Source organism: Streptomyces sp. NBC_00028, assembly GCF_045041065.1.
Lineage (GTDB): Bacteria > Actinomycetota > Actinomycetes > Streptomycetales > Streptomycetaceae > Streptomyces.
Genome location: NZ_CP108293.1, coordinates 2295223 through 2352269 on the forward strand (window position 1 = coordinate 2295223; position 57047 = coordinate 2352269).

Annotated in this window: 50 protein-coding genes and 3 pseudogenes (2 of these 53 only partly in view); 26 read left to right on the top strand and 27 right to left on the bottom strand. The window is 69.9% G+C overall.

What is annotated here, in order from left to right; translation table 11 throughout:
• The 4 genes from OG885_RS10185 to OG885_RS10200 all read left to right on the top strand — a co-directional run.
• Positions 1 to 556, top strand: the end of a protein-coding gene (locus OG885_RS10185) for a DNA cytosine methyltransferase (protein ID WP_405729359.1). 713 nt of this gene lie to the left of the window's left edge; the window shows 556 of its 1269 coding nt (coding positions 714-1269); its start codon lies off the left edge, out of view; it ends in the stop codon at positions 554 to 556.
• Positions 556 to 1680: a DnaB-like helicase N-terminal domain-containing protein gene (locus tag OG885_RS10190; protein WP_405729362.1), complete on the top strand. Its 1125-nt coding sequence runs from the start codon at positions 556 to 558 to the stop codon at positions 1678 to 1680. The genes OG885_RS10185 and OG885_RS10190 overlap by 1 nt, the downstream gene beginning before the upstream one ends.
• 246 nt (positions 1681 to 1926) lie before the next feature.
• A complete protein-coding gene (locus tag OG885_RS10195; protein ID WP_405729365.1) occupies positions 1927 to 3831 on the top strand; it encodes a hypothetical protein in 1905 nt (634 codons plus the stop codon).
• Between the two features lie 467 nt (positions 3832 to 4298).
• Positions 4299 to 5393, top strand: coding sequence for a hypothetical protein (locus OG885_RS10200; protein ID WP_405729368.1), 1095 nt, complete (start codon positions 4299 to 4301; stop codon positions 5391 to 5393).
• Positions 5394 to 5629: 236 nt separating this feature from the next.
• Here the strand turns inward: OG885_RS10200 and OG885_RS10205 are convergent, their stop codons facing one another.
• Positions 5630 to 6520, bottom strand: coding sequence for a transporter (locus OG885_RS10205; RefSeq protein ID WP_405729371.1), 891 nt, complete (start codon positions 6518 to 6520; stop codon positions 5630 to 5632).
• A 698-nt stretch (positions 6521 to 7218) separates the two neighbouring features.
• Positions 7219 to 7345 (bottom strand): annotated as a pseudogene (locus OG885_RS10210) (superoxide dismutase); the annotation flags it as partial.
• A gap of 148 nt (positions 7346 to 7493) precedes the next feature.
• Between OG885_RS10210 and OG885_RS10215 the strand changes: the two are divergent.
• The 7 genes and pseudogenes from OG885_RS10215 to OG885_RS10245 all read left to right on the top strand — a co-directional run bounded on the left by OG885_RS10215 (position 7494) and on the right by OG885_RS10245 (position 15317).
• Positions 7494 to 8320 (top strand): IS5 family transposase gene (locus OG885_RS10215; protein ID WP_405729374.1). Its coding sequence is split into 2 segments (ribosomal slippage): positions 7494 to 7854 and positions 7854 to 8320, totalling 828 coding nucleotides; the frame shifts between segments, so codons are not numbered across the junction.
• A gap of 431 nt (positions 8321 to 8751) precedes the next feature.
• Complete coding sequence (locus OG885_RS10220; protein ID WP_405729377.1) at positions 8752 to 9027, top strand: helix-turn-helix transcriptional regulator; 276 nt, start codon at positions 8752 to 8754, stop codon at positions 9025 to 9027.
• 180 nt (positions 9028 to 9207) lie between these two features.
• Positions 9208 to 9404, top strand: a pseudogene (locus OG885_RS10225) (IS5/IS1182 family transposase); the annotation flags it as partial.
• 292 nt (positions 9405 to 9696) lie between these two features.
• Positions 9697 to 10191, top strand: coding sequence for a hypothetical protein (locus tag OG885_RS10230; protein WP_405729380.1), 495 nt, complete (start codon positions 9697 to 9699; stop codon positions 10189 to 10191).
• Between the two features lie 39 nt (positions 10192 to 10230).
• On the top strand, positions 10231 to 11454 hold the full coding sequence (locus tag OG885_RS10235) for a hypothetical protein (protein WP_405729383.1): 1224 nt from the start codon (positions 10231 to 10233) through the stop codon (positions 11452 to 11454).
• Positions 11455 to 11632: 178 nt separating this feature from the next.
• Positions 11633 to 13843 (top strand): ATP-dependent nuclease, encoded by a 2211-nt coding sequence (locus OG885_RS10240; RefSeq protein WP_405729385.1) that lies wholly within the window; start codon positions 11633 to 11635, stop codon positions 13841 to 13843.
• Complete coding sequence (locus OG885_RS10245; protein ID WP_405729388.1) at positions 13836 to 15317, top strand: UvrD-helicase domain-containing protein; 1482 nt, start codon at positions 13836 to 13838, stop codon at positions 15315 to 15317. The genes OG885_RS10240 and OG885_RS10245 overlap by 8 nt, the downstream gene beginning before the upstream one ends.
• Positions 15318 to 15528: 211 nt before the next feature.
• Here the strand turns inward: OG885_RS10245 and OG885_RS10250 are convergent, their stop codons facing one another.
• From OG885_RS10250 to OG885_RS10265, 4 genes are all read right to left on the bottom strand, one after another.
• Positions 15529 to 18036: a hypothetical protein gene (locus OG885_RS10250; protein ID WP_405729391.1), complete on the bottom strand. Its 2508-nt coding sequence runs from the start codon at positions 18034 to 18036 to the stop codon at positions 15529 to 15531.
• Positions 18033 to 18413: a hypothetical protein gene (locus OG885_RS10255; RefSeq protein ID WP_405729394.1), complete on the bottom strand. Its 381-nt coding sequence runs from the start codon at positions 18411 to 18413 to the stop codon at positions 18033 to 18035. The genes OG885_RS10250 and OG885_RS10255 overlap by 4 nt, the downstream gene beginning before the upstream one ends.
• 110 nt (positions 18414 to 18523) lie before the next feature.
• Positions 18524 to 19309 carry a hypothetical protein gene (locus tag OG885_RS10260; protein WP_405729397.1) on the bottom strand — a complete coding sequence of 262 codons (786 nt, stop codon included), beginning with the start codon at positions 19307 to 19309 and terminating at the stop codon, positions 18524 to 18526.
• A gap of 125 nt (positions 19310 to 19434) precedes the next feature.
• Positions 19435 to 19557 (bottom strand): hypothetical protein, encoded by a 123-nt coding sequence (locus tag OG885_RS10265; protein ID WP_405729400.1) that lies wholly within the window; start codon positions 19555 to 19557, stop codon positions 19435 to 19437.
• A gap of 499 nt (positions 19558 to 20056) precedes the next feature.
• Here OG885_RS10265 and OG885_RS10270 point away from each other — a divergent pair, with 499 nt between their 5' ends.
• Positions 20057 to 20827 (top strand): transposase, encoded by a 771-nt coding sequence (locus tag OG885_RS10270; protein ID WP_405729403.1) that lies wholly within the window; start codon positions 20057 to 20059, stop codon positions 20825 to 20827.
• Between the two features lie 39 nt (positions 20828 to 20866).
• Here OG885_RS10270 and OG885_RS10275 read toward each other — a convergent pair whose 3' ends face one another.
• From OG885_RS10275 to OG885_RS10305, 7 genes are all read right to left on the bottom strand, one after another.
• Positions 20867 to 21496, bottom strand: a complete 630-nt coding sequence (locus OG885_RS10275; RefSeq protein WP_405729406.1) for a hypothetical protein — start codon at positions 21494 to 21496, stop codon at positions 20867 to 20869.
• 907 nt (positions 21497 to 22403) lie between these two features.
• Positions 22404 to 23429 carry a hypothetical protein gene (locus tag OG885_RS10280; protein WP_405729409.1) on the bottom strand — a complete coding sequence of 342 codons (1026 nt, stop codon included), beginning with the start codon at positions 23427 to 23429 and terminating at the stop codon, positions 22404 to 22406.
• A 123-nt stretch (positions 23430 to 23552) separates the two neighbouring features.
• Entirely contained in the window at positions 23553 to 25907 is a 2355-nt protein-coding gene (locus tag OG885_RS10285) for an SWIM zinc finger family protein (RefSeq protein ID WP_405729412.1), read from the bottom strand.
• On the bottom strand, positions 25904 to 28732 hold the full coding sequence (locus tag OG885_RS10290; protein WP_405729415.1) for an SNF2-related protein: 2829 nt from the start codon (positions 28730 to 28732) through the stop codon (positions 25904 to 25906). The genes OG885_RS10285 and OG885_RS10290 overlap by 4 nt, the downstream gene beginning before the upstream one ends.
• A gap of 97 nt (positions 28733 to 28829) precedes the next feature.
• On the bottom strand, positions 28830 to 29414 hold the full coding sequence (locus OG885_RS10295; protein WP_329333014.1) for a sugar kinase: 585 nt from the start codon (positions 29412 to 29414) through the stop codon (positions 28830 to 28832).
• Complete coding sequence (locus tag OG885_RS10300; RefSeq protein WP_405729419.1) at positions 29411 to 30559, bottom strand: ROK family glucokinase; 1149 nt, start codon at positions 30557 to 30559, stop codon at positions 29411 to 29413. The genes OG885_RS10295 and OG885_RS10300 overlap by 4 nt, the downstream gene beginning before the upstream one ends.
• 150 nt (positions 30560 to 30709) lie before the next feature.
• A complete protein-coding gene (locus tag OG885_RS10305; protein WP_405742674.1) occupies positions 30710 to 31447 on the bottom strand; it encodes a GntR family transcriptional regulator in 738 nt (245 codons plus the stop codon).
• A 129-nt stretch (positions 31448 to 31576) separates the two neighbouring features.
• Here OG885_RS10305 and OG885_RS10310 point away from each other — a divergent pair, with 129 nt between their 5' ends.
• On the top strand, positions 31577 to 32578 hold the full coding sequence (locus OG885_RS10310; RefSeq protein ID WP_405729422.1) for a Gfo/Idh/MocA family oxidoreductase: 1002 nt from the start codon (positions 31577 to 31579) through the stop codon (positions 32576 to 32578).
• A gap of 66 nt (positions 32579 to 32644) precedes the next feature.
• Here the strand turns inward: OG885_RS10310 and OG885_RS10315 are convergent, their stop codons facing one another.
• The 3 genes from OG885_RS10315 to OG885_RS10325 form a co-directional block, all read right to left on the bottom strand.
• Complete coding sequence (locus OG885_RS10315; RefSeq protein ID WP_405729425.1) at positions 32645 to 33829, bottom strand: cytochrome P450; 1185 nt, start codon at positions 33827 to 33829, stop codon at positions 32645 to 32647.
• A 319-nt stretch (positions 33830 to 34148) separates the two neighbouring features.
• A complete protein-coding gene (locus OG885_RS10320; protein WP_405729428.1) occupies positions 34149 to 34829 on the bottom strand; it encodes a response regulator in 681 nt (226 codons plus the stop codon).
• A gap of 91 nt (positions 34830 to 34920) precedes the next feature.
• Entirely contained in the window at positions 34921 to 36180 is a 1260-nt protein-coding gene (locus tag OG885_RS10325) for a histidine kinase (protein WP_405729431.1), read from the bottom strand.
• 169 nt (positions 36181 to 36349) lie between these two features.
• Between OG885_RS10325 and OG885_RS10330 the strand changes: the two genes are divergently transcribed.
• On the top strand, positions 36350 to 36550 hold the full coding sequence (locus tag OG885_RS10330; protein WP_405729434.1) for a hypothetical protein: 201 nt from the start codon (positions 36350 to 36352) through the stop codon (positions 36548 to 36550).
• 75 nt (positions 36551 to 36625) lie between these two features.
• On the opposite strand, the gene OG885_RS10335 is transcribed toward OG885_RS10330, so the two are convergent.
• From OG885_RS10335 to OG885_RS10350, 4 genes are all read right to left on the bottom strand, one after another.
• Entirely contained in the window at positions 36626 to 37012 is a 387-nt protein-coding gene (locus OG885_RS10335) for a ribonuclease domain-containing protein (protein ID WP_405729437.1), read from the bottom strand.
• 85 nt (positions 37013 to 37097) lie between these two features.
• The gene (locus OG885_RS10340) at positions 37098 to 38003 is read right to left on the bottom strand and encodes a DMT family transporter (protein WP_405729439.1); all 906 of its coding nucleotides are present in this window, start codon (positions 38001 to 38003) and stop codon (positions 37098 to 37100) included.
• A gap of 91 nt (positions 38004 to 38094) precedes the next feature.
• Positions 38095 to 38721 (bottom strand): dihydrofolate reductase family protein, encoded by a 627-nt coding sequence (locus tag OG885_RS10345; protein WP_405729442.1) that lies wholly within the window; start codon positions 38719 to 38721, stop codon positions 38095 to 38097.
• 88 nt (positions 38722 to 38809) lie between these two features.
• The gene (locus OG885_RS10350; RefSeq protein ID WP_405729445.1) at positions 38810 to 39625 is read right to left on the bottom strand and encodes an AIM24 family protein; all 816 of its coding nucleotides are present in this window, start codon (positions 39623 to 39625) and stop codon (positions 38810 to 38812) included.
• A 100-nt stretch (positions 39626 to 39725) separates the two neighbouring features.
• Here OG885_RS10350 and OG885_RS10355 point away from each other — a divergent pair, with 100 nt between their 5' ends.
• Both OG885_RS10355 and OG885_RS10360 read left to right on the top strand, forming a co-directional pair.
• A complete protein-coding gene (locus OG885_RS10355) occupies positions 39726 to 40472 on the top strand; it encodes an SDR family oxidoreductase (protein WP_405729448.1) in 747 nt (248 codons plus the stop codon).
• A pseudogene (locus OG885_RS10360) lies at positions 40450 to 40631 on the top strand (hypothetical protein); the annotation flags it as partial. The gene OG885_RS10355 and the pseudogene OG885_RS10360, both read left to right, overlap by 23 nt.
• Positions 40632 to 40651: 20 nt before the next feature.
• On the opposite strand, the gene alc reads toward OG885_RS10360, so the two are convergent.
• Positions 40652 to 41767: an allantoicase gene (gene alc, locus OG885_RS10365; protein WP_405729451.1), complete on the bottom strand. Its 1116-nt coding sequence runs from the start codon at positions 41765 to 41767 to the stop codon at positions 40652 to 40654.
• Between the two features lie 49 nt (positions 41768 to 41816).
• Positions 41817 to 43154 carry an allantoinase AllB gene (gene allB, locus OG885_RS10370; RefSeq protein WP_405729454.1) on the bottom strand — a complete coding sequence of 446 codons (1338 nt, stop codon included), beginning with the start codon at positions 43152 to 43154 and terminating at the stop codon, positions 41817 to 41819.
• A 252-nt stretch (positions 43155 to 43406) separates the two neighbouring features.
• Between allB and OG885_RS10375 the strand changes: the two genes are divergently transcribed.
• Both OG885_RS10375 and OG885_RS10380 read left to right on the top strand, forming a co-directional pair.
• A complete protein-coding gene (locus tag OG885_RS10375; protein ID WP_399951435.1) occupies positions 43407 to 44201 on the top strand; it encodes an IclR family transcriptional regulator in 795 nt (264 codons plus the stop codon).
• Positions 44198 to 44374: a hypothetical protein gene (locus tag OG885_RS10380; protein WP_405729458.1), complete on the top strand. Its 177-nt coding sequence runs from the start codon at positions 44198 to 44200 to the stop codon at positions 44372 to 44374. Before OG885_RS10375 ends, OG885_RS10380 begins: the two co-directional genes overlap by 4 nt.
• A 428-nt stretch (positions 44375 to 44802) precedes the next feature.
• On the opposite strand, the gene OG885_RS10385 is transcribed toward OG885_RS10380, so the two are convergent.
• Entirely contained in the window at positions 44803 to 45117 is a 315-nt protein-coding gene (locus OG885_RS10385; protein WP_399951429.1) for a DUF5955 family protein, read from the bottom strand.
• Between the two features lie 192 nt (positions 45118 to 45309).
• Here OG885_RS10385 and OG885_RS10390 point away from each other — a divergent pair, with 192 nt between their 5' ends.
• Positions 45310 to 45909: an NTP transferase domain-containing protein gene (locus OG885_RS10390; RefSeq protein ID WP_405729461.1), complete on the top strand. Its 600-nt coding sequence runs from the start codon at positions 45310 to 45312 to the stop codon at positions 45907 to 45909.
• Between the two features lie 187 nt (positions 45910 to 46096).
• A complete protein-coding gene (aceB, locus tag OG885_RS10395) occupies positions 46097 to 47731 on the top strand; it encodes a malate synthase A (protein ID WP_405729464.1) in 1635 nt (544 codons plus the stop codon).
• 1 nt (position 47732) lies between these two features.
• Here the strand turns inward: aceB and OG885_RS10400 are convergent, their stop codons facing one another.
• From OG885_RS10400 to OG885_RS10410, 3 genes are read right to left on the bottom strand one after another with little or no spacing between them, the layout of a single operon-like run.
• Positions 47733 to 48023, bottom strand: a complete 291-nt coding sequence (locus OG885_RS10400) for a SelT/SelW/SelH family protein (protein ID WP_405729467.1) — start codon at positions 48021 to 48023, stop codon at positions 47733 to 47735.
• Positions 48020 to 48925, bottom strand: a complete 906-nt coding sequence (locus OG885_RS10405; RefSeq protein ID WP_405729470.1) for a HipA family kinase — start codon at positions 48923 to 48925, stop codon at positions 48020 to 48022. The genes OG885_RS10400 and OG885_RS10405 overlap by 4 nt, the downstream gene beginning before the upstream one ends.
• Before the next feature lie 20 nt (positions 48926 to 48945).
• Positions 48946 to 50406 carry an IucA/IucC family protein gene (locus OG885_RS10410; protein WP_405729473.1) on the bottom strand — a complete coding sequence of 487 codons (1461 nt, stop codon included), beginning with the start codon at positions 50404 to 50406 and terminating at the stop codon, positions 48946 to 48948.
• Between the two features lie 87 nt (positions 50407 to 50493).
• Here OG885_RS10410 and OG885_RS10415 point away from each other — a divergent pair, with 87 nt between their 5' ends.
• From OG885_RS10415 to OG885_RS10425, 3 genes are read left to right on the top strand one after another with little or no spacing between them, the layout of a single operon-like run.
• Positions 50494 to 51990 carry an IucA/IucC family protein gene (locus OG885_RS10415; RefSeq protein WP_405729476.1) on the top strand — a complete coding sequence of 499 codons (1497 nt, stop codon included), beginning with the start codon at positions 50494 to 50496 and terminating at the stop codon, positions 51988 to 51990.
• A gap of 25 nt (positions 51991 to 52015) precedes the next feature.
• Entirely contained in the window at positions 52016 to 53281 is a 1266-nt protein-coding gene (locus OG885_RS10420; protein ID WP_405729479.1) for a VWA domain-containing protein, read from the top strand.
• Between the two features lie 47 nt (positions 53282 to 53328).
• Positions 53329 to 54138, top strand: coding sequence for a hypothetical protein (locus tag OG885_RS10425; protein ID WP_405742676.1), 810 nt, complete (start codon positions 53329 to 53331; stop codon positions 54136 to 54138).
• Between the two features lie 44 nt (positions 54139 to 54182).
• Here OG885_RS10425 and OG885_RS10430 read toward each other — a convergent pair whose 3' ends face one another.
• Entirely contained in the window at positions 54183 to 54809 is a 627-nt protein-coding gene (locus tag OG885_RS10430) for a winged helix-turn-helix transcriptional regulator (RefSeq protein ID WP_405729482.1), read from the bottom strand.
• A gap of 87 nt (positions 54810 to 54896) precedes the next feature.
• Here OG885_RS10430 and OG885_RS10435 point away from each other — a divergent pair, with 87 nt between their 5' ends.
• The 3 genes in view from OG885_RS10435 to OG885_RS10445 are tightly spaced (at most 49 nt apart) and all read left to right on the top strand, a layout consistent with a single transcriptional unit that may run on beyond the window.
• On the top strand, positions 54897 to 56105 hold the full coding sequence (locus OG885_RS10435; protein WP_405729485.1) for a pyridoxal phosphate-dependent aminotransferase: 1209 nt from the start codon (positions 54897 to 54899) through the stop codon (positions 56103 to 56105).
• 44 nt (positions 56106 to 56149) lie between these two features.
• On the top strand, positions 56150 to 56749 hold the full coding sequence (locus tag OG885_RS10440) for a histidine phosphatase family protein (protein WP_405729488.1): 600 nt from the start codon (positions 56150 to 56152) through the stop codon (positions 56747 to 56749).
• Between the two features lie 49 nt (positions 56750 to 56798).
• Positions 56799 to 57047 carry the 5' end (the start) of a hypothetical protein gene (locus OG885_RS10445; RefSeq protein ID WP_405729491.1) on the top strand. Its footprint extends 378 nt past the window's final position, so only the first 249 of its 627 coding nucleotides appear in the window; it begins with the start codon at positions 56799 to 56801; its stop codon lies beyond the right edge, outside the window.

Below are 57047 nucleotides of genomic sequence, written 5' to 3' on the forward strand. Positions count from 1 at the left end.
AGGACCAGGCGGCGGCCCTGAGCCCTTCCCCTCCGGCTCCCGTAAGACGCTCACCGACGCCCGCGACCGGGGCACCTGGAGGCCCCAGAGCGACCTCGTGCTGCAGCCCCGCCCTGAAGGCGCCGGGGGCAGCGCCCGGCACGGAGCCAGGGAGAGCCAGCTGGCCGACACTGCCGCCCCGACATTTACCGGCGCAGCCCCTCGATGGTCGTGGTCGCTGCGCAGCAACAACCAGTCCAACGCCACCGTGCGCCGGGCCGACGAGCCCGCCGGCACCCTGTTCTTTGGCCACCGGGCCAACGAGTGCACCTGGGTCGCCGAGACTGCCTCCGGTGTGCCGGACGACGAGCAGCGAGCGGCACCAGCCCCGATCAAGATCACCGCCCAGGAGGCGGGTGTGCTGCAGTCCTTCCCCGCCGACTATCCGTGGCAGGGCAACAAGGGACAGACCTTCTCGCAGATCGGCAACGCCGTCCCCCCGCGCCTGGCCGCACACTTGCTCGCCCCGCACCTCAACAAGTCCTTCAACCCCGACGACTTCACCCTCGCCGCCTGATGACCTACGCCCCCGAACCCGACGAGGACGACCTCGACCTTGTGTCGGCACCAAAGCCGGTCCACTACGCCGAGCAGGCCCTGCTCGGTGCCCTCCTCCTCGAACCTGCGCGTCTGGCCGACACCGAGCCGCTGATCGCCCACCACTTCGACAGTCACACCCATGCCGCGCTGTTCACCGCGATCCGCACGCTCCCGCCGCCCGACCCGGCCCACCACGCCAAGGACACCGCCTGGCTCAACGCCGTGCTGAAGCACGCGCGTCCGCACGCTCCCGGCCTGAACGCCCCCTACCTGCACCACCTCATCCAGTTCTGCCCGCAGGCGAAGCACGCTGCGGCGTACGCCAAGATAATCCGCGCAGACAACGCACGTCGGATCCTGCGCGGACACGCCGAGCGCCTCGCGTCCACCGCCACCGACCCGGGCCTGCCCAATCCGGCCGCCTCGACGCTCGGCCTGGCCGACGATATCGGCCGCGTCCTGGACTCCCTCAGCGAACAGTTCGCCCCGCACCCCGGCTCCCTCCCCCGCACGGCGCTCCCCGCGGATGTCCCACGGCAGGCCGACGAGGAGGATCTCGACGAAGAGCGCCTCCTGCTGGCGACGGCCACCGCCTATCCGGCGGAGGTCCAGCAGATGCGGTGGCTGACCGAGGCGGACTTCCTGCTGCCGCTGCACGCCGTGCTCTGGCAGTCCATCACGGCGCTGGTCCACCGCAGCGACATGGTCGACCCGGTCACCGTCCTCGGCGAGGCCCAACACCGCGGACTGCTCACCGACTCCCTCACCCCCAAAGACTTGATGGCCCTGGTCTCCACGCCCGCCGGCTCCCCCGAGTACTGGGGCGAGAGGATCCTCAAACGCGCCCTCCTCGCCCGCGCTCAGACAGTCGCCGCACGGATCACCGCCTACACCGACGACCCCGCCAACACCCCCCACCAGCTCATCACCGGAAGCCGCCGCGCCCTCGCCGACCTCAACGCCCTGCGCACCCGCTGGAACCGGGCCACCACTCCAGCACCCTCACCTGTAGGCAGGTCGTCGGCACGCGCCGGGCAACCACCCCGGGCGACCAGTCCGCCGCTCCAGCCCACACTGCCTGCCTCACGGGCCCACCGATGACCCCGCCCTCGGGCCCCCTTCCCCGATGGAGTGACGACGCTCCGGCCGCGCTCGCGGTGTTTGACACCGAGGCCCCGCATGAGCTGGAGTAGGACTACCTGGCCCCTGGAAGCGGCCAGCTCCGAGTGCCGTTGAACCGACCCTGGCACTGCCGGACAACCCTCTCCGACGATCTAAGGATCAACCACTTCGTCGAACGCTTTCATGAGCCTTCTGTGCCAGGTCGGGGCACGTACCAGAAGGAGCATGATGTTGATCGAGGAGCAAGTCGCCGCCGCCAGGCAGCAGCTGACGGGTGAATCCCTGCGTGCCGTACGGCTGCGCGTCAAGGAAATGCCGAGCTGGAGGACGCTCATTCCGAGCGGCACGGACACCCAACTGCTTCTGGAATCGGTCCTGTTGCAGCATATCGGCAACCCGCAGCGCTCCAGCCGCTTCCCACTCGGGATCGCCGAAGTCGTTCCGACATCGAGCCGCCTGGACATCCGTTTCGAGCACTCCGACTTGGTGCGTCCCGCCCTGGAGATGCTCCCCTACCGTGAACGGGGCCAGCGGACGATTCATGGCACTCCCGGGCTGTGGGCGCGTACGGTCGGCAGCAGCATCGAGATCGCGTTCGCACGTCACCCAGCCGAAGGCGTCATCGCTCTCACTACACTGGACCGGTCCGACCATCTCGAAGGACTCCTCTCCACGTACGAAGCTTCCCTTTCTGCGCAGCGGCGTGTACCCCTGTGGACCACTGCCCCCGACGCGCTTCCGCCCGAGAAGCTCCGCACTGGGGGTCGGCGCCGCAAGCCCCAGCCCCGGACGATCATCGACGACCACCGACCAGCGGTCGCGCTGCCCAGCGCCCTGCTACGCCGGATCCGCCTATGGGACCGGCTGTCCGGCCACGCAAGTCTGAAAGTGTCGGCCACATCCGCGGACCATGGCCTGGACTGGCACATCGTGCGCGAGGTCCACCAGGACGTCTCCCTCCATGACGACCGGCTCGCCGCGATTCTCAGCGACCCCGTGGCCGGGCCAGGTCTGGTCACCGATGGGGAAGGCCACCACTGTGACGGTGACCGCTGTGTCATGGAGTTCACCGCTCCGGCCGACCGCACGAGCGGCTGGCGCGGCCTCCTGCGGGTGGAAACCGTTGCAGCGAGCACCCCGGTACCGCCAGTGCCGCAGCGGCCACGCCATTTCACCGCACTCGACGAGACCGCCTTCCCCAGCCACGGCAGCCTTCCTCACACCTCACCCGCCGAGCGCCACTGTTCCCAACGCACCCGGGGCTCCGACGACAACAAGCCGACGAAAGGCCGCTCCACCCAGCTGCTAGCTCCTCGACTCAGCAGAAGCCAGTGGGAACTGACGGGTATGGCCATGAAAATCGGTGCGGCGTGGGCCTTGGACGGCTGCACGGTCCTCGTCGTGACCCACTCCTTCGACGCGGACCGTGAGGTGCGCCGCCTGTACGAGCATGACGTGTTCGGATGGTCCATCCCGGACCGCCCGACCTTTGTTCCATCCCTGCCCTGGCGCAGGGGCAGACTGGTTCCCGGCGGCGGCGCGCTCTCCACCCACACGATGTGCGGTTCCCGTCCGGACGTTGGCGCCCTGCTCCAGCAGGCACGCGCGCATTTCGACTGGACCATCTTTGTGGACTGCAACGACACCCTCGGTATGGGCCCCTACATCGAACGATCAGTGGACAGCCACTTCATCGTGGTCGATTCCTCCGGATACCCCGAAAGCTTCGTGACCGCGCAGGCACGCAACGGCGTCACCGAGCACCACGAAGTGGCCGTCACCCCAGCCGCATCGGCCATGGCCTGGCGCCAGCAACACCTCACCGGGATTCCCCTGGACCGCATCCCCATGTCCGGCCTCGTCCTGCGCCAGCCCTCCCCCACCACCGGCCGCACCCCGTCACCGGACTTCACCGCGCAGGTGGAAGCAGAGCTCGCGCGGTTCGGGATCCCAGTTCTCTCCCGCCTGCCCGAAGATCCCGAGGTGGCCCCCGGAGACCCGTCCCCTACCGTGCTGGACGCTGTCGACGACGCCGCCCGGGCGGCATACGTGAGGGCGTGCACGCCGATTCGCCTAGCCCTGCGAGCGGCTGAACCGTGCATGATCCCGTCGGCGGATCCCTGGAGTTAGAGCCAGGTCACCCTCGCCTCGTGCGTCACGAGCGGGACGTGCGACTCCGTCCACTGAACCTCGCGGCGCAACAATCCCACCCACCACATTCATCTGACGGCCGGCGGCAGCGTGTTCGAGGGCGCAGTCTATGTACCTGCTGACCTCGCACACGCCCCGACGGATCGGCCATTCACCAACGCCCGCCGACACCCAGGCGGTTGAGGCGCTGACAGGTCGGCAACGCCCGAGTGTGCCGACCCAGGGGTTTCTACCCCCATTCGGGTGGCCATGAGGTCGGAAGTCCGCCAACTTGCCTACCCTGCGCCGACACGCGATCTATGATGCGTCTGCGGCGTGACCACCGCTCCCCGGAGACGCTCTCGGCCCTGTTCCTCCACGCTCGGGTGAACCGGTCATCCAACGAATCCCACGCACCCCACGGATCTCGATTCCGTACGTCCTGGGCCGAGACGTGCAGGAGACCCATGAGCGCACAGCACCACGACGTGTCCCTGCTCCGACGCCTCTACACGGGCGAGACCGTCCAGCAGGCCCGCCGGGCAGTCGATGGCCTTCAAAACAGCCAATCCCCCATTCCAGGGGCCGCCTCGCCGGCCCAACAGCTCCTAGAAGCCCGCGTGCTGGTCGGGCTCCTGGAGTTCCGCAACCTCTACACCCGCTTCCCTCTGGGTATCACCGCAGTGCAACCCCAGCCCGACGTCATCACCCTCGGCATCGAGAGCGAAGAACGAGCGGTTGAAATCCTCTTCAACCTCCTGCCCTCCTACGCCCCCGCCCACAAGGAGGTGCAGGGTGTACCCGGCCTGCGCATCACTCGACGGCATCGGACCGCGATCGAACTGCAGGTCCTGGGTGAGTCCGCCCGGCTGCGGCTGACCGGACTGCCGTCCACCCTCTGGCGCAGCGCCGAGGAACGTACGCTCTCTAACTGGATCGACCCGGACAGCATGGACCTGTGCTGGCGCTCCTCGCCGCGCGCCTGGACCATTACAGAGCGTGAACACCACGCTCGATGGGAAGACCCCGACGACCACTACGTGCAGGTGACGGAACGCGGAGCCTGGCTGGGCAGCGGCCTGCTCCGTCGCGCCGCGCTCCTGCACACCGTCGCCAACACGTTCCTGGCCGACGGCTACCGCGGCGCGGCCTTCGACGTGGCACGCCTGGTGCTGCGGTCCTCGCACGCCCGCGAGCAGGGGCCGGGGCCGCACAACATCGTTGCAGCTCTGCTGGACCCCGTGTGCGGACTGCCCCTCGTACTCAAGAGGTTCCGCGGCGACACCGACGAAAACTACGGAAGGGACCAGCAGTTCGTCCTCGAAGACGTCGGTAAGACAGCCATGCTCGATCTCCGGGCCACGGTGGAGCGGCCTCCCGCCTTGCGCCCGAGCTCTGGCGGGCCATCGTCCGCCGCATGCCCCGCTCGGGATTTACGAGCAGCCTGTCCCCGAGCGTCCTCGCCGGCTTCTGCAACCTCGACGCCGCGTAAGAGCGAGGTGCCGTCATCCCCCGCCAACTGCCCTTCCACCCAGTGGGGCCACGCCAGACCATGGGTGTGAAACGTCAAGCGGTCTGTTCCCGGGGATGGGACCTGACGCCTGTCAGATGTAGCAGCCCATTCAGAGCACCTTGGGAAGGCGGCGGCAATATAGCGGCGGATCCCCGGTTACCGAAACCGGGGATCCGCCGAATACTTGTAGCTCCACCGCCGCTTCCTGACCGCCCGTCGAAAGGCAGCACTGCGACGATCCATCACGCCGCCGCCACGCTAGACGCAATGCCCCTTCCTGCTCCGTCACGCCGAGGCGTAGCTCAGCCGGAACAGGTCCTGGGCGCGCTCCAGGTCCCGCTCGGTGCGCAGCTGGACCTCCAGGTCTCCCGTGCCATGGTGGCCGAGCAAGGTCACGTCCCGGGTGAACCCGGACACCAGGTCCACCGCCGTCGGGTCCGCTTTCAGGTAGACCAGCACCTTGGTCTGCTGGGGCGGGATGAGGCAGGCGAAGTTCCGCAGCCGCTGATAGGCGCGGTACTGCTTGCGCTGCACCCGGGTGACACCGTCACCCAGGCCGACGAGGACCTCGTCGACCGCCGAAGCCAACTCAGCCATCGCGCCGCCCTGCCGCCGAACCGGCGGCGCCCCGGCCGCGCTGCGGCGTACCCGCTGGGCCTCGGCCGCGTGCCCGGTGACCGAAGTCACGGTCTCAAGACCAATGTGGTCGCTGCCGAAGTACCGGTAGCGGACCAGGTCGATCGAGCGCCGGTGCTCGCGTACAGCGTGCGCGTCATAGCGGGTGAAGTCACCGGCCACGCAGATCAGCCGCGGTGCGCTCCACAGGATCTGGGACGCGGCCGTCACCCCGAGCCGGTCGCGGACCAGACTCCGGAAGGCGTCCTTGTGGCTCATCAGCCAGGCCATGTAAAAGAGGCCCTGGTTGATGACACCGGCGTCCGTGCCGCGCTTGTACTCCACGATCACAGGAGCGCCGTTCTCGTCCAGCCCGAGCGAGTCGATACGCCCGCCGTCGACACAGTCGATCACGTACTCGCTCGCGAGGAACGTAACGCCCAGCATCGTCTCCATGTGCGCCTCGACGAGATCCTGCACATCCGCCTCGACCGCAGCAAGACGCGGCATGACCTCCGTCACGCCGCTGTTCGTCGTGTGGAACAGCTTCAGGCCCGACACCTTCCCCTCCTCGGCTAGGAGATCGACAACGTCGGGTGGGTACAGATTTGTTTCCGCAGAGGGCCACGAAGCCGTGAAGAAAGCGTGCAGAAGGAGCCTCTAAGCACCCGCCCCGCGCACCTGGCAGATCACTGTCCGAACTCCAGCACGGGCGTTCTCGTCCCATCCCAGCACGATCCCAGCACGGTAGGGATGAGCAGGGGTGATGACAGGTGACGAGGGTCAGCTATCCCAGCACCATCCCAGCACGGGAAAAACTAAGGGCCCGACTCCGAAGAGCCGGGCCCTGGCTAGGGCGGAGTTCTTGGCCCCACCTCAGGGCGGGCCGGCGTGGCTCCACTCAAGCGTTCGAGGGCGGCTTGCCGTGGCCCCACTTCAGAGCCTTCTTCCTGGTGAGTGTCGGAGCCAGTCGGAGTCGCCCCGGGGTGTGTCCGTTTTGGGTGGGGCCGGCGCGAGTCGCCTCAAGGTGGGGCCAAGAACTCCGCCCTAGCCAGGGCCCTCCCTGACCTGCCTGTTTGCCAGATCAGCGACGTGGTGACAGGTCAGTCGCTACACATTGACGCACAATCTTGCTGCCCAACCGTCACTGCGCACGCTCGCGGTCCCGGCCGGTAAGGCGACGGCCGCCTCTCAGCGTCCGTGTGATCACCCGTGCCTGCGAGGACCGATTTCGGCCTCGACATTGCCGCGGGCTCACCGGCGAATACCTTAGTGAGCTGCGCTTGAAGCCGCGAACGAGCCGAAGGATTTGGGGATGGCGTCCGCGAGTTCGCCGACGTCATCCTCGTCGGGGGGCTCGCCGTCCTCGCCTGTCGGAGTCGCCCAAGCCCTGCGCGGATACTCGGCTGCGACCTTGATTCCACGCGTGCCCCACCCTGACGACCTGCGGCCCTTCCTCCACCACTAAGAACTCCTAACAAAATGCGGCAACTTGCCTTGGAATATTGGTGTCTGATGGGTTGTTAGCCTGGATATGAGAAGGGGTGAGCAGCCGCCGTGGATCGTGGCGGATGGGCTGTGGGAGCGGATCGAGCCGTTGCTGCCGGTTGTACCGCGCCGCACGGATCACCCCGGGCGCAAGCGTCTGGACGACCGGAAGGTGCTGTCGGGCATCCTGTTCGTGCTGTACACGGGTATTCCGTGGGAGTTCTTGCCCCAGGAGCTGGGCTTCGGCTCTGGCATGACCTGCTGGCGGCGCCTGCGTGACTGGAACGACGCGGGAGTCTGGCAGCGGTTGCACGAGTCGCTCCTGGCCGAGCTGAACGCAGCCGGCGCGTTGAACTGGTCGAGGGCGGTGATCGACGGCTCGCATGTCAGGGCCCTCAAAGGCGGCCCAAAACAGGACCGAGCCCGGTCGACCGTGCCCGGACAGGCTCCAAGCATCATCTGATCACCGAAGGGCACGGCATCCCGCTGGCGGTATCGCTGACCGGCGGAAACCGTAACGACGTCACCCAGCTCATCCCCCTGATCCAGGCCGTCCCGCCCGTCCGCGGCCGACGCGGACGGCCCCGACAACGACCGGTCGCGCTCTACGCCGACCGCGGCTACGACCACGACAAGTACCGCAAGCAGGTACGGGCCCTGGGGATCACTCCGGTCATCGCGCGGCGTGGCGTCGAGCACGGTTCCGGACTGGGCGTGCACCGCTGGGTGGCGGAGCAGAGCTTTGCCCTGCTCCACTGGTTCCGACGGCTGCGCATCCGCTGGGAGATCCGCGACGACATCCACGAAGCTTTCCTCCGCCTGGCCTGCGGCATCATCTGCTGGCGACGACTGGTCAACCTCTCACTTTGTTAGGAGTTCTAAAGCCCGCACGGCCCCAACTCCTACTGACCCGGCAAGGTCTCGGTAAAGCCCACGGCCAGATCCCAGCCCTCGATACCTACTGACCTGCACCCCAAGTGACCTGGCGACACGTCAGAACGTGCGCCAAAGATGCGCCGCATGCGTCAAACGTGCGTCAAGATATCGCCCGTAACACCCACAATGTACATAACGCACACCACCCGAACTTGCAGGTCAGGAGCCCTTTCCGGCAGGGGCAGGCTCAAGGATCGCGACACACTCAACGCGGTGCGTCATCGGGTACACGTGGAGACAACGCCGAGCGGAGCAGGGTAGGCGTCAATGGCCGGTTACCGAAACCGGTGATCCCTCGGATTATTGGCAGTGCACCGCTTCTCCTCTGCCCCGGAAGCAACAGAACCCGAAAGGCACTGCTGACAGGAATGTCCAGCCAGAACAGCGAATTGCAGCACGAGCCATTCAGCCCCGAGCGCATCCGTGCCACCTGGAGTGGTACCGCGAGCGTCGAGGACGCTGCCCAGGCGTTCGGCATGTCGAGATCGAAGGGCTACGACCTTGTGCGTCGTGGGGAGTTCCCTTGCCGCGTGCTGCTGATCGGCCGCACAGCCCGCGTCGTCACCGCCTCGCTCCTCCGCGTACTCGAAAGCGGTGAGCCCGAGTTCAACGGAGCCGTCAGCACGAGCACCAATCCATCCTGACCAGCCGCACGACGAAGCCCCGCCGGAGCAGCCGGCGGGGCTTCGTCGTGCGGTCAGCTGTCACCCGCGAATCCCAGACCCCGTGGACACCCTCCCGGCACAGGATCCCGAAACTGGAGGATGGACGGCCCTGGACGGCATCTACGACATGACCGCGCATTGGCCGGAGCAGCCGTTCGAAAAGAGGCCCGGAACCGGCCCCTGACGCGAGGCTAGAAGCTGCCCACCACGCACTTGCAGCCGTCCGGGCACCCGTCGAGCACGGCTTCGCCCATCTCAAGAACTGGCGCGTCCTTGACAAGGTACATACCAACCCCACCTGGGCGACCGCCCTGGTCCGAGCCCTGCTGGTCCTCACGAACCGCGAAGTCGCCCGATGGCCGACGATCTTCACCAAAGTCACGTGCCAGCGACCAGCACGAGCATCCCGATGCCACGCACACCACCCCGTGACCAGCAACTTCAGCTTGCGCACCTCTCATTGGACCGGTGCCTACCGGCGCTCGAAGAGATGCAGGTGAAGCGATGGAAGCGCCAACTCAAGGCCCGCACCTTGAGCGCGCCTCGTAGTGCCGCACCGCGCACGGCCGACCCGGCCAAGGCCGTCCCCGGCCCCAAGGCCACCGCATCGTCTCCCCGGACCGTCTGCCGATCGAGACCATCGACAAGTTGGCCGCCATCGCCCGGGACGTCCTCAAGGACGCGGCGCGCAGCGGCGGCTCACTTCTGACGTGGGGTGAGCTGAGGCTACGAATGGCAGGCGGGCTGCCCCACCTGCACCCGGACGACCAAGGTGAACTCCTGGTCGCCGTCGACCAGGAGACACCGGTCGGTGAACCGCTGCTGTCCACATTCGTCGCGAGCTCGGACGCCTCGCTGCACTGGCTCTACCGCCACGTCCGCTTCAGCCTCGGCGGCGAACGCATACCCGAACCAGACCTTCCCGCCCACTGGGCCACCGAAGTCCTGCGCCTGCGTCAGCATTTCAACGCGCCCCGCGCAAACGCCTGCCTGCCTGCCTGCCCGGTCATGCTGACACCCCTTCAGCAGACCATCAGTCGGCTACTGGCACACCCTGCGGACCCTACCCGCTGTAGATCCCCCTGTGTCTCTCAGTACATCCTTCTTCGCAGCCCAGCCCCGATTGTCAGAGCCTCCCCGTAGCGTTGTGCGTCCTACTCGTGACGGCTGCGGGGAGCGCTCATGGACGACGACCTACAGATCGACAGCGACGAAGACCTCTTCCGTAACCCCGTCTACTACGAACCGGTCGGCCGCAACCTCGACCTGGACCGCCCTGACCTCGGAGTCCCGCAAGGTCAGGATCTGCTGAATGTGCTACTGCGCATGCGGGGACGTGTGCCCGTCGACAGGCGCGGGCTCATCTGTCCCGACTGCCGTGACCTTCGGGGCCGACGTGTCCCTATGTACCTCGTCCAGCGTGACGGCGTATGGCTTGCCTCCCACTACCGGAAACCCGGAGACAAGCCCATCAGCCACGAGTCCGACGAACACCTTGCCCGCAAGGAACGCGTCGCGAAGGATTCCGAAGATCACGGATTCCACGCAGACATCGAGTCGCAGACCGCCGACGGACACGCACGCCTCGACGTACGCATCAATGGCGCCAACGGCATCGTCCTGGGCTACGAACCCCAGCTGAGCACCCAGACCGCGCGCGGAATGCGTGCGCGGGAGGGGACCCGGCGCCGCGCCGGGATCCAATCGGTCTGGGACTTCGCCGACCCTGACCACGCAGGCATTGGCACCGTTCCCTACGTCCGCACGCCTAACCTGCCGGCCTCCGTGATCCGCGTGCAGAAGAACCCCATATCGATCCAGGATGGCAACTTCGTCCTGGAGGAAGGCCAGTGCAACCAGAGCGGCGCGCTCACCCGATGCCCCGAGAAGCCTTACGACCCGGAGAACCCCACAGATACCGGGTACTGCGGCGGCTGGCATCGCGTCCTCGTGCCCGCCCACCAGTCGAGCACCTTCACAGGGGAAGGCGGCATCACTCTCACCCGGTTCATCGTGGAGGCAGCCGCCGGTGAGCGGGTCCCATTCCAGCGGAGCGGTCACCACGGTTGGCTCCCTGCGCAGCAGTGGCAGAAGTACCTCGAGGCGAACGGGCCAGCCCTGGACAACAAGGAGCGCCAGCCATCCATACGGCAGGGCGACCGACACGACAGATGTACCGAGGACCGGTCAGCTTCGGAAGTACGGTCTGAACCGAAGCAGAATCGGGGCAGCCGCTCGATTGTCCTTGAGTCCCGCCCAAGGGAAGCCGAGGCTGTGAGCGTTCCGGTCGACGCGATGGGTCAAGTTATCCCGCTCTGTCGTTACGGCTGTGGCCAACCCGCAAGCCTTCCAGGTCCAGAAGGGTTGCCCGAGCACTTCTCGTGCCGGAGAAGGCACGAGCCGTGAGCCCTCCGGCCACTGCTGTCCGCACTCGTCGACCGCTGCCGTTGATCTCGGCCCCACAACGAATTCCCCCGCCAGGAAACCCGATGAGGGTGCGGCGCGCAGCTGAGCGATGATGTTGACGAGTGACGGAGTCGATCGGGGGCCTGCCATGTATCTGAGTCGCGTCAAGGTGAGCGGCATGCGCGCCAGCGCAGAGACGCCAATGAGCTGCGACCTTCCTGGCAGGTTCAGTGTGCTGATCGGGCCGAACGGTGCAGGAAAGACCACCCTCACCGACGCGCTCTATCTCGCGCACCCAGGAAGCCGGTTTCCGGTGCTCCCAAGGCCGACTTCAGCCGTGCTGGCATCCCCTGATACCGGTGTCGAGCGCAGCATAGACATCACGTACAGCCTTGCCGACGACATCCAGGCCGAAGGACGCTTGGGGCGCGAGATTCACACCGCCGGGCACCGGCGGCTCGGTGGCGAGGCTGAATCCTGGAGTGTCTCCCTGCACCGGCAACTGGGAACAGTCACCTCACGCCTGACGAACAGTCACGGGCTGGCTCGGAAGATCGATCAGTTCAAGTTGATCTACTTGCCCGCTTGGCGCCACCCACTAGACGAACTGGCGCGCCGTGAGGTGCGCATCTTGGTAGAGCTGCTCCGGGCGCGGCAGCAGGAACTCTATGGCAGCCGCAACTTGGTGGCTCTGCGGGCCCGTGCCTCCCGGCTGTTGGAGGACCTAGCCAAGGACAGCCTGATCGACGCCGTTGAGGCCCGCATTGGTGAGCAGCTGGGCAGGCTGTCGGCCGGCGTGAGCACCCAATGGCCCTACGTGCGCGGCCAGGTCATTGACGACACCTATCTCGCCCGCGTCCTGGAGATCATGCTCGCCGTCATCGAAGGCCGCTCGGCAGCCCGTCCTCTGGAAGTCTCGGGCCTTGGGTACGTCAACCTGCTCCACATTGCTGTGACGTTGGCTGCGATACCTGATTCAACAGAGTTACCTCCCTCCTCGACGCACCTCTCGGAGAGTGGCGATGACGCAGCCTTCTCCGAGGAGGAGCAGGCGCAGCAAGCATTCGACAACTTGGCTCAAGCACATGCTGAGGCTGCCTCCGAGGAAGACTCCTTCTTCTCCACGACCCCGTTTCATGCGACGGTCATCATCGAGGAGCCTGAAGCCCATCTCCACCCTCAACTGCAGCACTCGTTGGTCCGGTACCTGCGCAGAACGGTCAAGGCGCGCCCTGAACTACAGGTGATTCTCACCAGTCATGCGACTGACATCATTACAGCGTGCGATCCCACGGAGCTCGTCGTCGTGCGTCGCGCCGAGCATGGCAGTGTGAGCCGCTGCGTCAAGGACGTGGTCCCGGACCAGCATCGCGATGCCACGCTTCGCATGACCAGACTGCACCTGGACGCCAGTCGTTCATCAGCTCTCTTCGCCGAACGCCTGCTCCTAGTGGAAGGAGTCACCGAGGGCGCAGTGGTGCGGGAGTTCGGCCGCGCCTGGGCAGGTGACGACGAAGCCAAGCAAGCCTTCGTTGATGCTCTCAGCATCATCCCGATGGGTACCAAAGTCGGCCCGTGGGCCGCCCGTCTCCTCGCGACACCTGGCAAGGAGCTGTGCACGAAGCTGGCCATCCTCCGTGACAGCGACAGCGACCTTCCCTTCGACGACGCGCGCGACGTGCCTCAGTGGGCCGCAGAGCATGATCCCTCCGTCGTCCGCGTGTTCATCAGTCATCCCACCCTCGAGCCGGCAATCACTCCGGGTAATGAGGGCCTTGTCGCGGAAGCCCAACGAGAGGTAGACCCAAGACATCCACTGGTCGAAATCACCGCCGATAGTGTCCGCTCCTACTTCGCCAGCCGAAGCTCGGGAAAGAACGGCGGGGAAGTAGTCCGAGAGGGCCGGGGTGCGCGCCGTAAGGCCGAGTTCGCCCTTTCCCTCGCCGCGGCGCTCCGGGAAGCCAACGACATCGACCACGAGGCGAACGACGGTTTCTCTCTTGTGACGGTCCCTCAGCACCTCGCTGACCTTTTCGACTTCCTCTATCCGGACGCGCCGGCTTCCTCCAGCGGCCTGGCGTCCGATGAAGCCGCCATGGAACCACCTGAGTGGCTGGCTCCCGACAACATCTGGGACAGATTGCCAGGCGTCATCGTCTGGGACGACGAACTCGATGACCCCGCGTACTGGCCCGAAGACGAGCCTGAAGAGGTAGAGCATGAGTTCGATTCCGAGGATGCGGCAGGCGAAGCGGACGGAACACAGAACTGGGGCGACCTTCCGCGCCCGCATCCGAGCCGGCAGAACCATACGCCGGAGCACCGACCGGGAGGCTGGCCCACTCACGCGACACCCGGAGCCTGGCCGCAGGGACAGGACAATGCCTAAATCAAACGCTGGGCTGGGTGCACTGACATCCCAACAGCTGACCGCTAGCGGTTGCCCAGACAGCCGCGTCTACGTCCAAGCTGCACCCGGATCCGGCAAGACCACGGTTTCGGCACTGCGATTCGGCTTGCACCGCTTCTCTGCCCTCTCTGACCCCCGCGCGGTCGTAGCGGTCAGCTTTACGAGATCAGCGACCGAGGAGTTGCGCGCACGCGTCTTTCGGCAATGGGGTTCAGCATCACTGCGCTGGCCTCACCGCATCGTGACCCTGGACACCCTTCTGTGCGATCTTCTCTTCCATCTGCTCGATGAAGACGTTCTGCACTGGCCGGGAGGACGCAGGGAACTTGAGGTGATGGACTCCTGGCGGACCATCCTCCCCATTCAGCGCAGCCGCATAAAGCCCGTCCTCCAGGTCGATAACGGTCACATCGTCATAAGAACTTTTCACGAGCACAGGCCAGCAAGCCACCCCTCGGCTCTGCACTTCAAGGGAGCCATCTTGGCCGGCACATGCACGCATGACAACGTACGCGAGGTTCTTCAGGGAGCCCTCACCACCGCTTCGGCACGCCAGGCACTCGTTTCGTACTTCGAGACCTCAGTGCGCTCGTTGACGGTTGATGAAGTGTTCGATGCCAACGACCTGGACCGGGACATCTTCTCACTCGCTGCGTCAGCGTCGAGCTCGCTCACGCTGGTCGGCGATCCGTGGCAGGCCCTTTACCAGTTCAGAGGCGCCCGCCCCACCGCAATGGAACAGTACATAAGTGAAAACCGCTTCACCACGCACCACTTGGGCGTCTCCTTTCGCTGGGAAAATGACAGGCAGTCATGGATGACGCGGCAGTTGCGCCGACGCGTGCCCGTCAGGCTGCTGGAGGGATCTGCCGGTGAAGCAGATGTGGTCCTCGCCCACAAATGGAAACAGCTGTGGGGGTGCGATCCCCTTGTCTTGCCCCTCGCCATCAAGCCTGGTGTGGGTCAGGTTCAAGACGCGATCTGCACACTGCTCCTCAATGAGATCACGCAGAATGCTCTGGGCATGCAGGCAACATTTCTGCACGATGCTCTAGTGACGCTCGGGCTGGACAAGGAGGCGTTAGCCGTAATGGCCCGCCCCTGCCTGCAGGCCGCCGTCGCCGACCTCAAAGATGGCCACCAGCCCGCGCCGGTGTGGCAACGACTCATAGCAAGCCTGACGGACCGAATTCCGACGATTTCTGCTGCGGAGCTCACCCGCAAACCGGTCAGTGCACTGCATCTTCTACAGCTCCGGCTTACAGACTCTCAGTTGATACCCGGTCTCACCTACCACCAGTCCAAGGGACGAGAGTGGAACACGGTAGGCATCAAGCTGAACCCTGCGGAAGTTGCGGCCCTGGCGAACGGCCTCGACCCTGCACAAGAGGACCATCGTGCGCTGTACGTCGGGCTCACACGCGCCCGCCTCAACACCTTCGCCCTCGCCTGACGCAGTGCACGGCTTCGCCACGTCAAAAACTGGCGCATGCTCGGCAAAGTCCGCACCGCCCCGACGCCGCCCTGGTCAGGGCCCCGCGCCTCCTCACGAACCGCGAAGTGTCCCGGTGACCGACATTCATCACCGAAGTCATCCACCCACGACCAGCACGAAACCCGCGCCCACCAGACCCGCAACCAGCAACTTCACGATGCACAGTGCTCTATGGGAGACCCGTGTGCATGGTTCGCGGCCCACGCTCGGTGAGGTGGAGGCGGTGGAGGTCTTCGTGGAGCCAGGCGTAGGCGTAGTCGGTCGCGGGGGCGTCGCCGAAGATTTCCGGTTCGCTCAGGACCGGCGTACTCGGGCGCGCCCACGGGGACCTCGTCGGACGGGATCCGCGTGCAGTTGCAGGCACGGGTTCGTACAGGGCGTCCTCTGACAGGACGAGCCGGACGGTGACCGAGCTGCTGGGCGAGGGGTAGAGGGAAAGCCTCAAGCCGGGCGGCTCGTACGTGTCTTTGCCGCCGGGCGGAGACGTGTACAGCTCGCCGGTCAGTGCGACGGGGAGGGCGCTGGCCAGGCCGAGTACGGGCTTTAGGTGAGGGAACCACGTGTCGACGAGTGCAGTGTAGATCTCTACTGCGGCGGTGAGGATTTGCTCGGTGCGCAGCCTGAGCCGCTCTGGGCTGTAAGCGTCCCAGACCCAGTACCTCGGGCGGATGAGTTCATGGTCGGGAACGGCATACGGGGAATGCAGCAGACCGTCGGCGTCAGCCCAGCGGCCCCTGGCGAGTTCCTCCTCAATGCGCACCAGCTCCGCCTGATAACCGGTGAACCGTGTGCCGAAGCCGCTCCTCACCGGCAGACTCCCCGGCTCGCCGTAGAGGTGGTGGTGCAGTAGCTGGTGCACGTCTTCGGCGCGCAGCGGGGTGAAACGACGAGAGGGTAGTCTCATGAGATCCGCGGCCGCCAGCCACAGGCGCTCCTTGGTGTAGGCGTCGCAGTCGGCCAGGTCGAAGTCCTTGCGGGCACACATGGTGTGCAGGCGTGAGGCAACCAGCTTCAGCGTCTTCTGCCAGGGCCAGGCGGCATACTCCACTGCGGCGGCTCCGAACAGCGCCGTCACAGGGCGCACACCCCGCGGTTCTGTCCATCGCTGGGCAGCGGGGATTGCGAGCCCCGGGGTGTGGTCACCGTCGCGTCGCAGGATGTGCAGTCCCAGCCTGTTTCCCTCAAGGAACGCATCGACGGTGACCGCGTCGTTCCTTCCCATGGAGAAAAAGATGCGGTCTCCTGCTGGGCTGAGCGCTGCCTGCCAGGCATCGAGGGTCTCCTGTAGGCGCTGGCTTACCACGTCCGCCGGTAGATCCGGCCAAGGACCCTCCTCCTCGAACTCAGCCTGCGGGATAGCCTCGTGAACGGCCCAGACCACGACGCCGGGATGGGCACGCAGCAGCGGATCCAGCACCGTACGGGCTGCCTCCCAGCCAGAGGAGGCAATTGCCATCGCCAGCCCGTAGCGCCAGCGGTCCAGCAGCTCCACGCTCTGCACCACCTCCGTCAGCACTCCGTTGGCCAGCAATGCCTGACCGGCGAAGTACTGTTCGAGCACGGGCAAAGCGAAGGCCAGATGACGGTCTCCGCGGCGCACCACCAGCCGGGTGTCCAGAAGCACTTGTACTTCGCCGGGGCTGCCCACATCCGCAGCCGCCCCCACTCCTCCAGCGCTGACACACACTGCGGCGAGTCGCCGCAGCAGCCGCTCGGCGCGTTCTTCCTTGACGCTTTCGACATCGCGCAGAGCCCGGGTGACCAACGCGTCCAGGAAGGCCACCGGACTGTTCGGCAGACGCTCATGATCATGCTGAATCTGGGCTGCGATGATGACGAACAACGGCTGGCGCAGCACACTGCGCACCATGCCGGATTGGCTGTGCACCGCAGTGCCGTTACCGCCGAGCCGGTCCATCAGCGCGGCCGCTTCGTCTGCTGACAACTCCGGCATCGGCCTGCGCAGCTTCTCGTCCACCTCCAGACCCGGACGGGCCGTGGCCAGGATGCGCCACCGCGCACCTGCCGGAGAAAGCGTCCAACTGCATGCCTGATCCAGCAGTTCCTTGCCGCGGATCGGCCCGGGCTCTTCCAGCCCGTCCACGATCAGCCGTACCCCACGCACGGCAGGATCCCCGAGGACGCCTGCGGTGCGGGTGGCCGCGTCGATCAGGCTGCCCTGGACGTCTTGCGCGGCAAGACGGACAGGAATGGGGGCTTGCGCGTCAGCGCGTGCCGCAGCGATGTCACGCTGGTGCTGGCGTTCAGCGGCGAGCGACTTCCCCGCCCCGAACACGCCCTCCAAGACGACCACTCCGTGTTCCGGCAATGCAGTCACCGCATCCGGCAAGGCTCCCACCTGAGGAGTGTCGGCGAGTTCGGCCGCGACCGCGGCCGATACACCAGCCGCGTGCCAGCGTTCCACCATGCGGGTCCTGCAGCTGGCGTCAAGGTCGTCCAAGGAGGCCGCGCCCACGACTTGTTCACCGGTCCCGGCGTGGAGCACGACAACGGTGTTGCCGTGGCCACCTACGACGGTTTCGGCGGAGCCGCCGATGGCAATCGCTCCGTCGCCCGGAGCCGACACCGTCCCGGGCACAATGGGCCCATCCTGTGCGCGGTGAGACGATGTTTTGTGCCGCCTGATGCTGAGGCGCTGCCACCAGTTGACGGTCATGTGCTGTTGCCGTCGCCCGTGACTGCCTCTCCGATGGAGCCGCCCGCGGCCACCGACTTGGTACCGGATGCTTCCGTCCGGCCACCCGGTGCTGGCGATCCAGGCGCAGGAGTTGGGATACCCCCGGTGCGCTGATTGTTGCTGCCCGTCACGGCCGTACCGATACTGCCGCCGGCGGCGATGGACCCCGCTCCCGACGCGGTGGCCTGGCTGGTGGTCTGGGTGGATTGGAGCACCAGAGCGCGCACAGTGAACACCGTCATGACAAGCGTGACGGTATCGGCGGCCAGGCCCGCCGCGATGCCTGCCGTGCTGAGATCCTTCAACCACAGCAACAGCGTCACTCCTGCACAAGTGAGGCCGGCTGCTGCTGCCACGGCCCACACCATGCCCCTGCGCCAGCCGGTCATCACGACAACGCCTCCTGCTCGTCCTTGTCTTGCGGCACCCTAACCGAAGGACGGTGAAGTACTAGGGGCGTGCGTTTTCAGTCTGCTGCGGATTCCGCGTCGCCCAGTGCACCACGTGCCCAGAAGCCCAGCGGGCTCGCACCGGCTACGGACTGGGAGAACGGAATCCAGCGCTGGCCACTCCCGCAGTGGTCTTCGTAGATCTCGGCGTCATAAGCCTCGTTCGTAACCAGTGCCACCACACCGACCGCGTCTCCCGCATACGCATCGTGGAGAGCTGTTGTCTCTGCATGAGCCCGGATGGTGTTCACGAAGGACGGGCTGGAGATGCGGGAACCGTCGTATTCACCGAATCCCGCATGCAGAACAAGCCGCAACTGCGGCAGGAGATAGCCATCCTTGCGCGTGGCATTGGCCCAGTCCGCAGCCATCATGAGATCCAGTTCGGACAGCAGGAAGGCTCCCAACGTGCGCATGTCCGCTGCCCCGGTGAACAGAAGCAGGTTCTCGCCGCTGTCCTGTTCCTCTCCGTAGGCCACCAGCCCCTGAGCGCCAACCTGGTGCAGTGCCTGTTCCACGTAGGACTGCACCAGACGCCGACCGGGATGCATCGAGACAACCTGCCCGACCCAGTTGACCAGGCCGATCAGCACAGGAACGACGACCTTGACCTTGGCGGCGGGAAAGGCTCCAGTCTCCTCGGCTGTAGGCATCGAACCCGCCGGGCCGCCTCCACCACCCAGAATCAGATACTGATGGATGATGTTGTTGTCGCCAGTCACGGCAATCTCTACGTCGCCGCCGACTGCGATTGCCCGATCGCCCATGGCCCCAGCCGATGGGACAGAGTTCAACTCCGACACGACCACATCTCTCCCTACCTGCTGTACGGCCCCCGCACACTGGCAGCAAAAGGGCTGACTGTGCGTACGCGCGGCCAGCGTATGGCGTCCGCCGAGCTGTTTATTGCCGTTGGGTGATCTGCCCCTCAAGCGTCGACCGGCATCCAGGCCAGATGGCAGTCGCGCAGACTCCGACCCAGCAGGGGCTCAAGGTCGGTAAGGGCCGTACTCAGGCACTCCAGGGCATCGGCGCTGATGCGATGGACCATCTCCTCATCCCGTTCTGCGTCTGCCGAGGCGGCAGGCATACGCATCGTGGAGACCTTGTGAACGGCATCGTATGACCACAGACCGGCGCGCGGTGAGGTGTGGTCCAAAGACTGCGGGCGGTGACGGTGGTAATCCATCCCACGCCGCTGTTCCAGTGCAACAAACCGCGGATCGGTTTGCAGCAGTCGGAGCCGCGCCACAAGTTCCTGCAGAGAGGCTAAGGGATGTCCCGTAACTGGTTGTCGGCTGATGCAGCTGACTGCCCTGGCGGTGCTACGCAGCACTCGCCTACGGCCAGCCGTGTTGTCAGTGGCTCGGGATACGGTGGGGTGTGCTGGGCCGGACGGAGATCGTGAGGGACTCGCGGCTATGGGGGGTGGGTCGGACAGGCCCCGGCAGCCAGCTCGGGTCTGGAGATGTTTTGCCGTGTATCCACCCCCCACTTCCGCCCTGCGAGGGCCGTCCCGCGCTGCTGTTCGCGAGTGAGACGATCTTGGCGTGCCTGGTGTGATCACGGCGTCAGAGCCGTCCTGGATATCCCCGTTTACCGGACTGAGCCCGCGTCAGTTTCGCAAGTTGGTCACCGCGCTGCGGCGCGAAGGCGTCGACCCCGTCCGCAAGGGCAGGCCGTGGAGCCTGCCGCTTGAGGAACGGGTACTACTGGTCGCCGCATACTGGCGAACCAACCTGACGCTGCGCCAACTCGCCCCGCTCTTCGGCGTGTCGAAGTCCGCGGCAGACCGCATCGTCAACCACCTCGGGCCGGCGCTGGCCATGCAGCAACGCAAGCGGTTCCGAAAGGACACGGTGCTGATCGTGGACGGCACCCTGGTCCCTACCCGCGACCACGCAGTGGCCGAGAGGTCGAAGAACTACCGCTATTCGACCAATCATCAGGTCGTCATCGACGCCGACACCCGGCTCGTCGTTGCCGTAGGCCGGCCCATGCCCGGCAATCGCAATGACTGCAAGGCGTGGGAGTTGTCCGGCGCCAAAGATGCCGCCGGCAAGACGACGGTGATCGCTGACGGCGGCTACCGGGGCACCGGCCTGATCATCCCGCACCGCCGCGAACGCGGCCAGACGGAACTACCGGCCTGGAAAGAGGAACACAACACCTCCCACCGCAAAGTCCGCGCACGCATCGAGCATGCTTTCGCCCGCATGAAGAGCTGGAAGATACTCCGCGACTGCCGCCTGAAAGGCGACGGCGTTCACCACGCCATCCTCGGCATCGCCCGCCTGCACAACCTCACACTCGCCGGCTGACGAAGAAACGAGCAGGTCAGCGAGCGCGTCCGAGATCATTTACGGGACAAGTCTTAGGCCGCTTGTCGCGGCTGCTGCTGGCAGCAATGTGGACCAGACGTCGCCTGTAGGGCCGAACGTCAGCCAGGCATCCTTCAGGTCGGTGCCCGGGGGAAAGCCCTGCGCCTTCTTCAAGCGCTTCGCCTGGTTTACCTCGTTGGCGGCAGCCGAGTGGCACAAAACTGTCCGCAAAACCAGGTTGGCCAGGCCGTGAGCAGCACCGAGAACGAAATGTGTACTCACCTCGCACAGCGCGCGCACCGCCATCCGCCGGCTGTGTTCAAGGACGGCTGCTTGCTGCGGGTCAGCGATCGCGGCGCCCAGCCGGTGACGCTGCGCGTCCTGTTCTGCGGCCCGGGCTAGGGCGAGTTGCTCTCCGATGCTGCCCATCAGCCCATGGATCTCCACCACCCGGTTGATCAGCGGCCCGTAGCCCGGGACACCAGCCTGCCGCAAACTCTCTTCCGAAGCCCAGCCTGCTAGGGCCCCGCGGCTGCTGAAAGCCTGCCAGCGCATTGCTATCGCCTCCACGTCCTCGCGTAGGTCGATGGCTGCTGCCGCCTCGTCCCGCGCACCTGAAGGAGGAGCAAACGAGGAGAAACTCATGGCCGAGGTCCACTCTTGCGTCATCCGTGCAGCGTACGCAGCAGCTGGCTCAGGAAGCGCAGTGTCGGTCTAAAACTGACGATCACTGTTGACACCTGGGTCTCTGATCACTACTGAGATCCGCATGCTGAAGTCCACCTCCACCCACCCCGCCGCTTGACCGTGAGGCCGGCGCCTGGCGGTCATACGCCACGTCGAAGACTTCGTTGGGAACGTCGCGATGCCCTGCCGCTACTTCGGGATCAGCCGGCAGGCGTACTACACCTAGTAGCCGCCACCAGGCCGAGGGCGTCGAGGGCCTGCGCACCCGCTCCAAGGCCCCGGAGACGACCCCAAACGCGACGCGCGTCGAGGTGGTCGGGAAGATCATCTACCTGAGGCGGAACTACCACTCGCATCCCTATCGCCAAAGCATGGGCTGATGACTCACTGGTTCTGGGGGCAAAGGACGAGAACCGCGGGGCCGCGCGCTGACTGCACGACAACGCCCCGCCGCAGCAAGCCGACGGGGCGTCTTCGTATCAGGTCCTCGTCCGCGCAGGACCCCCGCCGAAGCAAGCCGGCGGGGGCCTCACCTGTCACGAGGGATCACACGAGCGATCACAAGCGATCACGAGCGGGTCACCAACCCTGCGGACGCACTCACGCCACAGTGGCCTGACCTGGACTTACGCGCTCGGCCTGGACCAACTGGACGTCCGCGGACGGTTTCTACGACATGTGCCAGGTCGTGCCGAGCGAGGGGCCCAGGATGAGGACCGGGGCGTCGTCCGGGCCGTCGAGGCGGTACTGGAGGGCGGGGGTCTGCGTCTCACTCACCGCTCCACGCTAACCGCCGTTTCTGAGCGCCCGGCCCCTGGGCCCCCAGTCCCCACACCTGGCTCCCGCACATCGACGGCGAACCCTCACATCGTCTTCACCGACGGGCGCGTTACGGGAAACCGGGGGCGGGGGCCGTACCTCGGACGGTCACGCCGTAGCGGGTCCGCATGCGCCGCATTTCCCAGAGCGCGACGACGGTCACCGACACCGGGCCGCCCAGCAGGGAGCAGAGCTGAACGCCGGGCGGGCCCTGCGCCGGCATCCCGCTGTCGATCAGGTTGAAGATCGCGAACACCCACACGAACACCATCGTCACCACGGGCGGCAGCATCGGATGAACGTGGCCGGTGTTGAAAGCGCTGCGCGCGGAGTAGAGCGAGGCCAGGACGAAGAAGGGAAGACCCCAGGCCAGCGCGGCCAGTCCCGCCAGCCCCACCACGAACCCCTGCCAGCCGTGCAGGTCGGTCTTGGCCAACAGGGAGATTCCGAAAAGGGTTCCGCCGAGGACCACCACGGTCGTCACATACCAGCCGACCGCCTTCAGCGGGACCCGGAGCCGGGAGCGGAGGTGGGGTCGCAGATGCTGGGGCGCGTAGTAGATGAAGCCGAGGATGACCAGCGGACCGCCGACGATCAGCAGGACCGGGGCGACGAGCGCCTGGGCGGCACTGCCGGCCGCCGCGTCCTGCCAGCCGCCCTTGTCCGCGCCGTAGACGAGGAACAGGACAACGGTGGCGGCGGCGCCGAGGACGGTGCGGGCCACCTGGACGCGGTCCACGGTGCGGTCCTGGATGCGATCGTCGCCCGCCTGCACGAAGAGCCGGGTGGCGACGCGATGCGCGGAACGGATGACGGCGGCGGTGAGGTAGGGCAGGGAGAGGAACCACAGTCGGCTGCGCCGACGCGGCACTCGGCCGGGCGTCGGGGCCGGGGGAACGTAGGGGTACGGGTTCTGCGGCGGGTACGGGTGAGTCGGCGCCGGTGGTCCGTAGGGGCCGCCCTGGGGCGGGAGTCCATAAGGGTTGTTCGACGGCGGGCCGGGCGGCGGGCCCCAGCCCTGACCGCCGTTGGGGTTGCCGCCGGGGTGCCCCGCCTGTCCCGGGCCCGTGCCGGGGCCCCATCCGCCCGTTGCCATCTCTGTTCCCCCGAGGTGTTCCGCTGTCAGTTCGCTGTGTCGCGCGGCGACATCGCGGCAGTGTAGTTGCTGATGTGTCCGCTGCCGTCACCTGGTTTGTGGCGAGATGGTGCGGAAATGAGGTCAACTCTCCGCCGAGGCGCCCAGACCCGTCAGGGCACCGACCGGATCGAGGTCGGGCGTGCCGCGGGGCCACCAGTCGTCGGCGCCGGGGTCGGACTCGTACGCGTACCACAACCCGTCGCGGCCGAGACGGAGTTGGACATGGCCGCGGGGGTGGGTGAGGTGGTTGCGCCAGGGGCGGAAGGCCGGGAGGTCGGCGGCGAGGAGCAGTGGGCGGGCCCGGTCGAAACGGCCGGCCGGCGGGTCCCAGGGTTCCTCCAGTACGGCGAGTCCCTCGAACCCGCCCTGCCGCCAGGCGGCGACCGCGCGGGCCAGGTCGGACGGGGTGCGGTCGGCGGCGGAGGCGAGCGAGGCGTACAACGACCTTGTGGTGGCGGTGAGTCCGGAACCGGGGCGGGCCGCGGCGAGCCGTACCGCGTCCTGCCACAGGGTCAGTTCGGCTACCGGGTCACGGCCGGTGCCGAGCAGGGCGTGGGCGCGGGCGGCGGCGTCGGTCGCCAACTGGTCCAGCGCGAAGGGGTCGGGGCCGCCCGGGGCCGCCGGGTAGACCGGGGGCTGCTCGGGGTGCGCTGGCACGGGCAACGGCGCCGGGAGCGGCGGAAGTTGACGGGGCGTGAGGGCATCGGTGGCGCGTACGCCGGGCAGCGGCGCCGGTCCCTTCTCCTGGGCGGCGCGGGCCGCGCGGGCGGCGCTCAGCCGGGAGAGGGTGTCGAGCAGCTCACGCTCACCCCGGCCGCGCAGCAGGAGCAGTACGAAGGGGTCGGCGTCGAGGAGGCGGGCGGTCTGGTAGCAGAGGGCGGCGGCGTGTTTGCAGGGGTGTCCGCGGTCCGGGCAGCTGCAGTGCGGGTCGAGCTCTCCGGGCCCGGGGAGCAGCCGTACCCGGCCTTCGGCGAGCGAATGCGGCATCTCCTTGTCGAGCAGCGCGGCGATGTGGCCCGGGCGCTCGGCGGCGGCGTCCAGGAACCACCCCCACTCCGCGTCGTCGAGCGTGCGCAACCGCACCTGGACGCGGTAGGGGCGAGGACGGCTCCCCTGCACATAGGCGAGAACCAGGCCGGGCGTCACGGTGATGGCGTCGACGTTCCCCTGCTCGGCGTACCCCCGCCCGCGCGCCAGCCGCTTCGCGTCCAACGCCCCCTCCTCCAACGCCGTGACCCACGCATTGCCCCACCAGGTCTCGGCGAAGCCGTGCTCCCCGCCCGAGGCATGGGAGCCGAACGCCGGGAAGGTACGCCGGAGTTCACCGTCCCGGCCGGGGGCGGCCATGGAGCGGGGGTGGCGGGGGGTTGAGGTGGGTGAGTCGGAGGGGGCGGTGAAGGGACGGGGCTCGGCGTGGGTGCGCGGGTGGCCGGGGGCCGAGGTCGGTGAATCGGAGGAGGGGGTGGAGAGGCGGGGCTCGACGGGGGCGCCCGGGTGGCCAGGGGCCGAGGCCGGTGAGTCGGAGGAGGGGGTGGAGAGGCGGGGCTCGACGGGGGCGCCCGGGTGGCCAGGGGCCGAGGCCGGTGAGTCGGAGGGGGCGGTGAAGGGGCGGGGCTCGGCGGGGGTGCGGGGCGGGGTGTTGGTGGCGGGCGTCGGTGGAGTGGAGGTGTGTGGCGTGGCCGGGGCTGGGGAGGGTGCGGCAGGGGCGGCGGGTGCCTCCGTCGGGGTCTCGCCGTAGGGGGACGCCGGATCGGCCGAACCCGGCTGTACGGCCTGGGCGTTGGCGTCGCCGGGCCCGGTCGGCTCGTCCCCGTCGTCGGGCATGCGGAAGGCGTCGCCGATCAGGGCCCGGAGGTCACGCGCGCGTCGGCCGCCGCCTCGTTTGCCGGGCGGGGAGCCGGGCGCGAGGGGGGCCGGCCGCTGCGACGTGCGCCGCCTGCTCGCGGCAGCCTCAGCCACGCCCTCCACCTGGGCGGCACGCCGCGCTTCCGCCCTGGCGGCCCGCAACGCCTCACGCGCACGGTCGGCGGGGCGCGCGGGTGGGTTTTCGCCGACGCCACCGTCGGCCGCGTCCGCCGCGCCCGTCGGGTTCTCCGCCGCACCTGTCGAGCCGTCTCCCGCGCCGAGCCCGCTGTCGGGTGCCGGGGGCTGGGTACCACCAGCTGCGGGGGCGCCCTGCGGCTCCGCCTGCCCGGCGCCTGTCACACCGGAGGCATCCTGCGGCTCCGGCCCGCCGGCCCCGACCCCATCCCGCACCGGAACGTCCTGCTCCGCCCCCGCCCCACCGTCCGCCGAGTCGGAGCTTCGTCGCGGCATCGCGGCGCCGCCCTCACGTCCCCCGCGTTGCGCCGCTTCCTCCTCCGCGGCTCTCCGCTGTCGGGCTTCGCGTGCCTCCCGCAGGGCGCGGCGGGCCTCGTCCGCCGGGCGCGCGGTCATGGCGCCCTCCGCAGTGAGACGAGGTCGGTCAGTTCGCGGTCCGTCAGTTCCGTCAGGGCCGATTCGCCGGAGCCCAGGATCGCATCGGCGAGGGCCCGCTTCGCTTCGAGCATCTCGGCGATGCGGTCCTCCACCGTGCCCTCGGTGATGAGGCGGTGGACCTGGACGGGCTGGGTCTGGCCGATGCGGTAGGCGCGGTCGGTGGCCTGTTCCTCGACGGCCGGGTTCCACCAGCGGTCGAAGTGGACGACATGACCCGCGCGGGTGAGGTTCAGACCGGTGCCCGCCGCCTTGAGGGAGAGGACGAGGACCGGTGTCGCGCCGGCCTGGAAGCGGTCCACCATCCGTTCGCGTTCCGGCACCGGCGTGCCTCCGTGCAGCAGGTCGACCGGGACCGCGCGGGCGCCGAGGTGGGCGGTGATCAGACGGGCCATGCCGACGTACTGGGTGAAGACGAGCGCCGAGCCGTCCTCGGCGAGGACCGTGTCCAACAGCTCGTCCAGCAGGGCGAGTTTGCCGGAGCGCAGCGCCAGCCGCTCGGCGCCACCGGCGTCCTCCTTCAGATACAGCGCCGGGTGGTCGCAGATCTGTTTCAGCGCACCCAGCAGCTTCAGGACCAGGCCCTTGCGGGCGATGCCGTCCGCCGTCTCGATGGCGTACAGCGACTCGCGTACGACCGCCTCGTAGAGGGAGGCCTGTTCGCGGGTGAGCGGGACGGGGTGGTCCGTCTCCGTCTTGGGCGGCAGTTCGGGGACGATGCCGGGGTCGGACTTCTTGCGGCGCAGGAGGAAGGGGCGGACCAGGCGGGCCAGCCGTTCCACCGCCTCCGTGTCCTCGCCGTTCTCGACCGCGCGTGCGTGGCGGGCGCGGAAGGATTTGAGCGGGCCGAGGAGCCCTGGTGTCGTCCAGTCGAGGAGGGCCCAGAGTTCGGAGAGGTTGTTCTCCACGGGCGTGCCGGTGAGGGCGACGCGCGCGGGCGACGGGATCGTGCGCAGGGCCTTCGCCGTCGCCGAGTAGGGGTTCTTGACGTGCTGCGCCTCGTCCGCGACGACCATGCCCCACTGCTGCTCGGCCAGCCGGGCGGCCGTCGACCGCATGGTGCCGTAGGTGGTCAGGACGAAGCCGCCGTCGAGGTCGTCGAGGCTGCGCTCGGGGCCGTGGAAGCGGCGGACGGGGACGCCCGGTGCGAAACGGGTGATCTCCCGCTGCCAGTTGCCGAGGAGCGAGGCCGGGCAGACCACGAGCGTGGGTTCGGTGCGTGCGCGTCGCAGGTGCAGCGCGATCACCGTGATCGTCTTGCCGAGGCCCATGTCGTCGGCGAGGCAGCCGCCGAGGCCGAGGGTGGTCATGAGGTCCAGCCAGGCGAGGCCCCTGAGTTGGTAGTCGCGCAGCGTGGCGTGCAGGCCCGGCGGCGGCTCCGCGGGGCGGATCCCCGCCGTCAGCCGGTCCCGCAGGGCCGCCAGCGCGCCGACCGGGACCGCCTCCACCGTCTCGCCGTCGACCTCCGCCGTGCCGGAGAGGGCTACGGACAGCGCGTCGACCGGGTCGAGCAGGCCCAGTTCGCGCTTGCGGGCCTTGCGGACGAGCGCCGGGTCGACCAGCACCCACTGGTCGCGCAGCCGGACGACAGGACGATGGGCCTCGGCGAGCGTGTCCATCTCGGCCTCGGTGAGCGGGTCGCCGCCGAGCGCCAACTGCCAGCGGAACTGGAGCAGTTCCTCGCTCTCGAAGAACCCGGTGCCGTCGGTCGCCGAACCCGGGGCGGGTCGGACCACGGCGGCGGCGCTGAGGTCGTGCGCCAGGTCCCGCGGCCAGTGCACGGCGACCCCCGCCGCCGCGAGCCGGGTCGCGGCGACACCGAGCAGTTCCCCCAACTCGTGCTCGGACAGGGCCAGTACGTCGGGGACGTCCTGTTCGGCGAGCCGGTCCAGGGGCGGCCAGCCCCGGGCCGCGCGCCGCACGGCGAGGGCGGCGTCGACGCGCGCGCGGGGCCCGAAGACCGCGTCGGCCTCGCCCGCCCACAGGGCCGCCGCGTCGGCGACGAGGGTGGGGTCGGCGAGGCTGTGCACCTGGACGATGGCGGCACCGGCGCTGCGGACCCCGTCGCCGGTGTCGAACAGTTCGTAGGCCGACAGGTCGAGGCGGAGCGAGATGCGCACGCCCGCGTCCATGCCGGCGGCTACCTCCGCGGCCCAGTCGTGCGCACCGGGCAGATGCTGCGGGCGGCGGTCGGCGAAGGGCCTGCCGGAGGCGAAGGGGGCGGCCGGGGTGCGCGGGAGGGTGTCCGCGACGGCGTCCAGGAAGGCGCGCATCAGCGCTTCCGGCTCGGGCAGTCGCAGCGGGCCAGGGCCGGGCAGCGGGACGGCATGACCCTCGTACGGAAGGGCGGCGGCGATGGCGCGCAGGTGCGCGATGTCGTCCGGGTCGAGGGGGCCGGCCCGCCAGGCGTCATGGCCCGTGGCGGTCAGGCCGGGCAGCAGCCGGCCGCGCGCGGTGAGCCGAAGGGCGTGCAGGGCGGCGGCGCCCCAGCAGGCGGTGGCGGGATGGGCGGCCGGGTCGCGCCGGGCGCGCACGAGGAGGGGCAGGGCCTCGGCGAGGGGGACGGTGAGCGCGGGGGCCGTACGCCGACGGACACCGGCGCCGTGCCGTCGTACGACGGTGAGGTCCGTGCGACCGTCGGCTCCGTCGGGCAGGGGGCCGTCCTCGGGGTCCCAGAAGGCCATCCGGCCCTCGCGCGGGAGCGGGTCCGGGAGGAAGACGGCGGCGAGGCGCGCGGAGAGCGGCTGGGTCGCCCGGTCGGCCACCGCCGTGACCGTGTCGCTCATACGTCCTGCCACCTCCCCACCCGCGTGTCGGATCAGACGTCTACGACTCTACGGGCGGGGTCTGACAATCGGCTCCGGCGACGGGCCACGCCCCCTCCTACGGAACCGTGCGGGAGACGACGTACACCATCGGGTTGGCCGGGTCGGCGGTGTTCACGACGATGTCCTGGGTCGGCGCGGGGTTCTTCTGTTTGTGGACCAGGCCCGCCCAGGGGCCGGGGCCGGTGAAGGACCAGCCGGTGATCTTCTGGTCGCGGGCGCTGATGGTGATGTCGCCCTGCTTGAGGTCGTCGCGGCCGACGCCGACGCCCGCGAGGAAGGTGTCCAGGCCCGCGTTGGAGGTGCGGAACTGGACGTAGAGGCGGCTGGTCTTCCAGTTGTTGGTCTCGTAGTACGCGATCCGGTCCGCGGGGTGCGGGACCGGCACCTGGTACAGCCGGCGCTGGACCTTCGACGGGTACCCGGCGGTGAGGCCGGTCGCCGAGTACTTCGCCTCCTTGTCCTTGCCGCTGTTGCGGCTCTGGTTGGCGGAGATCACCAGATAGCCGGCCGGGACGCCGATGAGCAGCACGATGATGAGCAGCGTGAGCGCGCGGCGGCGGTTGCGGTGGCGGCGGTCCTCGGTCGGCCGGGGCGGCTCGTCCGGGGAGTGGGCCGCCTGGCGTGGCAGCGAGGCCGTCACAGGGACTCCCGGGTCGTGCGGCGGGCCTCCGTGTACCGCGCGTAGCGCTCGTACCGCTCGACACGGCGCCGGTTGGCGCGCCGGAAGCGGCGGGCGACCAGCCGCGCCAGGTCCGCCGCGCCGACCATGCCAGCCTCGGGGCCGAGCTGGGCTCGGACTATGCGCGCCTCGGGGCGGTAGCCGCGCCCGGTGAGCTGGCGCTTGAAGGCGTCCCGCGCGGGACCGATCAGCAGCTCGTCGGCGGCGGAGACACCGCCGCCGATCACGAAGCAGGAGGGGTCCAGGGCGGCCGCGAGGTTGGCGATGCCGACGCCGAGCCACTGGCCGATGTCCTGGAGCAGCTCGATGCACATCGCGTCGCCCTCGCGGGCCAGCTCCGTGATCATCGGGCCGGTGATGTCGCCGATCTGGCCCTTGACGTGCTCGATGATCCCGTAGGCCACCGGCGAGTCGGCGGCGGCGAGTTCCTTGGCCTCGCGCACCAGCGCGTTGCCGGAGCTGTACTGCTCCCAGCAGCCGCGGTTGCCGCACGGGCAACGGTGGCCGCCGGGGACGACCTGCATATGGCCGAACTCGCCCGCGACGCCGTACTTGCCGCGCTTGACCTGGCCGTCCTCCAGGATCGCGCCGCCGATGCCGGTACCCAGCGTGATCATCACGAGGTGGTCCTCGTCCCGGCCCGCGCCGAAGCGCCACTCGGCCCAGGCCGCGGCGTTGGCGTCGTTGTCGACCAGGACGGGCACGGCGAGGCGGTCCGCGAGGCGGTCGCGCAGCGGTTCGTTGCGCCAGGACAGGTGCGGAGCGAACAGGACGCGGTTGCGGTCGGCGTCGACCCAGCCGGCCGCGCCGATGCCGACCGCGTGCACGTCGTGGCGGTCGGAGAGGTCCAGGACCAGCTCGCAGATGGTGTCCTCGACGACCTTCGGGCTCTTGGACTTGTCCGGGGTCTCGGTCCGGAGCTTCTCCAGGATGTTGCCGTCGGCGTCGACGACTCCCGCCATCACCTTGGTGCCGCCGATGTCGATGCCCACCGTGGGCACGCGGGGTGCGGTCAGGTGTGAGCGGCGCTCGCGGGTGCCGACCGTGCGCAGGGCCGGGGCGCGGCGGGAGCCGATCGGGGCGCTGAAGTTGCCGTAGGTGCTCATCGGCCTCGATTCTGCCTCACCGTCGGTACGGGTGCCGTACGGGGAAACATAGACGAGACCCAGCTCGGTCACTTTGTCCGGACATTGCGACCAAGTCGACCCGGCTCAAGCGGGCCTGTGGCGCCGGGTGAGGGACTCCCCGGCGACTCCCTAGGGGCGCACGAGCAGCTGGAACTCGAAGGAGTAGCGGGTCGGCCGGTACGTGTGCGTGCCGAACTCGACGGCGCGGCCGGTGTCGTCGAAGGTCACCCGCTGCATGGTGAGCAGCGGCGCGCCCGTCTCCTCGGCGAGCCGCTCCGCCTCGGCGGTGGTCGCGGCGCGGGCACCGATGGACTGGCGGGCGCTGTGCAGGGTGATCCCCGCGGAGCGCATCAGCCGGTACAGGCCGGTGACCTCCAGCTGGGCGGTGTCCAGGTCGAGCAGGCCGGGCGGGATGAAGTTGCACAGGTACGCCATCGGCTCGCCGTGTGCCAGGCGCAGCCGCTCGATGCGGTGCACATCGCTGTCCTCGGCCACGCCGAGGGCCGCCGCGACCTCGGCGGAGGCCGGGACGAGGGTGTTGACGACGACCTTGGTCGCCGGGCGCTGTCCGGCCGTCTCCAGGTCGTCGTAGAGGCTGCTGAGCTCCAGGGGGCGCTTGACCTGGCTGTGCACGACCTGCGTGCCGACCCCGCGACGGCGGACGAGCAGACCCTTGTCGACGAGCGACTGGATGGCCTGGCGGACGGTCGGCCGGGACAGGCCGAGGCGCGCGGCGAGTTCGATCTCGTTGCCGAGCAGACTGCCGGGGGTGAGCGTTCCGTGCTCGATCGCGGCCTCCAGCTGCTGGGACAGCTGGAAGTACAACGGCACCGGGCTGCTTCGGTCCACGCTGAGGTCGAGTGTCACGGTCGGGTCCACATCTGGTTTCGGCACGGGCCGAGCGTAGCCGCGTGGCCGGTTGACGGGAAGTTGTGTAGTTCGATTGTCCGGACATATGCATTGACAGCGGGGGGTTCGCGACCACATTTTGTTCACATGCGCATCGGGGTCATCGGTACCGGCCGGATCGGCACCATTCACGCGAGGACGCTCAGCCGTCATCGCGACGTCGGGTCCTTGATCCTCACGGACGCCGACGGCACACGGGCACAGGAGCTGGCACATCGCTTAGGGGAGACGGCCGCCCCCGGGGTGGACGAGATCTTCCAGTGGGGCGTGGACGCCGTGGTGATCACCACGGCGACGTCGGCGCACGCCGAACTGATCGGTCGGGCAGCGCGCTCGGGGCTCCCGGTCTTCTGCGAGAAGCCGATAGCGCTCGACCTGCCCGGCACGCTGCAGGCCATCGACGAGGTCGAGACGGCCGGGACGGTCCTCCAGATGGGCTTCCAGCGCCGCTTCGACACGGGCTACGCGGGCGCGCGCGACGCGGTGCGATCGGGACGGCTCGGGCGGCTGCACACCGTACGGGCGCTCACCTCCGACCAGGAGCCGCCGCCGGCCGCCTGGCTGCCGCTGTCCGGCGGGCTGTACCGGGACACTCTGATCCACGACTTCGACATGCTGCGCTGGGTCACCGGACGGGAGATCGTGGACGTGTACGCCGCCGGGTCCGACGCGGGGCCCGCGATGTTCCGCGCGGCGGGCGACGTCGACACGGCCGCGGCCGTCCTCACCCTCGACGACGGCACGCTCGCCACGGCGACGGCGACCCGGCTGAACGGGGCGGGCTACGACGTCCGCATGGAACTCGCCGGGGAGCTCGACCAGATCGTGGTCGGCCTCGACGACCGCACCCCGATCGCGTCCACCGAGCCGACGGGTCCCCCGGCCGCCGACAAGCCGTGGGAAGGGTTCCTGGAGCGGTTCGGACCGGCCTACGAGGCCGAACTCAACGCGTTCGTCGAGGTGGTACGGGGTGAGCGCGCCAACCCCTGCGACGGACGCGAGGCGTTGCAGGCCCTGCGGATCGCCGAGGCGTGCGAGGTGTCACGGCGGGAGCGGCGGCCGGTGCGGCTGGGAGAGGTACTGGGCTGACGGGGCACAGGGCCCCGACGGGGCACGGGCTGACGGGGCACAGGGCTGACGGAGCCCCGCCCCCGGTCACCACCGCACCGGAAGGCTCCGCATCCCCCGCATCAGCATCCCCGGCAGCCACTCGCCGGTGGGGCCGTCGAGGGCGAGTTCCGGTGCTCGCTCCAGCAGCGTCCGGATCGCCGTACGGGCCTCCAGGCGGGCCAGTGGGGCGCCCAGGCAGTAGTGGATGCCGTGGCCGAAGGCGAGGTGGCCCCGGGTGTCGCGGCGGATGTCGAAGCGGTCGGGGGCGGGGTAGCGCGCTGCGTCGCGGTCGGCGGCGGTGAGGCCGACCATCACCGCGTCGCCCCGCGCCATCCGCGCCCCGCCGATCTCCAGGGGCTCGGCGGCGAACCGGTACGTGGCGTTCTCCACCGGGCCCTCCCAGCGCAGGGTCTCCTCGACGGCGCCGTCGAGCAGGCTCATGTCGGCGCGCAGGGCGGCGAGTTGGTCCGGGTGGGTGAGCAGGGCGTACACCGCGCTGGTGATCAGGTTGACCGTGGTCTCATGGCCCGCGATCAGCAGGACGAAGGCCATGCCCCGCAGTTCCTCAGGGGAGAGGCGGTCGCCGTCCTCGGCGGTGGTGCGGATGAGGTCGCCGAGCAGGTCGCCGCCGGGTCCTGCGGAGGTCTTGGCCGCGATGAGCTCGGTGAGGTACTCGGCGAGCCGGACGAACGCGTCGTACTCGCTCTCGGCGCTGGTGGGGGCGACGGCCTCGCTGGTGATCTTCCGGAACTCCGTGCGGTCCATATCGGGGACGCCGAGGAGTTCGCAGATGACGGTCAGGGGCAGTGGGTGGGCCAGCGCTTCCACCAGGTCCGCGCGGCCCTGCGGCAGCATCGCGTCCAGCAGGTCGTCGGTGATCTGCCGGATCCTGGGCCGGAGTTCCTCGACGCGGCGCACGGTGAAGGCGCGGGAGACCAGGGAGCGCAGCCGGGTGTGCTGGGGCGGGTCGGCGACCAGGAGGTACCTGCCGATCAGCTCCTCGTCGAGGAACGTCACGCCGATCCTGCGGCCGTCCTTGGACAGGCGCGGGTCGGTGAGCGCCGCGCGCGCCTCCTCGTACCCCACGATCAGCCAGGTCTCGTGGTGGGCGTCGGGCACCGGCAGCCGGACCCGGTGCACCGGTCCACGGGCGCGCAGTCGCGCGTACACCGGATGCGGGTCCGTGCGGAAAGCCGCCCCGTACTCCCCCAGGTCGATCACTTCGGTCATCCCGATCCCCCTCGTCGCCCCCACAACGCCCGGGAGCGCTCACCGCCCCCCCGTTGCCCCCACAACGCTCGGCAGCACCCGCGAGTGCCCGCTAGGGCCTGTCCGGCGGATCAAGTCGCAGGAAAGCCGCGGCGCCTCATCGACGCCGATGAGCGGGGGCTGGCGCGTCGGAATGCAAGGCGGAGGAGGGCGGCGACGCGATGGGGGCCCCTCCCGCTCGAGCGAAGCCGAGAGTGGGGGAGACGGCAACCGACGACAACGCCGCAGGCCGACGTGCCAGACCCCGCGTCTGCGGCATGATCCGCCGGACAGACCCTAGCTAGGGCCCGTCCTCCCCCGATTCCTCCAGAAGTCCCGCGTCGTAGGCGAGGAGGGCGATCTGCACCCGGTTGTTGAGGTCGAGCTTGGCGAGGACGCGGGAGACGTGGGTCTTGACGGTGGCGACGCTCATGAAGAGTTCCGTGGCGATCTCGGCGTTGGACAGGCCCCGGCCCACGGCCACCGCCACCTCGCGTTCGCGGTCGTTGAGGGCGGCGATGCGCGCACGCGCGCGTGTGCGCCGCGTGTCGGCGGCGGTGCCGGCCGCGTGCCGCATCAGCTGCCGGGTGACGGTGGGCGACAGGACGGGGTCGCCGGCGGCGACCCGGTGGACCGCCTCGACGATCTCGGCGGGCGGCGTGTCCTTCAGGACGAACCCGGCGGCGCCCGCGCGCAGGGCGCGCAGCACCTGGTCGTCGGCGTGGAAGGTGGTCAGGAGGACGACCTGCGGGGCGTCCGGGCGGGCGCGCAGGCGTTCGGTGGCGGTGAGGCCGTCCACGGACGGCATGCGGATGTCCATGAGGACGACATCCGGACGGGTGCGGTCGACGAGCGCCTCGACGTCGCTGCCGTCGGCCGCCTCCCCGACGATCTCGATGCCGTCGGCACCGCCGATCATCAGGGACAGGCCGGCCCGCACGAGCGGGTCGTCGTCGACGAGGAGCAGTCTGATCGCGGTCATGGGGCTTACGTAATCACGGTTTCGGGGGACGCAGGGACCGACGAGGGTCGGAGCCCCTGCGCGGCCGAACCGGCCGCGCCCGAAGGCCCGTTCATCCCCACGGCAGCCAGGCCCGCACCCCGAACCCCCCGTCCGGCTCCGGTCCGTGCTCCAGTCGGCCCCCGGCCAGGGTCGCCCGCTCGGTCAAGCCGATCAGCCCCTGCCCCGAGCCGGGCACGGGCCTCACCTCGCCCTCGGGCGCCGGGTTGCGGACGCTGACGGTGAGGCCCTCGCCCGGTGCGCCCTCGACGGCGACGGCGACCTCGGTGCCGGGGGCGTGTTTGCGGGCGTTGGTGAGGCCCTCCTGGGCGATGCGGTAGGCGGTGCGGCCGACGGAGGCGGGCACGCCGGCGGGGTCGCTGACACGGAGGTCGAGGGTGACCTTCATGCCGGCTTCGCGGGACTCGGCGACCAGCGCGTCCAGGGCGGCGAGCGTGGGCTGAGGGCGGCCCGTGTCGTCGTGGTCGCCCGCCCGCAGGACGCCGATGATCTCGCGCAGGTCCTGGAGGGCCTCGTGGGCGCTCTCCCGGATGACGCCGGCCGCCCGGGCGACCTCCGCCTGGGGTGCGTCGGGCCGGAACTCCAGCGCTCCCGCGTGGACGCTGAGCAGGGTGAGCCGGTGGGCGAGGACATCGTGCATCTCGCGGGCGATGGCCTCGCGGGCCAGCCGCTGGGCCTGCTCGGCACGGAGCCTGGCCTCGTTCTCGGCGCGCCGGGCGCGGTCCCTGAGGCTCAGCATGAGCTGCCGTTTGGAGCGGACGACCATGCCGCAGGCGATGACCACGGCGGTCAGCAGCACGATGATGACCACTGCGGCGAGGTAGGGCAGATCCGGGTCGGGGCGCAGCCAGAAGTAGAACGGGATCAGTGCCATGTTGGCGCCGCCCACCCAGGCCACGTACCGGAAGGGCCGGTGCACGGCGAGCGTGAACAGGGCGATCATGCAGGCGCCGCCGGCCGTGTCGGAGACGATCCCCACGGGGACCGTCGCCACGGCCAGCCCCAGCGGCCAGCGGCGGCGCAGCCAGACCGCGCCGCAGGCGACCGCGCCGATCAGCTGGTCGAGGTGGGCCAGGTTGTCCGGGACATGGGGGTTGTCGGCGACGGACTCCGCGCCGACCAGGCCGACGATGACGGCCACCGCGAAGCAGCTGAAGTCGACGAGCCAGTCGCGCGCGGTACGCCGGGGCCGCCGCCCGGGGCGCTCGGCGTCGGGGTCGAGTTCGTTCAGGACCGCCGAGGGCAGCAGCCAGCGCCGGCCCGCGAAGAACTGGGGCACCGCTGTCTGCTTGTCACCGCTCACGGTCGACAAATCTACGCACGCGAGCCCGGCGTTACCTCCGCGCGGACGGGATCGGCTACCAAAGTCGCGGGACCGTCGACTTTCGGCGCTTCGACCCCACCCGACCGGCACCTTCCGTCGGACATGCCTCGCCCCGCGGCCGATGACTGTGGGGGGACCGCGGGGCGAGGGTCGTGCCATGAAGCAATCGCTGGAGCTGTTCGGGTTTCTCGCCCTGGTGCAGGGCGTGGCCGGCCTGGTGCACGAGTTCACCGACTGGCACTGGGGACTCGTGCAGAAGGTCGGCTTCCTCGACGGCTACGAGCTCTACGCGAGCGTCGCACTGCTCGTGCTGGCGATCGCGCTGTTCGCCGCCGCGGAGAGCCGGAAGTCCGGCTGAACGCGGACCGGACCTCCGGCTGGTCTCACTGTTCCTCGACGCCCCGGTGGGGGTTTCGGCCTGCGGACCAGCGGCTCAGCAGCCGTAGTCGACCAGGTCGAACGTGGCGTAGTGGTCCGCGGTGTAGTAGTCCTCCTGGTACTCCTCGCCCGTCACGATGCGGCGCGCACCGCGCGTGGACGAGCCGGGTGTCTTGACCGTGTACTCGTGGTAGTACCCGGTCGACTGGCTGGGCAGGACGCCTTCCCGGTTCTGGAAGACGCTCCCGTCCTGCGAGTACGGGAAGGGCCCGCCGGACTTGATCAGCCCCAGCGTGTCGTACGCCTGTGAGGGCAGGTCGCTGTAGCAGATGCTGCCGACCGCGGCGGCCGCCGGAGTGGCGGTGACGGCGCCTCCGACGAGGAGGGCGGACAGGACGGCCGCCGCGGCACCGATGCGGGTGATTCGTGGGGGGAATCTCATGCCTTCATGATGACGCGCGTAGACAGTGGCATGTCAATGACAACTCCGGAGATTTTCCCGTCAAGTCCGATGAGTTTTCCGGGAGTTAACGTGCGGCCCCGCGCCCCCACGCGGTCCCCACAAGCACCAGCGCCCCACCCGCGAGACCGAGCGCGCCGAGCCGTTCGCCGCCGAGCGCGATGCCCGCGAGGGCGGCCCACAGGGGCTCGGTGCCGAGCAGCAGGCTGACCCGGGACGGGGAGGTGCGGCGCACGGCCCACATCTGCACGAAGAACGCGAACAGCGTGCAGAACGAGGACAGGAACAGCAGCCCGGCCCACTCCCGTGCCCCGAAGCCCGCGGCGGTCTCCCACGGGGTGGCCTCGGCGCCGGTGGACAGCAGCGCGAACACCGCGACGGCGGCGCCGAGTTGGACGGTCGTCAGGGACAGCGCGTCGGCGTCCCGCACCGCCGTGATCCGGGACATGGCGAGGACGTGGACGGTACGCGCCAGGGCGGCCAGCAGCATGAGCAGATCGCCGAGGGAGGGCTCGGTGAAGCCGCCGCCCTGCGTGAGCAGGACGACGCCGAGCACGGAGAGGGCGGCGGCGCCGAGGAAGGCCCGCGAGGGGCGCCGCCGGGTCACGGCGGCCTCGGCGAGCGGCGTGAAGATCATGGTGAGGCTGATGATGAGGCCGGCGTTGGTGGCGGAGGTGTGGACGACGCCGTACGTCTCCAGCAGGAAGATCCCGCTGAGGATCAGCCCGAGCACCCCCGCCCCGCGCCACTGGGCGCCGCTCAGGGCGCGCAGCGCGCGCCATCCGGCGGTGACCAGGACCGGCAGCACGATCGCGAACCGCAGTACCAGGACCGCGAGGATGGTGCGCGCGGTGGTGATGTCCTTGGCGGCGAGATAGCTCGCGCCCCAGACGACCGCCACGAGCAGGACGGGCAGGTCGGTCAGCCAGGTGCGGCGGGGCGCGATCGTGCCCGGTACGGCGATCGAGGACATCGGTGCGGCTCTCCCGGTCTCCCTCAGGGGTGTGGAGACGTCGGTGGCTCGCACATGGAGCGATCACCGTACCCGCGCGGCTGACCTGGGGCTAGGCGTTTTCGGGGAGGTCGAAGGAGCCGTATTCCGGGCGTCCCGCCTTGTCGTACGTCTGGATGGAGACGCCCTTGGAGGTGATGAGGCCGCTGCGGTGCTCGAAGGCGGTCGGCAGGCTGCCCTCGGCGAACAGGCGGCGGCCGGCGCCGAGCACGACCGGGACGGTGATCAGGTGGAAGGTGTCGATCAGGTCGAGGTTCAGCAGGGACTGCACGAGGGCTCCGCTGCCGTGGATCTGGAGCTCGCCCTCGGCGCGCTCCTTGAGGGCGGTGACCTCCTTGGCGAGGTCGCCGCCGAGCACGCTGGTGTTGTGCCACTCCGGGTCGGTCAGGGTGGCCGAGGCGACGAACTTCGGCAGGGCGTTGAGCCGGTCGGCGATGAGGTTGTCGGGGTCGGTCACCTTCGGCCAGTACCCGGCGAAGATGTCGTACGTACGGCGGCCCAGGAGGAACGCGCCGACCCGGCCGAAGACCTCGGTGACGAAGCGGCCGAAGTCCTCGTCGTCGTAGGGGGCGGTCCAGCCGCCCTGGTCGAAGCCGCCCCGGGGGTCCTCCTCGGGGCCGCCGGGGGCCTGGTAGACGCCGTCAAGGCTGACGAAGATCTGGGAGACGAGCTGGCCCATGACGGGTGCCTTCTCTCGGGAGTGGGGTCTGTTGTCATCACCTCAGACCCCACTCGCGCCCGCAACTCATCGGTGGGCCCGCGCGGTCTCAGCCGGCGTGCGTGGAGAACAGGCCGCCCGTCGGGCCCTGCTTGTCGCCGCCCTGCGCCTTCTTCAGGGCGTTGGCGAGGCTCTCGATGGTCAGGGACTGGAGGATGACGCGTCCGTTGCCCTCCAGGGTGGCCAGGGAGAGGCCCTCGCCGCCGAAGACGGCGTTCATCATGCCCTGGCGGTTGAGGCCGCCGATGCGCTGGACGCCGTACTGGATGCCCTCCTCGAAGGCGACGACGCAGCCGGTGTCGACCTCGATGCGGCCGCCGAAGTCGGCCGGGTTCAGGTCGATGAAGTTGCCGGCGCCGGCGATGATCACGGTGCCGCGGCCGGTGAACTTCTCCAGGACGAAGCCCTCGCCCCCGCTGCGGCCGGTCCTGCCGCCCTGGAAGGCGATGCCGAAGTCGACGGTGGACTCGGCGGCGACGAACGCGTCCTTCTCCGCGAACCACGCGCGCGTGCCGTCCAGCTCCAGGGCGCGCATCTCGCCGGGCAGTACGCCCGCGAAGCCGACGGTGCCTTCCCCGCCGGTCGAGGTGAAGTACTGGAACGCCAGCGACTCGCCCGCCAGGGCGCGCTGGCCGACCTGCATGGCGGTGCCCATGGCCTGGCGGAGCATGCCGCCCATGCCTCCGGCGCCGCCCTGCGGCTGCTGTCCGCCCGCGTTCGACGGACCGCCGAGCCGGGTCTCCATAGTGACGTTCGTGGTCTTGAACAGGAACTTTCCGGCCTCGCAGTACACGGTCTGACCGGGCTGGAGGCTGACGACCGCCATCTGCATGGCGTTGCCGACGATGTCTTGCTGAAGGGTCACGTGAGGAGAACGCGGGAGGCGGAGGGAAGAGTTCCGCGGCGTAGACATCGGTGTCCGTTCGCCGCCAGCACGCGCGGATGCGCGCCGCTGAGATGGAGGCATGACAACGACTCACGGAACTCTGTACGGCAAGGTCGCGCTCGTCACCGGTGGCAGCCGCGGCATCGGGGCGGCGACGGTCCTGCGGCTCGCGCGAGAGGGCGCGGACGTGGCGCTCACCTATGTGAAGGACAAGGAGGCGGCCGAGGACGTCGTACGGGCCGTCGAGGCGCTGGGGCGGCGTGCGGTGGCCCTGCGGGCGGACTCCGCGGACCCGGCGGAGGCGGCGGAGGCAGTGGAGCGCGCGGCGGCAGCGCTGGGCGGTCTCGACGTGCTGGTGAACAACGTGGGCGTGGGGGTGCTGGGGCCGCTGGAGGGTCTCTCGCTCACGGAGGTGGACCGGGTGCTGGCGGTGAACGTCCGCGGAGTGTTCCTGGCCTCGCAGGCGGCTGCCGCGCGGATGGGGGCCGGCGGGCGGATCATCACGATCGGCACCTGCATGACGCAGCGGGTGCCCGGGCCCGGCGGCACGCTCTACGCGATGAGCAAGGCGGCGCTCGTCGGGCTGACGAAGGCGCTGGCCAGGGAGCTGGGCGGGCGGGGCATCACGGTGAACATCGTGCACCCCGGGCCGACGGACACCGACATGAACCCGGCGGACGGGCCGTATGCGGCGGGTCAGGCGGCGATGACGGCGCTCGGGCGGTTCGGGACGGTGGAGGAGGTGGCGGGGACGGTCGAGTATCTGGCGGGGGCGGAGTACGTGACCGGTGCGGAGTTCGCCGTGGACGGGGGGCATGCGGCGTGAGGTAGGGATTTTCTCGCCCCCGCCGCCCCTACCCGTCCCATCCTCCAGGGGCTCCGCCCCTTCGACCCCGCGCCCCTGGGGGCTGCCGCCCCCAGACCCCCGCTGTCGGCCCCGAAAGGGCCTCGTCCTCAAACGCCGGACGGGCTGAGAATGCGCGTCCGGCCTTCGAGGATCAGGGCTCAGCCCCCCAGCTCCTGATGGCGGGCCGTCAGCGTCGCCGCTCCCGTCTCCGTCAGGGACCCGTACAGCCGCAGTCGGGAGATGCCGCCGTCCGGGAAGATGTCCACGCGCGCGTGCGTGCCAACGGCCGGCGTCGGGAGGACGAAGCGGTGGTTGGTGTCGGGCTGGAGACGGGTGCGCGGGAGGATCTCCCGCCAGTCGCCGCTCTCGCCGTCCTGCACGGACACCGACGCCCAGCCCGCGCTGTTGCCCTTCAGATACGCGGTGTCGATCTCGATCGCGCGGATCTGGGACTGGGCCACCAGGCGGTAGCGGATCCAGTCGTTGCCCTGGTCACGGCGGCGGCGCGTCTCCCAGCCGTCGTCCATCTTGCGCGAGCGGCCCGGCTGGATGGTGTTGGAGGCCGGGGAGTAGAAGAGGTTGGACGCGTCCTCGGCCTGGCCGCCGTTCTCCAGCGCCACCACGTCGAAGGTGCCGAGGACCGCCAGCCACTGCGGGTCCGGTACGACCTCGCCGTACACGCGCAGGCGCGCGATGCCGCCGTCGGGGTGCTGGTTGACCCGGAGGTGCGTGAAGCGCTGCTCCACGGAGATCTCGAAGCCGTTGGCCGCGTGGCCGCCCACCGGTGTGCGCGGGACCAGCGTCGTCCACTTCACGTCGTCGCCGAGGAGTTCCTCGGGGGACGGGGAGCCCGCCACCGACGTGCCTTCCACCGACACCGCCTGCGGGTAGTTGCCGCGGAAGTGGGCCGTGTCGACGACGATCCCGCGGATCACCCCGGGCGCGCCGAGGCGCACCAGCGCCCAGTCGTGGTCCTCAGCGGTCGGCCACGGGTGGTCTGCGGAGGCGCCGCGGCGGCGCCGTGTCTCCCAGCCGTCCATGATCTTGCCCTTGTGCCCGAAGTGCTCGGGGTCGAACTCGGCGCGCTCGGGCAGGAGCAGGTTCTCGCGCTGGGCGAAGAACTCGTCGTTGGCGGCGATGACTCCGGCGCCGAGCTGCCGGGCGGCGAGGTCGGCGTACTGGGTGAAGGGGAAGTCGGCGGTGCGGTAGTCGGCGTACGGGTCACCGCCGCCGTAGGGGTTCGCGTCGCCGGTGAAGCTCGGGATCGCCGTCACGAAGGATGCCTTTCTGGAGGGTCGGCCGCTGCGGGTGCGGTGGTGAGGATCAGGGGGTGCGGGTGAGGAGTTCGCCCTTCGGGTCCGTGAACTCGCCGTCCGCGACGATGCGTTGGCCGCGCAGCCAGGTCGACTTCACGACGCCGTACAGGGTCTTGCCCGCGTACGCCGTCACACGGTTGCGGTGCTGGAGCTCGGCCGGGTCGACGGTGAAGGTCTCGTCGGGTGCGAGGATCGCGAAGTCGGCGTCGCGGCCGGTCTCGATGGCACCCTTCTGGTCGAGGCCGACCAGCTGCGAGGTGCGCGTGGACATCCAGCGGACGACGTCTTCGAGGGAGTGGCCGCGCTTGCGGGCCTCCGTCCAGACCGCCGCGAGGCTCAGCTGGAGGCCGGAGATACCGCCCCACGCCGTCGCGAAGTCGTCCGTCTTGAGGTCGGCCGTGGACGGCGAGTGGTCGGTGACCACGCAGTCGATGGTGCCGTCGGCCAGCGCCTGCCAGAGCAGGTCCTGGTTGGCGGACTCGCGGATGGGCGGGCAGCACTTGAACTCGCTGGCGCCGTCCGGGACTTCCTCGGCGGTCAGCGTGAGGTAATGCGGGCAGGTCTCGACCGTGATGCGGACGCCCTCCGCCTTGGCGGCGGCGATCAGCGGCAGCGCGTCGGACGACGAGAGGTGCAGGACGTGCACGCGCGCGTCCAACCGCTTCGCCTGGGCGATGAGTTGGGCGATCGCCGTGTCCTCGGCGTCCCGGGGCCGGGAGGCAAGGAAGTCGGCGTACTTGGGGCCGCCCTGCTGCGGGGCCGCCTCCAGATGGTGCGGGTCCTCGGCGTGCACGATGAGGAGCCCGCCGAAGGAGGCGATCTCCGCCAGGGACTGGGCGAGTTGGTCCTGTCCCAGGTGTGGGAACTCGTCCACGCCGGACGGGGACAGGAACGCCTTGAAGCCGAAGACGCCGGACTCGTGCAGCGGGCGCAGGTCCTTGACGTTGTCGGGCAGGGCGCCGCCCCAGAAGCCGACGTCGATGTGGGCCTTGTCGGAGGCGACGTCCTTCTTGGTGCGCAGGTTGTCGACCGTGGTGGTCGGCGGGAGGGAGTTGAGGGGCATGTCGACGAGGGTCGTGATGCCGCCGGCCGCCGCCGCGCGCGTGGCGGTCCAGAAGCCCTCCCACTCGGTGCGGCCGGGGTCGTTGACGTGCACATGGGTGTCGACCAGGCCGGGCAGGACGACATGGTCGCCGACGTCCTCCAGGCGGGCGCCGGCGGGGACTTCGGCGTCGTACGGCAGTACGGCCGTGATCTTGCCGGCGGCGACCGCGACCGAGGCGGCGCGCGTCCCTTCCGGAGTGATGACGCGCGTCGAGCGCAGCACCAGTTCAGCGTCGGACACCCGAACCCCTCTCAGCCACCGGTTTACTTCCACGTAACGGAATTCAACTTTCTGTTGAAGGAGTCTTCACTCCCGTTCTCACGCCGTCAAGGGCACACTTCGCTACAGCGGCCCTGGCGCCCGCACTCTGGACGTTTCCATAAAGCGGAATTAGAATTCCGACAGGCAGAACGTAGCTACGCACCACCGGGGAGTCAACCGACCGCCGGGTAGGCTTCTGCCCTTCCTGCCAGGTCCCGAAAGGAACGCGCCGTGCCGACGTCCAGCGCCAGCACCACCGACTCCGCCAAGTCCGCCGGTGGCGGGGTCCAGTCCCTCGAGCGCGCCTTCGATCTGCTGGAGCGGATGGCGGACGCGGGCGGCGAGGTCGGTCTGAGCGAGCTCTCCGCGACCAGCGGGCTGCCGCTGCCCACCATCCACCGCCTGATGCGCACCCTCGTGGCCTGCGGATACGTCCGCCAGCAGACCAACCGTCGGTACGCGCTGGGCCCGCGCCTGATCCGCCTCGGCGAGTCCGCGTCCCGGCTGCTCGGCACCTGGGCCCGCCCCTACCTGGCCCGCCTGGTCGAGGAGACCGGCGAGACGGCGAACATGGCCCTGCTCGACGGCGACGAGATCGTCTATGTCGCCCAGGTGCCGTCCAAGCACTCGATGCGCATGTTCACCGAGGTCGGCCGTCGCGTCCTGCCGCACTCGACGGGCGTGGGCAAGGCGCTGCTCGCGAACACCCCGGACCACGAGGTGCGCGCGCTGCTCGCCCGTACCGGCATGCCGGCCGCGACCGAGAAGACGATCACCACCCCGGACGGCTTCCTCGCGGCCCTGGCCGACGTACGGCAGCTCGGTTACGCGGTCGACGACAACGAGCAGGAGATCGGCGTCCGCTGCCTCGCGGTGTCGGTGCCCAACTCCCCGACCGCCGCGGCCATTTCGATCTCCGGGCCGGCGGGACGCGTCACCGAGTCGGCGACGGACAAGATCGTGCCGGTGCTCCAGCAGGTGGCGACGGAGCTGTCGGAGGCGCTGGCCAGCCAGAGCCCGGCGTGACGTCCGTCGAGGACCGTCCGGCGGCGGTGGTGACAGCGCCGCTGGAGACCCTGGTCGATCCCGGGCATCGGGTACGGCCGACGGCGGTACGAGGGTGGCGGTTGCCGGAGCCGGATCTGCTCGCTCTCGCCGAGTACGGGCCGCCGGACGACGTCGTCATGACGCCGTCGTAGGCGTCGAACTCCCCCTGAGGGCACCCCAGGGGCGGTTCGGTGAGCCCCGTGAAGAGGAGGGCGGCCCGCCGGCGCCAGCTGAGGTCGACGAACCGCGCGAGCGACGAGCCGATGAGGTCCACGGCCGGGTGACAGAGGTCGGCGTAGTGCTCCCGCAGCGCCGGGGCCACGTCGGCCGCGGTGAGCGGCGCCGAGCGGACGGCCGGAACCCGGCCGTCGCCGCGTACCGCCCCCATCCTCGGCGTCAGCTCGTCAGCGCCCACATGCCGAGGTCGTGGAACCGGTCCATCTCGCCCGGTGCGACGCCTGCGAGGAGATCGTGCTGCGGGGCATCGAGCGCGTGGACCCCGGGCTTCGGCACAACGCCCCGCACACCTTCTGGGGACAGCTGGTCACCGACCGGGGCTGCCGAACCCCGAGGACGCCCGTCAGCCCCGCCCCGGCTCCCCGAACAGATCCACCGCGTCCCGCACCTGCGACAGCCCCCGCGACAGCGCGCTGACCGACCCGATCGCCCCCGCGATCAGCAGCAGCGAGCGGCGCAGCCGGGGAATCTCCGGCGCCCCGTCGATCGTCATCGCGGCCAGTGCGGCGAGCTCGTCCTCGGCGATGACGCGGTCGGGGAACTCGGCCGGGTGCGCGGCGAGTTCGCGGCGCAGCCGGGACACCGCGGTCCGCAGTTCCGCCACCCTCGGATCCTCGTCGCTGCCGGTCACTGGCCTCTGTCCCAAGCTCCGCAACACAGCTCTCCCCCCAAGCGCACGCCGTTGTGCGCCGCACCTCGTGATCCCGCCCGAAACAGCCCCGTGGCGCTGGTCGGGCGCCGGGGGACGCGGGTCAGTAAACGCCACCCCGGGCGCGCCGCGCCACTGCGCGGACCGAAATTCAGCCCTTCGAAACCGGCCACTCGCCTGGACGTCAGGTATGCAGGACGCATGACGGACAACGAAGACCAGGTCGCCGGCCTTCTGCTCGCCGCGGGCGGCGGGCGGCGGCTCGGCGGGCGGCCCAAGGCGCTGCTGGATCATCGCGGCAGGCCACTGGTGGAACACGCGGTGAGCGTCCTGCGCGCGTCCGGCTGCGCGCGCGTGCACGTGGTCCTCGGGGCCGCCGCCGACGCCGTACGGCACCAGGCCGATCTCGACGGGTGCGTGCTCGTCGAGAACCCGGAGTGGGCCGAGGGCATGGGTTCCTCGCTTCGAGCCGGTCTTGAGTCGCTCTCCGGTACGGACGCGCGGGCGGCGCTGGTGTCGCTCGTGGACCAGCCCGGTATCGGGGCGGCGGCGTTCGCGCGCGTGCGCGGCGCCTACACCTCCCCGGACTCCCTGGTCGCCGCCGCCTACGACGGCGTACGCGGGCATCCCGTGCTGTTCGGGTCCGCGCACTGGGCGGGGATCGCCGCGACTGCCACCGGGGACCGAGGGGCACGCGCGTATCTGAAGGAACACGCCGCGCGGGTCGCGCTCGTCGAGTGCGGTGACATCGCCCGGCCCTATGACATCGACACCGTCGAGGATCTGCACCACCTTGAGTGAGCGGGGTGGCACCGAGCGCCACGTTTCCTCGACTCAGAGAATCTCGATATCAACAAACCATTGAACTTCCACGATGAGGAAACTAGTATCCACTGATCAGAAGCGCCCTCCCGCTCCGGGGGCGTTCCTCGCCGTACCCGGTTCGACTGGCACCCGGTGCCACGCTCGCTGAAGGAAGTGACAGCTCATGTCCGCACCAGCGCCGTCCCCGCTGGCCATCGTCGACGCCGAGCCCCTGCCGCGGCAGGAGGAGGTCCTCACCGACGCGGCCCTCGCCTTCGTGGCCGAGCTGCACCGCCGGTTCACGCCCCGGCGTGCGGAACTCCTCGCCCGCCGTGCCGAGCGCCGCGCCGAGATCGCCCGCACCTCCACCCTCGACTTCCTCCCGGAGACGGCCGCGATCCGCGCCGACGACTCCTGGAAGGTCGCCCCCTCCCCCGCCGCCCTCAACGACCGCCGCGTCGAGATCACCGGCCCCACCGACCGCAAGATGACCATCAACGCCCTCAACTCGGGCGCCAAGGTCTGGCTCGCGGACTTCGAGGACGCCTCCGCGCCGACCTGGGAGAACGTGATCCTCGGCCAGGTCAACCTCGCCGACGCCTACACCCGGAACATCGACTTCACCGACGAGCGGTCCGGCAAGACGTACGCCCTGCGCCCGAACGAGGAGCTGGCGACGGTCGTCATGCGCCCGCGCGGCTGGCACCTCAACGAGCGCCACCTCGTCGACGCCGACGGGTCTCAAGTCCCCGGCGCCTTCGTCGACTTCGGCCTCTACTTCTTCCACAACGCCCAGCGTCTGCTCGACCTCGGCAAGGGTCCCTACTTCTACCTCCCGAAGACCGAGTCGCACCTCGAAGCGCGGCTGTGGAACGACGTGTTCGTCTTCGCGCAGGACTACGTCGGCATCCCGCAGGGCACCATCCGCGCCACCGTCCTGATCGAGACGATCACGGCGGCGTACGAGATGGAGGAGATCCTCTACGAACTCCGTGACCACGCCTCCGGGTTGAACGCCGGCCGCTGGGACTACCTGTTCTCCATCGTCAAGAACTTCCGTGACGGTGGCGCCAAGTTCGTCCTCCCGGACCGCAACCTGGTCACCATGACGGCCCCGTTCATGCGCGCCTACACCGAACTCCTCGTCCGCACCTGCCACAAGCGCGGTGCGCACGCGATCGGCGGCATGGCGGCGTTCATCCCGTCCCGCCGGGACGCCGAGGTCAACAAGGTGGCCTTCGAGAAGGTCCGCGCCGACAAGGACCGGGAGGCCGGCGACGGTTTCGACGGCTCCTGGGTGGCCCATCCCGACCTGGTCCCGATCGCCCTGGAGTCCTTCGACAAGGTCCTCGGCGACCGGCCCAACCAGAAGGACCGCCTCCGCGAGGACGTCCATGTCGAGGCCGCCGACCTCATCGCGATCGACTCGCTGGACGCCAAGCCGACGTACAACGGTCTCGTCAACGCCGTCCAGGTGGGCATCCGTTACATCGAGGCGTGGCTGCGCGGACTCGGCGCGGTCGCCATCTTCAACCTGATGGAGGACGCGGCCACCGCCGAGATCTCCCGCTCGCAGATCTGGCAGTGGATCAACGCGGGCGTCGAGTTCGAGCACGCAGGAAGCACAGTGAAGGCCACTCCGGAGCTGGCCCGCAAGGTCGCCGCCGAGGAACTCGCCAACATCCGCGCCGAGTTGGGCGAGGAGGCGTTCGCGGCCGGCCACTGGCAGCAGGCCCACGACCTGCTCCTCGAAGTGTCGCTGGACGACGACTACGCGGACTTCCTGACGCTGCCGGCGTACGAGCAGCTCAAGGGCTGACCTACTGCGGCACCGCCTTGTCCGAGTGGCCCAGGGACTTTCCCGGGGCCACTCGGTCGCGTACGGCCTGCTTCACGGCCGTGGGCTCCGGGAAGCCCCGTTCGCGCCGGTCCCAGACGACCTCACCGTCGACCCGGACGACGAAGACGCCGCCGGTGCCGGGCTTGAGGGACAGCTCGCCCAGCTCCTGCTCGAAGGTGGTGAGCAGCTCCTGGGCCAGCCAGGCCGCGCGGGGCAGCCAGCGGCACTGGGTGCAGTACTCGATCTGTACGACGGGTGCGTGCGGGCTCATCCGAGGTGCACCGACCAATCCTGTTCAGCCGCGGGCTTGCCGTGCAGATCGGGGACCTGCTTGAGCCATGCGGGACGTCCTCGCTGGTTCTTCGCCGCGCGGAGCGCCTCCTCGGCGGCGAGTTCCTCCCGGGTGGGGAAATCCATGGGCAGCCAGTCGGCCGACGCCCGCACGCGCGCGTGGAGGTACTCCACGTACGCCTCGCGGGCCTCGTCGGGGGTGGCGTGGTCCGTGAGCCAGGCGTCGGGGACGGCCGCGGTCACCTCGCGGAGCAGGTCGGGCGTCACCTTGGGGGCCAGTTCCGTGTCGGCGGCCCGGACGTCGGGGGCCAAGTGGCCGAGGGCGTGGTGCCGGAAGTCGTAGCGCTTGGCGGGGTCGGAGCCGTCCCAGCGGTGGTGGAAGACGAGCGCGGCGCCATGGTCGATCAGCCACAGGCGCGGGGGCGCGACACCGAGCGTGGGCCACACCATGAGGTTCGAGCTGTGCACCGTGCGGTCCACGTTGACGGTCAGCGCGTCCAGCCAGACGATCCGGCCCGCCTCCAACGGGTCGACCGGGAACGCCTTGGCGACCTCCGGGGTGAAGTCCCGCGCGCCCGGCAGATAGTCCATGCCGAGGTTGAGGCCCGCGCTGGCGCCGTGCAGCTCCCGCACCTCCTGGTGGGGCTCGCTGTCGGCGATCGCCGGGTCGAAGTGGACCAGGACCAGCTCGGGGAAGCGCAGCCCGAGCGCGCGGGCCAGCTCACCGACGATCACCTCGGCGACCAGCGCCTTGCGGCCCTGCGCGGAGCCGGTGAACTTCACGACGTACGTCCCCAGGTCGTCGGCCTCGACGACGCCGGGCACCGAGCCGCCTGACCGCAGCGGGGTCACGTATCGAACAGCAGTCACTTCGCGCAGCACACCCGCCAGGGTAATTCAGATCATGTGGCGGCCAGTGGGTTGGGCAGCGGCAGGTAGCGGGCGTCCGCGCCGTCCGCCCCCGTCCAGCGCAGCAGCAGGTTGGTCTTGCCCGGGAGGGTGGGCGAGGTGAGCAGGTCCGTGATCTCGGGGAGGTCGTGACGGGCGAGTTCCCGGCGCAGGGCGGGCCAGGGGTCCAGACCGGGCCGGCGTTCGGCGAGGGCGGCCGCGACTTCGCACAGATGGTTCACCACCAGGCAGTACACCAGCCGCTCCCACCCGGCCGCCCGCTCCACGTCCGTCAGCAGCTTCACACCCTCGGCGTCCCGGAACAGGGCCTGCACGGGCATCCCGTCGGTGTCCACGGCGACCAGCGTGTTCTGCAGGTGGGCCTCGAGTACGACGCCGTGGTCGGCGAAGGCCGCGAGGGCGGGCGGTACGACGGCCCGCAGATACGCCTCCCACCAGGCCGTACCGCCGGACGGGACGCCCTCGAAGCCCTCCACGAGCCCGGCGGCGAGCAGTGGGGTCGCGCCGGGGCGCAGATGGCCGTGGAAGCCGTCGCGGACCAGGACGGCGAGCTCCTCGAAGGCGAAGTCGGTGGTGCGGTAGCCGCGGTCGGAGAGCCAGGCGGCGGGGCCGTCGGCGAACGCCTTGACGGCCGCCCGGTCGGTCCGCCGGAGTGCGCGCAGGTCGTGGCGCCACAGGCGGCGGATGTCGTTGGTGATGCGCACGTCCAGGCTGAACTTCAGGAACAGGTCGCGCTCGGGGGCGTAGAGCGTGCGGATCGCGGCCGTGGGCCAGACGTCGAAGGCGCTCGTGCCGAGTCGGATCAGCCGTCCGTCGGCGAAGGCGTCCGTGAGGTCCACGAGGTCGAGCTGCCAGGGGTGGGCGGGCAGCAGACGGTAGCCGGGCGGGGCCTCGCCGAGGGAGTCGAGGGCCGAGGTGTCGCCCTCCTCGACGACCGCGTCCTCGCGCACGCCGAGCAGCGTCAGCGGGAAACGGGCGTGGGCCTCGGGCGCGTAGGGCAGCCAGCGGGCGACCGGGCCGCCGCCGCGGGCCTTGGGGGCGGGGTGGTAGGGATGGCCGGTGAGCAGGGACTGCTCTGAGCGCAGATACGGGTCCGTGGGCGGCGTCGCACGCGCGCGTGCCGTCAGGATCGCCGCGACCGCGTCCCGGCTGTCGATCATCTCTGCGGGGAGGTCGTGGTTGGACAGACCGGTGTGGAGGGTCAGCTCCTCGGCGACGAGCTTGACGAGTTCGGTGTGGCCGATGCGGTGCCAGTGGCCGTCGGTGTTCACCTCGGGTTCCCCCGGCCGCCGCGCGCCGCGCACCCGCAGCAGCCGGCCGCTCGGCAGCCTGTGGGTGCGCACGTCGCCGGAGCCCGGGAGCGCCACGGCGACCTCGCGCAGCAGGCAGTTGAGCAGCGGCGCGGCAGCATAGGCGTCGGCGGCGGCCGGGGAGGTGAGGTCCACGCGTTTCACTCGTTCTCTACGTGCGGGCGGAGACGATCAGTATCTCTGTCGCCGGCCTCCCGCCATGCCACCTATTCGTACCCGAGGAGCCCACCCGTGCACCGTTCCCCCACCGCCGAGGCCGAGGTCGCCGAGGAGCTGGCCGAGACGCGCCCCGACCTGGTGTCGCGGTACGCGGCCGAGCTGCCGGGCGCCCGAGCCGCCGTACTGACCCGGCTGTGGCGGGCGCTGGCGTACGAGCCGCTGCCCTGGATCACCGACCGGGACGGCGGCACCCTGCGCCTGCGGGACGGACGGCGGCTCGCCGGTCCGCCGGCCGACCCGTACGCGACCGCCGCGTACGTCACCGACGTACGGCTCGACGGCAGGACGTACGACGATCCCGCGCGGCTCATGACCGACCTCGGGGTGCCGCACGGCAGCGATCTGGCGGCCGAACTCGGCCACAGCGTGGCGTCGTTGGCCCTGTCACGGGCCGGGCAGCCGACGGTCCCCCCGAAGGAGTGGCCGGTGGCCGACTGGGAGTGGGAGCAGCGGGTGGTGGACGGGCATCCGTTCCACCCCAACTGCCGTTCCCGGCCCGGTTTCTCGGTCGCGGAACAGTTGGCGTACGGGCCCGAGCACCGGCCGCTCGTCGGGCTGCGGACGGTCCCCGTTGCGGCGGCCGAGTGTCTGGTGTCGGGCGGGTGGCCGGACGGGATGCGGGACGGGGAACGGCTGTTGATCCCGGTGCATCCCTGGCAGGCGGCCCATGTGCTGAAACGGGTCGGCGACGAGGGTCCGGCCGCGCATCCGCTGATGTCCCTGCGCACGCTGGCCCTGACCGGCGAAGGCCCGCATGTGAAGACCGCGTTGAGCGCCCGGCTGACGTCGTCGGTGCGGGACATCTCGGTCTACTCGATCGGTATGTCGGCGACCCTGTCGGCCTTCGCGGAGTCGCTGGCGGCCCGCACGGACGGACTGCTGCACTTCACCCGCACGCTGGGCGCGGTCACCGCCGACTCCCCCGACCTGGCCGCCGTACTGCGCGAGTCGCCGCAGACGTACGCCGGGAGCGGTGAGCGGGTCGTGCCGGTGGCCGCCCTCGCCACCACCGACCTGCCGTCGAGCGCGTCCTGGCTCGCGGAGTTCACCCGGCTGACGCTGACCGTCGGGCTGCGCCTGCTGGATCTCGGGGTGGCGTTGGAGGCGCACGGCCAGAACCTCCTCGTGGTGCTGTCCGCGACGGGCGCGCCCCTGCGGCTCGTCTACCGCGACCTCGCCGACATCCGCGTCAGCCCGGCCCGGCTGGCCCGGCACCGCATCCCGGTACCGGAGTTGAGCGGCCGGGTCGTCACCGATGACGAAACCGCCCTGCGACGCAAGCTGTTCGGGGCGTTGGTGGCGGGGGCGCTGGCGGGCACTGCGGGCTCGGGAGCGGCGCTGCGGGGGGCACTGGAGACCGTCGTAGGAGATCTTCCGGACGCCCCCGATCTCGCGGCGCTCCGCGAAAACCCGCTGCCCACCAAGGCGTTGACGCTGATGCGGCTGTCGCCGGGGACGCCCGGGGACCAGTGGACCGGGCTGCCGAACCCGCTTCGTTTTGGAGGGTGAGACCTCCGGTCAATAGGATCCGCCGATGATCACAAGACAACGGCTGGCGGCAGGAGTGTGCGTCCTGCTCGCCGCCTTGACGGCCGGGATCGTCGTCCCGGTCGCGGCGGTCGCCGGTGAACCCACGGGCGGGACCGCGCCCCAGGTCGACCTCGTCCTCGACGTCAGCGGCTCCATGCGGACGGCCGACATCGACGGCGGCACCCGGATGGCGGCGGCGAAGCAGGCCTTCAACGAGGTGCTGGACGCGACCCCGGAGGAGGTCCAGCTCGGCATCCGGACCCTCGGCGCCAACTATCCCGGCGACAACCAGAAGACGGGCTGCAAGGACACCGCGCAGCTCTATCCGGTCAGCACGCTGGACCGCACCGAGGCCAAGACGCAGGTGGCGACCCTCTCGCCCACCGGCTGGACGCCGATCGGCCCGGCGCTGCTGAAGGCCGCCGACGACTTCACCGACAGCGCCTCCTCGAAGCGGATCGTGCTGATCAGTGACGGCGAGGACACCTGCGCCCCGCTCGACCCGTGCGAGGTGGCCCGGGAGATCGCGGCCAAGGGCATCGGTCTGACCATCGACACCCTGGGCCTGGTCCCGAACACCAAGATGCGGCAGCAGCTGAGCTGCATCGCCGAGGCGACCGGCGGTACGTACACCTCGGTCGAGCACACCGAGGAACTCTCCGACAAGGTCAACCAGTTGGTGGACCGGGCGGCCGACCCGGTGGTGACGCCGGTGGCCACCGAGGGAGCCGAGCAGTGCGCGAAGGCGCCCACGCTGAAGTCGGGTCTGTTCACCGACCGCGAGGAGTTCGGGCGACAGCGCTGGTACCGGGTGGACGTCGAGCCCGGCCAGGAACTGCGCGCCTCGGTGAGCGTGGCGGCCGACCGCGCCGTCACCCCCTCCTACGGGGTGCTGCTGCGGGCGGTGACCGTGCACGGCCGTGAGATCGTGCGCGGCGAGGTCTCGGGCAACGGCCGTACTGACGTGGTCTCGACGGGGCTGCGCTACCCGAAGGCGGACAGCGACGAGGACGATCCGGCCGCCGAGACCGTGTGTCTCCAGGTCACCAACTCCTTCTCGCCGGCCTCCGGCGTGAAGACCACGCCGGGTCTGCCGCTGGAGCTGACGGTGGACGTCGTGGACGCCCCGTCGGCGTCGAGCGACGTGGCCTCGTTCGGCCTCGGGCGCGGCTGGTGGCTGCTGGGCGCGCTGATCCTCACCGGCTTCCTCGCCGGTCTCGTCTGGGGCTGGCTCTCGCGCTGGCGCCTCGCGGTCTGGAGGACCAACTGATGCGGTCTGTGGAGAACCAACTGATGCGGCCGGTGGAGAACCAACTGATGCGGTTCACACGAGTGCTGGGTGCGGCGCTGCTGATGCTGGGGCTCGCCGCGGCGCCCGCCGCGGCCGACTCCTCGCCGTCCCCGTCGGCCTCCTCGGACAGTGACGCGCCCACCTCGGCCGGTACGTCGTTCCGCACGGCGACCGAGTTCGAGCAGGGGCAGCAGGCCACCGCGAGCGGCTCCACCGGCGACTTCCTGTACTGGTCGTTCCCGGCGGACGCCGGACAGCGCCCCACCGTCGAGGCGACGGTGAAGCTGCCCGGGACGCATGCCGCGCAGACCTGGCAGGTCGACGTGTACGACGGTCTGCGGCGCCGCCAGGCCTGCCAGTACGGGGCGCAGACACGCACCGCGGCCGCCGGCACGACGTCCGTGGAGCTGGCGTGCGTGCTGCGCACCGTCCGCGCCTGGTCCGAGCCGTGGGCCAACGACCCGCTGCCCGGCACGTACTACGTCCGGCTGACGGCCGTCGACCTCACGACCGCCGACCTCGGCCAGCCGGTCGAGGCCTCGGTCGAGGTGAACTCCAAGGACATCGGCGGCGCGGCGGCGGTGGACGGCTCGCTGGCGAAGCCGCTCGTGCCGGGCATCTCGATGAAGACGGAGACCGACGCCTCCGAGGACGACTCGTCGACGTCGGCCGTGCTGTCCAGCATCGAGCCGGAGGACGGCTGGGCCGGCGGCTGGTGGTCCGACCGCTGGGTGTGGACCGCGGTGGGCGGCGTGCTGGCCGCGCTCGCCGGTGTCGGCGGGTACTCGCTGACGCGTGGGTCGGGTCGGCCGTCCCGGGTGCCGCCGAGCGCCTGACGCCACGTCAAAGGGCCCGTTGCGTAAAGGCAGCGGGCCCTTTCTCATGCGTTCCTGAGCCCCTTGGCCAGCGTCCCGTCGCCCTCGACCTCGATACGGCCGTCCCGCACCGCGTCGGCGACCGTCAACTCCCCTCGCCCGATGGCCGTACAGGTGTCGACGTCCATGGAGAGCCGGGCGTCGGGCTCGCCTGGTGCGCGACCGTGGCCGTGGACCGGCCCGTCCTCGGCGCCGACGTACAGGTGGAAGTCCCCCTCCTCCAGCCGGACTTCGACGAGCCCCTCGCCCTCCAGCGCGCGCAGCAGCGGCAGCGCGAACCAGTGGGCGCGTACGGCGTCGGTGGGCCGCAGCTCCCCCAGCTCCGCCTCGCCCCACGCGCCCAGCGCCTGGATGACGGGCAGCAACTCCCTTCCCCGGCCGGTGAGTTCGTAGACGTTGGCGGCGCCGGGCGGAGGCAGTCTGCGCCGGGTCGCGAGTCCGTCCCGCTCCATGTCCTTCAGCCGGGAGGCGAGTACGTCCGTGCTGACGCCCGGCAGGTCCGCGTGCAGGTCGGTGTAGCGGCGCGGGCCGGCCAGCAGCTCACGGACGATCAGCAGGGTCCAGCGGTCACCGACGGTGTCCAGCGCGCGGGCGGCGGAGCAGTACTGGTCGTAGCTTCGGCGAGATGGCATGCGTCGCAGTGTAGACAAGTCATTGGACTTTCCAAGCCGCCACTTGGTAAAACCAAGCAACACACGAAACCGGAGAGGCAGCAGAGCATGGAGTTCCGGCAGTCCAGCAAGCTCAGCGACGTCTGTTACGAGATCCGCGGCCCGGTCATCGAGCACGCCAACGCGCTCGAGGAGGCAGGCCACAGCGTGCTGCGCCTGAACACCGGCAACCCGGCGCTCTTCGGTTTCGAGGCGCCGGAGGAGATCGTCCAGGACATGATCCGGATGCTCCCGCAGGCCCACGGCTACACGGACTCCAAGGGCATCCTCTCCGCCCGCCGCGCCGTCGCCCAGCGCTACCAGACGCTCGGCCTGGAGGTCGACGTCGACGACGTCTACCTCGGCAACGGCGTCTCCGAGCTGATCTCGATGGCCGTACAGGCGCTGGTCGAGGACGGCGACGAGATCCTCATCCCCGCCCCGGACTTCCCGCTGTGGACGGCGGTGACCACGCTGGCGGGCGGCAAGGCCGTGCACTACATCTGCGACGAACAGGCCGACTGGAACCCGGACCTGGCCGACATGGAGTCGAAGATCACGGACCGCACCAAGGCCGTCGTGATCATCAACCCGAACAACCCCACCGGCGCCGTCTACTCCAAGGAGATCGTCGAGGGCATCCTCGACCTCGCCCGCCGGCACGGACTGATGGTCCTCGCCGACGAGATCTACGACCAGATCCTGTACGACGACGCCGTGCACCACTCGGCCGCGGCGCTCGCCCCCGATCTGGTCGTCCTGACGTTCTGCGGTCTGTCGAAGACGTACCGGGTGGCCGGCTTCCGCTCGGGCTGGATGGTCGTCACGGGCCCGAAGCAGCACGCCAAGGACTACCTGGAGGGCCTGACCATGCTGGCCTCCATGCGGCTGTGCGCCAACGCCCCGGCCCAGTACGCCATCCAGGCCGCGCTGGGCGGCCGCCAGTCCATCCGCGAGCTGACCCTGCCGGGCGGCAGGCTGCACGAACAGCGCAACGTGGCCTGGGAGAAGCTCAACGAGATCCCCGGCGTCTCCTGTGTGAAGCCGAAGGGCTCGCTGTACGCGTTCCCGCGCCTCGACCCCAAGGTCTACAAGATCCACGACGACGAGAAGTTCGTCCTGGACCTGCTCCTGCGCGAGAAGATCCAGGTCGTCCAGGGCACCGGCTTCAACTGGCCCGCCCCCGACCACTTCCGCATCCTCACCCTCCCCTACGCGGACGACCTGGAGGCGGCGATCGGCCGCATCGGACGCTTCCTGAGCGGCTACCGGCAGTAGCGTCACCGGCGGCGCGCCACGGCCCGGGCTCCTAGCCTTGAGCCATGGGTGATCTCTTTCTGGTCCGGCACGGTGAGACCGAGTGGTCGCGTTCCGGGCGGCACACCGGAAGCACGGACGTCCCGCTGACCGAGCACGGGCGTGCGGAGGCGCGGCGGCTGGTGCCGCTGATCCGGTCCCATCGGATCGGGGCCGCGTTCGTCAGCCCGCTGCAACGCGCGCGGGAGACCGCCGAACTGATCGGAGTGCCGGACGCCCGGGTCGATGTCGACCTGCGGGAGTGGGACTACGGCGGCTACGAGGGGATCACCACCGTCGAGATCCAGCGCACCCGGCCCGGCTGGTTCCTGTTCACGGACGGGGTCGCGCCGGGCCCGCCGGACCACCCCGGGGAGACCCCGGAGCAGGTGGGCGAGCGGGCCGACCGGGTCCTGGCCAAGGTCGACGCGGCCCACGCCAACACCGAGGGCGTGGTCCTGCTGGTCGCGCACGGGCACTTCCTGCGAGTGCTGACGGCCCGGCGGCTGGGGCTGCCGGCGGCGCAGGGGGCGCTGTTCCAGTTGGCCACGGGGACGGTGTGCCGGCTGGGGACGGAGCACGGGCGGCCGGTGATCTCCGGGTGGAATGTCAGACCCCCGTCGTAGCCTGCGAAGCAGCCGTAGCGGCGATGTCGTCAGCCGAAGGGGGAATGCCGTGACCCGTCCACCCACCGCCGCGCAGCGCCGCGTCATCGACGCCGCCGATCCCGTCACCGGGCGGCTGAAGGGCACCGAGGCACAGCTCGCGTCCCTGGTCAGACACGGGCTGGCGTTCCGGCACCCGCGACCGCCGCACGACCACTTCCTCACCCCGGCCGGGCACCGTCTGCGGGAGGCCGAGCCCGTGACGGCGGCGCCGAAGACGCCCTCGCCCTCCGGTGTCTTCGCCGCGCGCATCGGCGGC

Coding starts and splice junctions, on each gene's coding strand:
- OG885_RS10190 (WP_405729362.1), top strand. CDS start 556: ATGACCTACGCCCCCGAACCCGACGAGGACGACCTCGACCTTGTGTCG.
- OG885_RS10195 (WP_405729365.1), top strand. CDS start 1,927: ATGATGTTGATCGAGGAGCAAGTCGCCGCCGCCAGGCAGCAGCTGACG.
- OG885_RS10200 (WP_405729368.1), top strand. CDS start 4,299: ATGAGCGCACAGCACCACGACGTGTCCCTGCTCCGACGCCTCTACACG.
- OG885_RS10220 (WP_405729377.1), top strand. CDS start 8,752: ATGTCCAGCCAGAACAGCGAATTGCAGCACGAGCCATTCAGCCCCGAG.
- OG885_RS10235 (WP_405729383.1), top strand. CDS start 10,231: ATGGACGACGACCTACAGATCGACAGCGACGAAGACCTCTTCCGTAAC.
- OG885_RS10240 (WP_405729385.1), top strand. CDS start 11,633: ATGCGCGCCAGCGCAGAGACGCCAATGAGCTGCGACCTTCCTGGCAGG.
- OG885_RS10245 (WP_405729388.1), top strand. CDS start 13,836: ATGCCTAAATCAAACGCTGGGCTGGGTGCACTGACATCCCAACAGCTG.
- OG885_RS10250 (WP_405729391.1), bottom strand. CDS start 18,036: ATGACCGTCAACTGGTGGCAGCGCCTCAGCATCAGGCGGCACAAAACA.
- OG885_RS10265 (WP_405729400.1), bottom strand. CDS start 19,557: ATGGTCCATCGCATCAGCGCCGATGCCCTGGAGTGCCTGAGTACGGCC.
- OG885_RS10275 (WP_405729406.1), bottom strand. CDS start 21,496: ATGACGCAAGAGTGGACCTCGGCCATGAGTTTCTCCTCGTTTGCTCCT.
- OG885_RS10280 (WP_405729409.1), bottom strand. CDS start 23,429: ATGGCAACGGGCGGATGGGGCCCCGGCACGGGCCCGGGACAGGCGGGG.
- OG885_RS10285 (WP_405729412.1), bottom strand. CDS start 25,907: ATGACCGCGCGCCCGGCGGACGAGGCCCGCCGCGCCCTGCGGGAGGCA.
- OG885_RS10290 (WP_405729415.1), bottom strand. CDS start 28,732: ATGAGCGACACGGTCACGGCGGTGGCCGACCGGGCGACCCAGCCGCTC.
- OG885_RS10300 (WP_405729419.1), bottom strand. CDS start 30,559: ATGAGCACCTACGGCAACTTCAGCGCCCCGATCGGCTCCCGCCGCGCC.
- OG885_RS10310 (WP_405729422.1), top strand. CDS start 31,577: ATGCGCATCGGGGTCATCGGTACCGGCCGGATCGGCACCATTCACGCG.
- OG885_RS10315 (WP_405729425.1), bottom strand. CDS start 33,829: ATGACCGAAGTGATCGACCTGGGGGAGTACGGGGCGGCTTTCCGCACG.
- OG885_RS10320 (WP_405729428.1), bottom strand. CDS start 34,829: ATGACCGCGATCAGACTGCTCCTCGTCGACGACGACCCGCTCGTGCGG.
- OG885_RS10330 (WP_405729434.1), top strand. CDS start 36,350: ATGAAGCAATCGCTGGAGCTGTTCGGGTTTCTCGCCCTGGTGCAGGGC.
- OG885_RS10335 (WP_405729437.1), bottom strand. CDS start 37,012: ATGAGATTCCCCCCACGAATCACCCGCATCGGTGCCGCGGCGGCCGTC.
- OG885_RS10340 (WP_405729439.1), bottom strand. CDS start 38,003: ATGTCCTCGATCGCCGTACCGGGCACGATCGCGCCCCGCCGCACCTGG.
- OG885_RS10345 (WP_405729442.1), bottom strand. CDS start 38,721: ATGGGCCAGCTCGTCTCCCAGATCTTCGTCAGCCTTGACGGCGTCTAC.
- OG885_RS10355 (WP_405729448.1), top strand. CDS start 39,726: ATGACAACGACTCACGGAACTCTGTACGGCAAGGTCGCGCTCGTCACC.
- OG885_RS10390 (WP_405729461.1), top strand. CDS start 45,310: ATGACGGACAACGAAGACCAGGTCGCCGGCCTTCTGCTCGCCGCGGGC.
- aceB (WP_405729464.1), top strand. CDS start 46,097: ATGTCCGCACCAGCGCCGTCCCCGCTGGCCATCGTCGACGCCGAGCCC.
- OG885_RS10400 (WP_405729467.1), bottom strand. CDS start 48,023: ATGAGCCCGCACGCACCCGTCGTACAGATCGAGTACTGCACCCAGTGC.
- OG885_RS10420 (WP_405729479.1), top strand. CDS start 52,016: ATGATCACAAGACAACGGCTGGCGGCAGGAGTGTGCGTCCTGCTCGCC.
- OG885_RS10425 (WP_405742676.1), top strand. CDS start 53,329: ATGCGGTTCACACGAGTGCTGGGTGCGGCGCTGCTGATGCTGGGGCTC.
- OG885_RS10430 (WP_405729482.1), bottom strand. CDS start 54,809: ATGCCATCTCGCCGAAGCTACGACCAGTACTGCTCCGCCGCCCGCGCG.
- OG885_RS10435 (WP_405729485.1), top strand. CDS start 54,897: ATGGAGTTCCGGCAGTCCAGCAAGCTCAGCGACGTCTGTTACGAGATC.
- OG885_RS10440 (WP_405729488.1), top strand. CDS start 56,150: ATGGGTGATCTCTTTCTGGTCCGGCACGGTGAGACCGAGTGGTCGCGT.